The sequence below is a fragment of the Rheinheimera tilapiae genome (assembly GCF_042432165.1).
GTDB classification, from domain to species: domain Bacteria; phylum Pseudomonadota; class Gammaproteobacteria; order Enterobacterales; family Alteromonadaceae; genus Pararheinheimera; species Pararheinheimera tilapiae.
The window spans coordinates 1-54,836 of record NZ_JBHLXP010000009.1; the positions used below are offsets into that span (position 1 = coordinate 1).

Annotated in this window: 82 protein-coding genes and 1 pseudogene (1 of these 83 running past the window's edge); 67 read left to right on the forward strand and 16 right to left on the reverse strand. The window is 33.6% G+C overall.

The annotated features are described in order from the left end of the window. Positions 1–483 precede the first annotated feature (483 nt). From ACFFJP_RS19880 to ACFFJP_RS19900, 5 genes and pseudogenes are all read right to left on the reverse strand, one after another. Entirely contained in the window at positions 484–684 is a 201-nt protein-coding gene (locus ACFFJP_RS19880) for an arsenate reductase/protein-tyrosine-phosphatase family protein (RefSeq protein WP_107506572.1), read from the reverse strand. Further along, a pseudogene (locus tag ACFFJP_RS19885) lies at positions 684–1,427 on the reverse strand (ArsB/NhaD family transporter). Before ACFFJP_RS19885 ends, ACFFJP_RS19880 begins: the two are co-directional and overlap by 1 nt. 428 nt (positions 1,428–1,855) lie before the next feature. Then, the gene (gene folE2 / locus ACFFJP_RS19890) at positions 1,856–2,734 is read right to left on the reverse strand and encodes a GTP cyclohydrolase FolE2 (protein WP_001832035.1); all 879 of its coding nucleotides are present in this window, start codon (positions 2,732–2,734) and stop codon (positions 1,856–1,858) included. 13 nt (positions 2,735–2,747) lie between these two features. After that, positions 2,748–3,413, reverse strand: a complete 666-nt coding sequence (bshB2, locus tag ACFFJP_RS19895; RefSeq protein WP_002456851.1) for a bacillithiol biosynthesis deacetylase BshB2 — start codon at positions 3,411–3,413, stop codon at positions 2,748–2,750. Positions 3,414–3,428: 15 nt separating this feature from the next. Next, positions 3,429–3,788: a YojF family protein gene (locus ACFFJP_RS19900; RefSeq protein WP_001832163.1), complete on the reverse strand. Its 360-nt coding sequence runs from the start codon at positions 3,786–3,788 to the stop codon at positions 3,429–3,431. Between the two features lie 287 nt (positions 3,789–4,075). Between ACFFJP_RS19900 and nagB the strand changes: the two genes are divergently transcribed. The 8 genes from nagB (at position 4,076) to ACFFJP_RS19940 (ending at position 10,073) form a co-directional block, all read left to right on the forward strand. Beyond that, positions 4,076–4,807: a glucosamine-6-phosphate deaminase gene (gene nagB, locus ACFFJP_RS19905; protein ID WP_001832077.1), complete on the forward strand. Its 732-nt coding sequence runs from the start codon at positions 4,076–4,078 to the stop codon at positions 4,805–4,807. A 92-nt stretch (positions 4,808–4,899) separates the two neighbouring features. Next, a complete protein-coding gene (hxlA, locus tag ACFFJP_RS19910) occupies positions 4,900–5,532 on the forward strand; it encodes a 3-hexulose-6-phosphate synthase (RefSeq protein WP_001832167.1) in 633 nt (210 codons plus the stop codon). A 1-nt stretch (position 5,533) separates the two neighbouring features. After that, entirely contained in the window at positions 5,534–6,082 is a 549-nt protein-coding gene (gene hxlB / locus ACFFJP_RS19915; RefSeq protein ID WP_002456012.1) for a 6-phospho-3-hexuloisomerase, read from the forward strand. 121 nt (positions 6,083–6,203) lie between these two features. Beyond that, on the forward strand, positions 6,204–6,851 hold the full coding sequence (locus ACFFJP_RS19920) for an HAD family hydrolase (RefSeq protein ID WP_002438724.1): 648 nt from the start codon (positions 6,204–6,206) through the stop codon (positions 6,849–6,851). Positions 6,852–6,968: 117 nt separating this feature from the next. Then, positions 6,969–8,330 (forward strand): long-chain fatty acid--CoA ligase, encoded by a 1,362-nt coding sequence (locus tag ACFFJP_RS19925; protein WP_377248544.1) that lies wholly within the window; start codon positions 6,969–6,971, stop codon positions 8,328–8,330. A 2-nt stretch (positions 8,331–8,332) separates the two neighbouring features. Further along, complete coding sequence (locus ACFFJP_RS19930) at positions 8,333–9,481, forward strand: acetyl-CoA C-acyltransferase (protein WP_001832124.1); 1,149 nt, start codon at positions 8,333–8,335, stop codon at positions 9,479–9,481. Continuing rightward, the gene (locus tag ACFFJP_RS19935) at positions 9,447–9,809 is read left to right on the forward strand and encodes a VraC family protein (RefSeq protein WP_001832023.1); all 363 of its coding nucleotides are present in this window, start codon (positions 9,447–9,449) and stop codon (positions 9,807–9,809) included. Before ACFFJP_RS19930 ends, ACFFJP_RS19935 begins: the two co-directional genes overlap by 35 nt. Before the next feature lie 3 nt (positions 9,810–9,812). Next, on the forward strand, positions 9,813–10,073 hold the full coding sequence (locus tag ACFFJP_RS19940; RefSeq protein WP_001832117.1) for a hypothetical protein: 261 nt from the start codon (positions 9,813–9,815) through the stop codon (positions 10,071–10,073). 283 nt (positions 10,074–10,356) lie between these two features. Here the strand turns inward: ACFFJP_RS19940 and vraX are convergent, their stop codons facing one another. The 3 genes from vraX to ACFFJP_RS19955 all read right to left on the reverse strand — a co-directional run bounded on the left by vraX (position 10,357) and on the right by ACFFJP_RS19955 (position 13,266). Further along, positions 10,357–10,536, reverse strand: coding sequence for a C1q-binding complement inhibitor VraX (gene vraX, locus ACFFJP_RS19945; RefSeq protein ID WP_002438726.1), 180 nt, complete (start codon positions 10,534–10,536; stop codon positions 10,357–10,359). Between the two features lie 815 nt (positions 10,537–11,351). After that, positions 11,352–12,185 (reverse strand): bifunctional hydroxymethylpyrimidine kinase/phosphomethylpyrimidine kinase, encoded by an 834-nt coding sequence (thiD, locus tag ACFFJP_RS19950; protein WP_001832111.1) that lies wholly within the window; start codon positions 12,183–12,185, stop codon positions 11,352–11,354. A gap of 100 nt (positions 12,186–12,285) precedes the next feature. Beyond that, on the reverse strand, positions 12,286–13,266 hold the full coding sequence (locus tag ACFFJP_RS19955; RefSeq protein WP_002438731.1) for a choloylglycine hydrolase family protein: 981 nt from the start codon (positions 13,264–13,266) through the stop codon (positions 12,286–12,288). Positions 13,267–13,432: 166 nt separating this feature from the next. Here ACFFJP_RS19955 and ACFFJP_RS19960 point away from each other — a divergent pair, with 166 nt between their 5' ends. The 4 genes from ACFFJP_RS19960 (at position 13,433) to ACFFJP_RS19975 (ending at position 16,451) form a co-directional block, all read left to right on the forward strand. Beyond that, positions 13,433–14,083 carry a uracil-DNA glycosylase gene (locus ACFFJP_RS19960; protein ID WP_002456854.1) on the forward strand — a complete coding sequence of 217 codons (651 nt, stop codon included), beginning with the start codon at positions 13,433–13,435 and terminating at the stop codon, positions 14,081–14,083. 9 nt (positions 14,084–14,092) lie between these two features. Continuing rightward, a complete protein-coding gene (locus ACFFJP_RS19965) occupies positions 14,093–14,452 on the forward strand; it encodes a DUF5327 family protein (RefSeq protein ID WP_001832078.1) in 360 nt (119 codons plus the stop codon). 21 nt (positions 14,453–14,473) lie between these two features. After that, on the forward strand, positions 14,474–14,845 hold the full coding sequence (locus ACFFJP_RS19970; RefSeq protein WP_002456855.1) for a DUF423 domain-containing protein: 372 nt from the start codon (positions 14,474–14,476) through the stop codon (positions 14,843–14,845). Positions 14,846–14,960: 115 nt separating this feature from the next. After that, complete coding sequence (locus tag ACFFJP_RS19975) at positions 14,961–16,451, forward strand: APC family permease (protein WP_001832531.1); 1,491 nt, start codon at positions 14,961–14,963, stop codon at positions 16,449–16,451. Between the two features lie 670 nt (positions 16,452–17,121). On the opposite strand, the gene ACFFJP_RS19980 is transcribed toward ACFFJP_RS19975, so the two are convergent. The 3 genes from ACFFJP_RS19980 to hemQ all read right to left on the reverse strand — a co-directional run bounded on the left by ACFFJP_RS19980 (position 17,122) and on the right by hemQ (position 19,602). After that, positions 17,122–17,574 carry a threonine/serine exporter family protein gene (locus tag ACFFJP_RS19980; RefSeq protein WP_001832133.1) on the reverse strand — a complete coding sequence of 151 codons (453 nt, stop codon included), beginning with the start codon at positions 17,572–17,574 and terminating at the stop codon, positions 17,122–17,124. A gap of 12 nt (positions 17,575–17,586) precedes the next feature. Then, positions 17,587–18,351, reverse strand: coding sequence for a threonine/serine exporter family protein (locus tag ACFFJP_RS19985; protein ID WP_001832039.1), 765 nt, complete (start codon positions 18,349–18,351; stop codon positions 17,587–17,589). A 501-nt stretch (positions 18,352–18,852) separates the two neighbouring features. After that, the gene (gene hemQ / locus ACFFJP_RS19990) at positions 18,853–19,602 is read right to left on the reverse strand and encodes a hydrogen peroxide-dependent heme synthase (RefSeq protein ID WP_001832113.1); all 750 of its coding nucleotides are present in this window, start codon (positions 19,600–19,602) and stop codon (positions 18,853–18,855) included. A gap of 170 nt (positions 19,603–19,772) precedes the next feature. On the opposite strand from hemQ, the gene pta reads away from it, so the two are divergent. From pta to ACFFJP_RS20020, 6 genes are all read left to right on the forward strand, one after another. Next, positions 19,773–20,762: a phosphate acetyltransferase gene (pta, locus tag ACFFJP_RS19995; protein ID WP_001832032.1), complete on the forward strand. Its 990-nt coding sequence runs from the start codon at positions 19,773–19,775 to the stop codon at positions 20,760–20,762. Further along, on the forward strand, positions 20,762–21,601 hold the full coding sequence (locus ACFFJP_RS20000) for a lipoate--protein ligase family protein (RefSeq protein WP_001832052.1): 840 nt from the start codon (positions 20,762–20,764) through the stop codon (positions 21,599–21,601). Before pta ends, ACFFJP_RS20000 begins: the two co-directional genes overlap by 1 nt. 706 nt (positions 21,602–22,307) lie before the next feature. Further along, positions 22,308–23,228 carry a mevalonate kinase gene (gene mvk / locus ACFFJP_RS20005; protein WP_001832069.1) on the forward strand — a complete coding sequence of 307 codons (921 nt, stop codon included), beginning with the start codon at positions 22,308–22,310 and terminating at the stop codon, positions 23,226–23,228. Between the two features lie 7 nt (positions 23,229–23,235). Further along, a complete protein-coding gene (mvaD, locus tag ACFFJP_RS20010; protein ID WP_002438736.1) occupies positions 23,236–24,216 on the forward strand; it encodes a diphosphomevalonate decarboxylase in 981 nt (326 codons plus the stop codon). A 12-nt stretch (positions 24,217–24,228) separates the two neighbouring features. Then, a complete protein-coding gene (locus ACFFJP_RS20015; RefSeq protein ID WP_001832075.1) occupies positions 24,229–25,305 on the forward strand; it encodes a phosphomevalonate kinase in 1,077 nt (358 codons plus the stop codon). 213 nt (positions 25,306–25,518) lie between these two features. Beyond that, complete coding sequence (locus tag ACFFJP_RS20020) at positions 25,519–25,860, forward strand: YuzB family protein (protein WP_001832090.1); 342 nt, start codon at positions 25,519–25,521, stop codon at positions 25,858–25,860. Between the two features lie 325 nt (positions 25,861–26,185). Here ACFFJP_RS20020 and merA read toward each other — a convergent pair whose 3' ends face one another. The 5 genes from merA to ACFFJP_RS20045 are packed head-to-tail and all read right to left on the reverse strand — an operon-like array spanning position 26,186 to position 30,452. Next, positions 26,186–27,424 carry a hypothiocyanous acid reductase MerA gene (gene merA / locus ACFFJP_RS20025; RefSeq protein WP_256322768.1) on the reverse strand — a complete coding sequence of 413 codons (1,239 nt, stop codon included), beginning with the start codon at positions 27,422–27,424 and terminating at the stop codon, positions 26,186–26,188. Then, positions 27,415–28,791, reverse strand: coding sequence for a recombinase family protein (locus ACFFJP_RS20030; RefSeq protein ID WP_203164077.1), 1,377 nt, complete (start codon positions 28,789–28,791; stop codon positions 27,415–27,417). The genes merA and ACFFJP_RS20030 overlap by 10 nt, the downstream gene beginning before the upstream one ends. A gap of 53 nt (positions 28,792–28,844) precedes the next feature. Beyond that, the gene (locus tag ACFFJP_RS20035; protein WP_377248560.1) at positions 28,845–29,660 is read right to left on the reverse strand and encodes a DUF5067 domain-containing protein; all 816 of its coding nucleotides are present in this window, start codon (positions 29,658–29,660) and stop codon (positions 28,845–28,847) included. Beyond that, positions 29,657–30,127, reverse strand: a complete 471-nt coding sequence (locus ACFFJP_RS20040) for an ImmA/IrrE family metallo-endopeptidase (protein WP_377248563.1) — start codon at positions 30,125–30,127, stop codon at positions 29,657–29,659. Before ACFFJP_RS20040 ends, ACFFJP_RS20035 begins: the two co-directional genes overlap by 4 nt. A gap of 13 nt (positions 30,128–30,140) precedes the next feature. Beyond that, complete coding sequence (locus ACFFJP_RS20045; RefSeq protein WP_053091513.1) at positions 30,141–30,452, reverse strand: helix-turn-helix domain-containing protein; 312 nt, start codon at positions 30,450–30,452, stop codon at positions 30,141–30,143. A gap of 167 nt (positions 30,453–30,619) precedes the next feature. Between ACFFJP_RS20045 and ACFFJP_RS20050 the strand changes: the two genes are divergently transcribed. The 49 genes from ACFFJP_RS20050 to ACFFJP_RS20290 form a co-directional block, all read left to right on the forward strand. Continuing rightward, on the forward strand, positions 30,620–30,838 hold the full coding sequence (locus ACFFJP_RS20050) for a hypothetical protein (RefSeq protein ID WP_047499919.1): 219 nt from the start codon (positions 30,620–30,622) through the stop codon (positions 30,836–30,838). Between the two features lie 35 nt (positions 30,839–30,873). Further along, on the forward strand, positions 30,874–31,614 hold the full coding sequence (locus ACFFJP_RS20055; protein WP_377248566.1) for a BRO family protein: 741 nt from the start codon (positions 30,874–30,876) through the stop codon (positions 31,612–31,614). Between the two features lie 14 nt (positions 31,615–31,628). Further along, positions 31,629–31,862 carry a hypothetical protein gene (locus ACFFJP_RS20060; RefSeq protein WP_377248570.1) on the forward strand — a complete coding sequence of 78 codons (234 nt, stop codon included), beginning with the start codon at positions 31,629–31,631 and terminating at the stop codon, positions 31,860–31,862. 343 nt (positions 31,863–32,205) lie between these two features. Further along, on the forward strand, positions 32,206–32,460 hold the full coding sequence (locus tag ACFFJP_RS20065) for a hypothetical protein (protein WP_325973232.1): 255 nt from the start codon (positions 32,206–32,208) through the stop codon (positions 32,458–32,460). Beyond that, positions 32,453–32,938, forward strand: coding sequence for a siphovirus Gp157 family protein (locus tag ACFFJP_RS20070; protein ID WP_377248573.1), 486 nt, complete (start codon positions 32,453–32,455; stop codon positions 32,936–32,938). The genes ACFFJP_RS20065 and ACFFJP_RS20070 overlap by 8 nt, the downstream gene beginning before the upstream one ends. Next, positions 32,939–33,715: an ATP-binding protein gene (locus tag ACFFJP_RS20075; protein ID WP_237641289.1), complete on the forward strand. Its 777-nt coding sequence runs from the start codon at positions 32,939–32,941 to the stop codon at positions 33,713–33,715. Positions 33,716–33,743: 28 nt separating this feature from the next. Beyond that, on the forward strand, positions 33,744–34,268 hold the full coding sequence (locus tag ACFFJP_RS20080) for a single stranded DNA-binding domain-containing protein (protein ID WP_325973235.1): 525 nt from the start codon (positions 33,744–33,746) through the stop codon (positions 34,266–34,268). 14 nt (positions 34,269–34,282) lie between these two features. Continuing rightward, entirely contained in the window at positions 34,283–34,972 is a 690-nt protein-coding gene (locus ACFFJP_RS20085) for a putative HNHc nuclease (RefSeq protein ID WP_377248576.1), read from the forward strand. Beyond that, positions 34,950–35,180 carry a helix-turn-helix domain-containing protein gene (locus ACFFJP_RS20090; RefSeq protein WP_377248579.1) on the forward strand — a complete coding sequence of 77 codons (231 nt, stop codon included), beginning with the start codon at positions 34,950–34,952 and terminating at the stop codon, positions 35,178–35,180. Before ACFFJP_RS20085 ends, ACFFJP_RS20090 begins: the two co-directional genes overlap by 23 nt. A 5-nt stretch (positions 35,181–35,185) precedes the next feature. Next, the gene (locus ACFFJP_RS20095) at positions 35,186–35,890 is read left to right on the forward strand and encodes an AP2/ERF family transcription factor (RefSeq protein ID WP_377248582.1); all 705 of its coding nucleotides are present in this window, start codon (positions 35,186–35,188) and stop codon (positions 35,888–35,890) included. A gap of 55 nt (positions 35,891–35,945) precedes the next feature. Further along, the gene (locus ACFFJP_RS20100; protein ID WP_377248585.1) at positions 35,946–36,686 is read left to right on the forward strand and encodes a conserved phage C-terminal domain-containing protein; all 741 of its coding nucleotides are present in this window, start codon (positions 35,946–35,948) and stop codon (positions 36,684–36,686) included. Between the two features lie 12 nt (positions 36,687–36,698). Further along, entirely contained in the window at positions 36,699–37,469 is a 771-nt protein-coding gene (locus tag ACFFJP_RS20105) for an ATP-binding protein (protein WP_377248588.1), read from the forward strand. A gap of 154 nt (positions 37,470–37,623) precedes the next feature. Continuing rightward, a complete protein-coding gene (locus ACFFJP_RS20110; protein ID WP_002497109.1) occupies positions 37,624–37,869 on the forward strand; it encodes a DUF3269 family protein in 246 nt (81 codons plus the stop codon). 9 nt (positions 37,870–37,878) lie between these two features. Continuing rightward, positions 37,879–38,289 (forward strand): DUF1064 domain-containing protein, encoded by a 411-nt coding sequence (locus ACFFJP_RS20115; protein WP_107508698.1) that lies wholly within the window; start codon positions 37,879–37,881, stop codon positions 38,287–38,289. Continuing rightward, positions 38,286–38,471, forward strand: a complete 186-nt coding sequence (locus ACFFJP_RS20120) for a hypothetical protein (protein WP_107508699.1) — start codon at positions 38,286–38,288, stop codon at positions 38,469–38,471. Before ACFFJP_RS20115 ends, ACFFJP_RS20120 begins: the two co-directional genes overlap by 4 nt. Next, positions 38,472–38,885 carry an SA1788 family PVL leukocidin-associated protein gene (locus ACFFJP_RS20125; RefSeq protein ID WP_107508700.1) on the forward strand — a complete coding sequence of 138 codons (414 nt, stop codon included), beginning with the start codon at positions 38,472–38,474 and terminating at the stop codon, positions 38,883–38,885. It abuts the gene before it with no gap. Next, positions 38,882–39,325, forward strand: coding sequence for a DUF3310 domain-containing protein (locus tag ACFFJP_RS20130; protein WP_377248591.1), 444 nt, complete (start codon positions 38,882–38,884; stop codon positions 39,323–39,325). The genes ACFFJP_RS20125 and ACFFJP_RS20130 overlap by 4 nt, the downstream gene beginning before the upstream one ends. Positions 39,326–39,341: 16 nt before the next feature. After that, complete coding sequence (locus ACFFJP_RS20135) at positions 39,342–39,560, forward strand: hypothetical protein (protein ID WP_377248594.1); 219 nt, start codon at positions 39,342–39,344, stop codon at positions 39,558–39,560. 5 nt (positions 39,561–39,565) lie between these two features. After that, on the forward strand, positions 39,566–40,180 hold the full coding sequence (locus ACFFJP_RS20140) for an HNH endonuclease signature motif containing protein (RefSeq protein WP_021298927.1): 615 nt from the start codon (positions 39,566–39,568) through the stop codon (positions 40,178–40,180). Positions 40,181–40,350: 170 nt separating this feature from the next. Further along, positions 40,351–40,530, forward strand: a complete 180-nt coding sequence (locus ACFFJP_RS20145) for a hypothetical protein (RefSeq protein ID WP_002468974.1) — start codon at positions 40,351–40,353, stop codon at positions 40,528–40,530. An 18-nt stretch (positions 40,531–40,548) separates the two neighbouring features. Beyond that, positions 40,549–40,947 (forward strand): hypothetical protein, encoded by a 399-nt coding sequence (locus ACFFJP_RS20150; protein WP_002468963.1) that lies wholly within the window; start codon positions 40,549–40,551, stop codon positions 40,945–40,947. 75 nt (positions 40,948–41,022) lie between these two features. Continuing rightward, the gene (locus ACFFJP_RS20155; protein WP_002468987.1) at positions 41,023–41,304 is read left to right on the forward strand and encodes a thermonuclease family protein; all 282 of its coding nucleotides are present in this window, start codon (positions 41,023–41,025) and stop codon (positions 41,302–41,304) included. Between the two features lie 2 nt (positions 41,305–41,306). Next, complete coding sequence (locus tag ACFFJP_RS20160; protein WP_002468985.1) at positions 41,307–41,606, forward strand: hypothetical protein; 300 nt, start codon at positions 41,307–41,309, stop codon at positions 41,604–41,606. After that, positions 41,596–41,844 (forward strand): hypothetical protein, encoded by a 249-nt coding sequence (locus ACFFJP_RS20165; protein WP_002468975.1) that lies wholly within the window; start codon positions 41,596–41,598, stop codon positions 41,842–41,844. Before ACFFJP_RS20160 ends, ACFFJP_RS20165 begins: the two co-directional genes overlap by 11 nt. After that, positions 41,834–42,013 (forward strand): DUF1024 family protein, encoded by a 180-nt coding sequence (locus ACFFJP_RS20170; RefSeq protein WP_002504360.1) that lies wholly within the window; start codon positions 41,834–41,836, stop codon positions 42,011–42,013. The genes ACFFJP_RS20165 and ACFFJP_RS20170 overlap by 11 nt, the downstream gene beginning before the upstream one ends. Continuing rightward, positions 42,006–42,329, forward strand: coding sequence for a MazG-like family protein (locus ACFFJP_RS20175; RefSeq protein WP_049385708.1), 324 nt, complete (start codon positions 42,006–42,008; stop codon positions 42,327–42,329). Before ACFFJP_RS20170 ends, ACFFJP_RS20175 begins: the two co-directional genes overlap by 8 nt. Positions 42,330–42,378: 49 nt before the next feature. Continuing rightward, the gene (locus tag ACFFJP_RS20180) at positions 42,379–42,552 is read left to right on the forward strand and encodes a hypothetical protein (protein WP_377248598.1); all 174 of its coding nucleotides are present in this window, start codon (positions 42,379–42,381) and stop codon (positions 42,550–42,552) included. A 7-nt stretch (positions 42,553–42,559) separates the two neighbouring features. Continuing rightward, a complete protein-coding gene (locus tag ACFFJP_RS20185; protein ID WP_377248601.1) occupies positions 42,560–42,763 on the forward strand; it encodes a DUF1381 domain-containing protein in 204 nt (67 codons plus the stop codon). 12 nt (positions 42,764–42,775) lie between these two features. Further along, positions 42,776–42,928, forward strand: a complete 153-nt coding sequence (locus ACFFJP_RS20190; RefSeq protein ID WP_154814141.1) for a hypothetical protein — start codon at positions 42,776–42,778, stop codon at positions 42,926–42,928. Then, on the forward strand, positions 42,921–43,091 hold the full coding sequence (gene rinB / locus ACFFJP_RS20195) for a transcriptional activator RinB (RefSeq protein WP_002468977.1): 171 nt from the start codon (positions 42,921–42,923) through the stop codon (positions 43,089–43,091). Before ACFFJP_RS20190 ends, rinB begins: the two co-directional genes overlap by 8 nt. Before the next feature lie 205 nt (positions 43,092–43,296). Continuing rightward, a complete protein-coding gene (locus ACFFJP_RS20200; RefSeq protein WP_002469495.1) occupies positions 43,297–43,695 on the forward strand; it encodes a hypothetical protein in 399 nt (132 codons plus the stop codon). A gap of 128 nt (positions 43,696–43,823) precedes the next feature. After that, positions 43,824–44,045 carry a hypothetical protein gene (locus tag ACFFJP_RS20205; protein ID WP_377248605.1) on the forward strand — a complete coding sequence of 74 codons (222 nt, stop codon included), beginning with the start codon at positions 43,824–43,826 and terminating at the stop codon, positions 44,043–44,045. Positions 44,046–44,062: 17 nt separating this feature from the next. Then, positions 44,063–44,479 (forward strand): DUF722 domain-containing protein, encoded by a 417-nt coding sequence (locus ACFFJP_RS20210; RefSeq protein WP_002439197.1) that lies wholly within the window; start codon positions 44,063–44,065, stop codon positions 44,477–44,479. A 455-nt stretch (positions 44,480–44,934) separates the two neighbouring features. Further along, positions 44,935–45,423, forward strand: a complete 489-nt coding sequence (locus ACFFJP_RS20215) for a terminase small subunit (protein ID WP_012097732.1) — start codon at positions 44,935–44,937, stop codon at positions 45,421–45,423. Positions 45,424–45,431: 8 nt separating this feature from the next. Next, complete coding sequence (locus tag ACFFJP_RS20220) at positions 45,432–46,700, forward strand: PBSX family phage terminase large subunit (protein WP_377248609.1); 1,269 nt, start codon at positions 45,432–45,434, stop codon at positions 46,698–46,700. Positions 46,701–46,705: 5 nt separating this feature from the next. Continuing rightward, positions 46,706–48,142, forward strand: a complete 1,437-nt coding sequence (locus ACFFJP_RS20225) for a phage portal protein (RefSeq protein WP_203068433.1) — start codon at positions 46,706–46,708, stop codon at positions 48,140–48,142. Beyond that, positions 48,099–49,052, forward strand: a complete 954-nt coding sequence (locus ACFFJP_RS20230; protein WP_377248614.1) for a phage head morphogenesis protein — start codon at positions 48,099–48,101, stop codon at positions 49,050–49,052. The genes ACFFJP_RS20225 and ACFFJP_RS20230 overlap by 44 nt, the downstream gene beginning before the upstream one ends. 107 nt (positions 49,053–49,159) lie before the next feature. Next, positions 49,160–49,366, forward strand: coding sequence for a hypothetical protein (locus ACFFJP_RS20235; protein ID WP_002470869.1), 207 nt, complete (start codon positions 49,160–49,162; stop codon positions 49,364–49,366). A gap of 114 nt (positions 49,367–49,480) precedes the next feature. Further along, complete coding sequence (locus ACFFJP_RS20240) at positions 49,481–50,077, forward strand: phage scaffolding protein (RefSeq protein WP_325973241.1); 597 nt, start codon at positions 49,481–49,483, stop codon at positions 50,075–50,077. Positions 50,078–50,094: 17 nt separating this feature from the next. Continuing rightward, positions 50,095–50,925 carry a N4-gp56 family major capsid protein gene (locus ACFFJP_RS20245; RefSeq protein ID WP_119559190.1) on the forward strand — a complete coding sequence of 277 codons (831 nt, stop codon included), beginning with the start codon at positions 50,095–50,097 and terminating at the stop codon, positions 50,923–50,925. Positions 50,926–50,941: 16 nt separating this feature from the next. Next, positions 50,942–51,232, forward strand: a complete 291-nt coding sequence (locus tag ACFFJP_RS20250) for a Rho termination factor N-terminal domain-containing protein (protein WP_119559191.1) — start codon at positions 50,942–50,944, stop codon at positions 51,230–51,232. Next, positions 51,232–51,546, forward strand: coding sequence for a phage head-tail connector protein (locus ACFFJP_RS20255; RefSeq protein WP_119559192.1), 315 nt, complete (start codon positions 51,232–51,234; stop codon positions 51,544–51,546). Before ACFFJP_RS20250 ends, ACFFJP_RS20255 begins: the two co-directional genes overlap by 1 nt. After that, positions 51,539–51,868, forward strand: a complete 330-nt coding sequence (locus ACFFJP_RS20260; protein WP_002468961.1) for a phage head closure protein — start codon at positions 51,539–51,541, stop codon at positions 51,866–51,868. The genes ACFFJP_RS20255 and ACFFJP_RS20260 overlap by 8 nt, the downstream gene beginning before the upstream one ends. Further along, positions 51,861–52,274 (forward strand): HK97-gp10 family putative phage morphogenesis protein, encoded by a 414-nt coding sequence (locus ACFFJP_RS20265; RefSeq protein WP_237644733.1) that lies wholly within the window; start codon positions 51,861–51,863, stop codon positions 52,272–52,274. The genes ACFFJP_RS20260 and ACFFJP_RS20265 overlap by 8 nt, the downstream gene beginning before the upstream one ends. A gap of 12 nt (positions 52,275–52,286) precedes the next feature. Continuing rightward, positions 52,287–52,724, forward strand: a complete 438-nt coding sequence (locus tag ACFFJP_RS20270) for a DUF3168 domain-containing protein (protein WP_002456897.1) — start codon at positions 52,287–52,289, stop codon at positions 52,722–52,724. Further along, entirely contained in the window at positions 52,711–53,250 is a 540-nt protein-coding gene (locus tag ACFFJP_RS20275) for a phage tail protein (RefSeq protein WP_002456898.1), read from the forward strand. The genes ACFFJP_RS20270 and ACFFJP_RS20275 overlap by 14 nt, the downstream gene beginning before the upstream one ends. 62 nt (positions 53,251–53,312) lie before the next feature. Further along, positions 53,313–53,807: a tail assembly chaperone gene (locus tag ACFFJP_RS20280; protein WP_002470856.1), complete on the forward strand. Its 495-nt coding sequence runs from the start codon at positions 53,313–53,315 to the stop codon at positions 53,805–53,807. A gap of 62 nt (positions 53,808–53,869) precedes the next feature. Further along, positions 53,870–54,172, forward strand: coding sequence for a hypothetical protein (locus ACFFJP_RS20285; RefSeq protein WP_001830305.1), 303 nt, complete (start codon positions 53,870–53,872; stop codon positions 54,170–54,172). 2 nt (positions 54,173–54,174) lie between these two features. Then, positions 54,175–54,836 carry the 5' portion of a phage tail protein gene (locus ACFFJP_RS20290; RefSeq protein ID WP_377248622.1) on the forward strand. Its footprint extends 2,443 nt past the window's final position, so only the first 662 of its 3,105 coding nucleotides appear in the window; its start codon is at positions 54,175–54,177; its stop codon lies beyond the right edge, outside the window.

Here is a 54,836-nt window from a genome sequence, read left to right on the forward strand (position 1 = left end):
ATAAAATTTTAGCTTGATAATGATATGCTTTAAATAGGTTTAACCGATTAATCATTGCTTTTTCTATACCAGCAGTTTTATGACCGATGTTATTACCTACAAAATAGTACATAATTTACCTCATATAATTAAGTTTATTTTACAAACATTGTAACATAATAAAAACTTATAATATTAATAGAACTAATAAACATTTAAAAATAATTCACACGAAAATACATACTACTAACAATATTTACCTCTTTATAATCAAAAAATTTAAAATAACGAGTCACTTACAAACGAGCTTATAATAAACTTTATTGTTTATGAATACAACTATTGTGATAGCACCCACGATAAACGGTTTTTAATTGTTTGTCATGGTTACTCCACTTAGTATATTTCTGTTCTTGTAGTTTCACTCATCAGTATTATAGCCAAGTATGTTGTTAAATTTGTTAAAAAGTATAAATAATAGTGAGTTTTAAGTTTTGAGTTAAGTTACTCTCTATGAGCAAATGTTTCTATCGTTGTTTTAATCTCATCTCTTACACGTTGAAATTCTGACCAATCTTTACCAGCAGGATCATCAAATCCCCAATGTTCTTTAGTGACGTTTTTAGGTAAAACTGGACAGTTTGCATCTGCATCACTACACAATGTGACAACTATATCAGACTCTATTAAAATGTCATTGTTTATTAGGGGATGAACTCACTCACTAAGTAACCTATAAGTAATAAAGCTAAAATAATCCATGAAATTTTAAATAATCGTGTGTCTCGTATAGCATTTTTAGGTTCAAAAATACTTGATATATCAAATGTTTTAGGGATGGATTTTCTAAAGTAAAACCATAATATTAAGATACTAGCTAATAGAGAAAATAAATTAGGTATAAACATACGCTTTAAATATTCAACAAATTCAATACCAAAGTAATCTGCTGATACAATGTTAACCAAATTACTTACAACAAGTGGTAATGATGTGGAATATACGATAAACCCACAAGCTATAATAAAAGGAAACACTAGCTTTTTATTGAAACCTAAATTTCTTATCATCGCTAAAGCGATAGGCGTCAAAATTAAGGTTGCTCCATCATTAGCAAAAAATGCTGCAATAATTGCACCTAATATCATGATAAACACAAACATTTTTAATCCATGTCCTTGTGATGCTTTAACCATATGTATGGCAGACCACTCAAAAAATCCTATTTCATCAAGGATTAATGAAATAAGGATAACTGCGACAAAGGTAAGTGTGGCATTTTAAACTATACTTGTCACTTCTAATATATCTGAGACACTCACTACTCCAGTAACGATAGCTAAAAGCGCGCCGATGACTGCAGAAATCCCTATATCTAATCCTTTTGGTTGCCAAATTATTAAAGTTACTGTAATAAAAAATATAGTAATGACTAATACAGTAATCATGAATTTCACCTTTCTTCATAGCATGACACATTCTTGGTTCACTAGTCGAATGTATTAAATGTAAATAGTTTGTCAATAGCTCAGGTAACCTATAATTGAATTGATGCATTTGTTTGAAGTTCATTTGTTAGTAAACACGTATGTGTGATTAATAAATACTTTAATCTGATGACTTAAAGTTGGTTGTAAACGTTATAATATGTATGTAAATTACAAGTGCATAAATACACTACAATAAATTAAATCTAGAATTTCTGATTTATTTAGATTCGTAACGACCTTTAATAAATTCAACATTGAATGTTTAGCATGGGGTGAGTTTCTTTTGTGTTACATTATGTATCATCGATATTGATGATGCTAAAAAATTGCCAGTTGCATCTTATAAACTAAAAATACAACTGGCATTGTAGTTGAAATTCAATGTTTTATTTGCGATATTTCAGACGTGCGAAAGCATCATGCTGGTGGATAGACTCTTCATTACGACATTCAATATCGAACCCTTCAATCCAGTCAAATTCAACTAAGTCAGCTGCAATTAGTCGAATTAAATCTTCAACAAATCGTGGATTTTCATAAGCGCGTTCTGTTACTCGTTTTTCATCAGGACGTTTTAAGATTGGATATAAGATAGAACTAGCGTTGGCTTCCATAGCGTCTAAAATTTTATCTTTATAATCATCGATGACATCATTATTTTTATCTAAATATGCTTTAACTGTAACGATACCACGTTGATTATGTGCGGAATATTCACTAATTTCTTTTGAGCAAGGACATAGTGTTGTTACTTTGGCTTGAATAGTTAATTCTTTGCGTGTAACGGTATGATTTTCAATAGCCAAACCATAAGTAACATCTGCGTGGCCTACAGCTTTAATATTAGTCACAGGACTATAACGATCAAAGAACCATTTACCTGACACATCAACACCTGCAGCATTTTGATTCATTTTATCTTGTAGAGTACGCAACAATTGATGTAGTGTGTTAAATTCAAGTTCAATGCCATTATCATAATGTTTTTCAACGCTTTCTAATATGCGACTCATATTAATGCCTTTTTCATTTTTATTTAAACTCGTTGAAAAACTAAATAAACCAGCTGTTTGGTACTGATCAATTAAAACTGGATAAGTTAAATTTTTAATGCCTACTTCCTCTATTTCAAATAAGAAATTTTTATGAGTACTTTGTAAATCGGTCATTTCATTTTTAGTAGTTGGTTTCGTACCTTTGACAGGGTCAACAGAACCGAAATGTTTCCAACGACCCTCTCTAGTGGATAAGTCAAATTCTGTCATGTTTTACCTCCATTTAAGATTCAAAGTGATATGTCCAAAATGGCTCTATTTTTAAGAAACTTTGTGCTTGACCATCTATTTCGGGACTAGCAAGTTGTTTTAAAAATGGTCCTGTTTGTGAAGCATGTGCTTCAAAAGCTTTAAGTTTTATATCACTATATTGAGATATGTCATTTTGAATATCAGGTTCTCCAAGAATTTCTGATGCATCATTGCTAAACGCTACAAGTGTAAGACGGGGTCGATCTGATTCATGCATGCGTCCAACTGTACGTACTACAGCTTCTGCAGTTGCCTCGTGATCAGGGTGAACTGCAAATTTAGGATAGAACGAAATAATTAATGATGGATTTGTTTCGTCAATAAGTGATTGAATCATTTGATCCATTTGATCGTAAGGTTCAAATTCAACAGTTTTATCTCTTAACCCCATTTTCCTTAAATCTGTAATCCCAATTGCTTTGCATGCTTCTTCTAACTCACGTTCACGTATAAATGGTAAAGATTCTCTTGTTGCAAAAGGAGGGTTACCTAGATTACGTCCCATTTGTCCTAGGGTAAGACATGCATATGTGACGGGAATACCTTTTTCAATATAACTTGCGATAGTTCCAGCAGACGAAAAAGTTTCATCATCAGGATGGGGGAAAATCACAAGTACGTGTCTTTCATCAGTCATGATTGGCAACCTCCTTTATATAGTAAATGGCTGTTTACTTATTTCTATTGTAGCAGCCAATTGTCCTTCATAATTAAAACCTGCAATTAAAAATTCGTTATTCTCATTAACTTCATAGTGCGTAAGTCCTTGCACGTAAACCCAGCCACCATCTTTTAATTTAAGACCTACACGATATGGATCTTTGTCGCCGCCTTTAAGTTGTGCATGTTCAAAAGTCACGACAATATTTCTTAAAAATGTTCCAGCGTTAAATACGCGTTGATCGAAATGATTTGCATAAGCACCATTTGTTGTTTCAACGTGTAGGTAAACAGGCTGATTTGAGTAAGAAGTTAATAAATCTAGCACTTCTTGTTCTTTAATTGGTTCCAACACGTTCACTCCCTTAAACTAAACAATATGTCAGTGACGGACTACCGATAAACATATTATTTACCAGCAAACTCGTTTATCTATCTATTTTACTAGAAAGCTATGTATATTTGTACACGAATGCTCGATTTAATTAGGAAAAATTCAAGAAATAACGTTGAATATTACATATAGAGCGTTAATATGTTTAAAATCTTAATCATTTGTTACAGTATAATTTAAGAGATATAAAAGAGTAAGGCGTTAGTCATCAATCATTGTGATATTGAAATTAGAGGTGTTTGATATTGAAAATTATTAATTTAGATTCAAAAAATCTTGCGTCATTTTATGTAGCATGCGAGTTGTTTAAACAAATACAGCAGCACCCTCATGCCAAACTCGGTTTAGCAACTGGTGGAACTATGACTGACGTATATCATTACTTAGTAAATTTATTAATCAAAAATAAAGTTGATGTGTCGCAGGTTGAAACATTTAATTTAGATGAATATGTAGGTTTAAAAGCAAGTCATCAACAAAGTTACCATACCTACATGAATAAAGTGCTATTTGAGCAATATCCTCATTTTGTTAAAAATCACATTCATATTCCTGATGGCTTATCAGAAAATCTAGAAGCAGAAGCGGAACGATATAACAATTTATTAGATGAAAGAGGGCCAATCGATATTCAAATTTTAGGAATTGGAGAAAATGGTCACATTGGTTTTAATGAACCAGGGACTGACTTCAATAGTGAAACACATGTGGTGAACTTAACAGAAAGCACCATAAAAGCAAATAGTCGATTTTTTGACAATGAAAAGGATGTTCCTAGACAAGCAGTTTCAATGGGGGTAAAAAGTATTTTAAAAGCAAAAAGGATTATCCTACTCGCATTTGGTCCAAAGAAAAAAGAGGCTATAAGTAAACTGTTAAATGAACAGGTTACCGAAGATGTACCTGCGACCATTTTACACACACACCCTAATGTTGAAGTTTATGTAGACGATGAAGCAGCGCCAGATTGTTTATAATTATATAGTTGTTTTATATGTTTAATAAGTTTAGCGAAGGGTATACAACTATAAGCAAAAGAGAATTTCCCAAAACGAAAGGATGAATTTCATTGGAACTACAATTAGCCATTGATTTATTAAATAAAGAAGAAGCAGCAAAATTAGCTCAAAAAGTTGAAGAATATGTAGATATTGTTGAAATTGGTACGCCAATTGTAATTAATGAAGGGTTACCTGCAGTTCAACATTTAAATGAAAATATTAATAATGCTAAAGTATTAGCTGACTTGAAAATTATGGATGCAGCAGATTACGAAGTGAGCCAAGCAGTAAAATATGGTGCAGATATTGTTACAATTTTAGGTGTTGCTGAAGATGCTTCAATTAAAGCAGCAGTTGAAGAAGCGCATAAACATGGAAAAGCATTGCTTGTTGATATGATAGCAGTGCAAAACTTAGAACAACGTGCTAAAGAACTAGATGAGATGGGTGCAGACTATATCGCAGTTCATACAGGTTACGACTTACAAGCTGAAGGAAAATCTCCATTAGACAGCTTGCGTACAGTTAAATCTGTTATCAAAAACTCTAAGGTTGCAGTAGCAGGTGGTATTAAACCAGATACTATCAAAGATATTGTTGCTGAAGATCCAGATTTAGTTATTGTTGGTGGCGGTATTGCGAATGCTGACGATCCTGTAGAAGCAGCAAAACAATGTAGAGCAGCTATTGAAGGTAAATAAGATGAGTGAATTTAATAATTATCGTCTTATTCTTGAAGAGTTAGATTCTACTTTATCTCAAGTAGATAATACAGAGTATGAACGTTTTGCTAATGATGTTATAGGTGCAGATCGCATATTTACAGCTGGTAAAGGTCGTTCAGGTTTTGTTGCTAATAGTTTTGCAATGCGCTTAAATCAATTAGGTAAAAATGCCTACGTTGTAGGTGAGTCAACAACACCTTCAATTAAAGAACATGATTTGTTTATTATTATTTCAGGTTCAGGTTCTACAGAACATTTAAGATTATTAGCTGAAAAAGCACAATCTGAGGGTGCAAAAATTGTCTTATTAACTACAAATGCGGAATCGCCAATCGGTAATCTTGCAGAGACGGTTGTTGAATTGCCTGCAGGTACTAAACATGATGTTGAGGGTTCGAAACAACCACTTGGTAGTTTATTTGAACAGGCTTCACTTATATTCTTAGATAGTGTTGTATTACCTTTAATGGATGCATTTCACATTAGTGAAAAAACAATGCAAGAGAATCATGCTAATTTAGAATAACTAGAATGAGAGATGAGCACTTTTGTCTATGATTAGACAAAGGTGCTTTTTTAATAAATGGTGCAACATTACTCCTTTAAGTGTATATTTATAATATAACTTTAACTATGAGGTGAACATCATGAATTTTGATAGTTATATTTTTGATTTTGATGGAACGCTAATTGATACAACAACATGTCACGTCAAAGCTACGCAAAGCGCTTTTAAAAGATTAAATTTAGATGAACCTACAGAACAAGCTATTTTACATACATATCATTTAAATTTATATAACAATTTTAAAGCGCTAGCTTCACATGAACTGTCTTTTTATCAAATAGAAAAATTAATAGATGAATACAATCATTGTTTTAGCAACGATGAAATACATCAATCAAAAGAATATACCGGAATAAGTGAAGCATTAAAATTTTTACATAACCAAAAGAAAAAAATATTTGTAGTGTCTAATAAAGAAATACTAACAACTCAAAAGTATTTAGATTATCTCGGATTAAGCCGTTTTATAACTGATTCATTAGGTGTCTGTATTAAAAATGAAGACAAACTTCTTTGTGAAACGATTCAAAATTTGATACAGAAACATCATTTAATGATAGGTAAAACCGTGTATATAGGGGACACAGCACAGAATATCAAGAGTGCGAATCAAGCTCATGTGCAAACATGCGCTGTCACATGGGGAGCACAATCTGCACACGAATTGTTGCATGAAAATCCTCATTATATTGTTAATGATCCAGAAGAATTTTTAACAATTTTATAATATTTTCAATGGTAGGATGATAATTCATGAGGAATTTTATCCTACTCTTTTTTTAAAACTATGAAGCAAGTATAATGTAAACATAATTATATAAAGTGTTTACAAATGGTGATGAAGATGAAAAAAATAATGGAATATTTACAGCATTATATTAATCAATACCCGCATCGATTAGCTTTAGTGTTTGAAGATCGACATCTAACGTATGGAGAATTAAGTAAAGAAATTTATCAGGCTAGTATGCGCTATAAAGAAGTAAAATTAAACAAAAAAGTAGGTCTAATGGATGAACATCCTGTAAATAATATTATTAACTATTTTGCGGTACATCAAAGAGGTGGAATTCCTTGCATTTTTAATCATCAATGGAGTAATGAAAGGATACATCAACTTGTAAAAAGTTATGACATACAATGGTTAATTAAAGATAATCATCTTACCTCAAATCATGATAACTCAATTTATAATGATGAGGTTATCCCACGTAATGTTATACATATAGGTTTCACGTCAGGAACTACAGGTTTACCCAAAGCGTTTTATAGAAATGAACATTCTTGGATAGTTTCTTTTAAGGAAAATGAGAAATTACTCCAGCATTGTGAAGAAACCATTGTAGCACCGGGTCCTTTATCACATTCACTTTCATTGTACGCATGTATTTATGCATTAAGTACTGGAAAAACATTTATAGGTCAAAAAAATTTTAATCCACTATCTCTTATGCGTCTTATTAATCAATTGAACAAAACGACAGCAATATTTGTAGTGCCAACGATGGTACAACAACTTATTTCAACTCAACGACATTGTTCATCGATTAAAAGTATTTTGAGTAGTGGTGCTAAACTTACATTGCAACAGTTTCAACAAATCAGAAATTTATATCCACAAGCAAATTTAATAGAATTTTTTGGGACATCTGAAGCAAGTTTTATAAGCTACAATTTTAACCAATCATCTCCTGCTAATTCTGTTGGTAAACTTTTCCCTCATGTCGAGACACGATTATTAAATCAAGATGATGATGCAGTAGGATTATTAGCCGTTAGAAGTGAAATGGTGTTTAGTGGTTATGTTGGACAAAGCAATCAAGAGGGGGCATGGATTAAAACAGGCGACTTCGCTTATATTAAAAATCAACATTTGTTTTTAGTAGGTAGAGAGAGTGATCGTATTATAGTTGGGGGGATTAATGTATATCCAACAGCTATTGAAAGCTTAATTATGGATATTGAAGGCATTGATGAGGCCCTTGTCATTGGTATACCACATGCTAAATTTGGAGAAATAGCGATATTGCTTTATTCAGGTAAAGTACAATTGAATTACCGACAAATTAAATCTTTTTTAATGAAACATCTTTTAAGACAAGAAGTTCCATCAAAATTAAAGAAAATTGACCATATGATTTATACAGAATCAGGAAAGATTGCTAGAAAAGAGATGAAAAATAAATTTATTAATGGAGAGTTATAAAAATGAAACAACCTGTTATTATTGCAGCAAAACGTATAGCTTTCGGTAAGTATGGTGGCCGATTGAGGCATTTAGAACCTGAATCATTACTAGAACCTTTATTTAATCATTTTACAGATCAGTATCCAAAAGTAATGTCTCTTTTGGATGACGTCATTTTAGGTAATACGGTAGGTAATGGGGGGAATTTAGCTAGAAAATCATTACTTGAAGCGGGATTAGATTTTAAAATACCTGGTATAACAATTGATCGTCAATGTGGCTCAGGTCTTGAAGCCGTTATACAAGCCTGTAGGATGGTACAAAGTGGTGCTGGAACAATATATATTGCAGGTGGTGTTGAGAGTACCAGTAGAGCACCTTGGAAAATCAAACGTCCGCAGTCAGTTTATGAATCTGAGTTTCCACAATTTTTTGAACGGGCGCCTTTTGCAAGAGAAGGAGAAGACCCTTCAATGATTGAAGCAGCCGAAAATGTAGCGAAGAAATATCATATCAGTAGAAATGAACAAGATGACTTTGCGTATCGCAGTCATCAGTTGGCATCAAAAAATATGAATAACGGTAATATTTCCCAAGAAATTTTACCGTTCAAAGTGAAAGGTGAATATTTTAATCAAGATGAAAGTATTAAACCTCAACTTACTCTCAGAACACTTGGCAGACTTAAACCACTTTTAAATGAAGGAACAGTCACAGTAGGAAATAGTTGTAAGAAAAATGATGGTGCAGTATTACTGATTGTTATGGAAGAAAATCGGGCACGTCAATTAGGATTCACAGAAGGGATTAAGTTTGTGAATAGTGCAACTGTAGGTGTTCAACCACAGTATTTAGGAGTAGGTCCAGTGCCAGCAGTAAATCAATTATTAGCTCAAGAACGATTAACTATAAATGATATAAATGCAGTAGAATTAAATGAAGCATTTAGCTCTCAAGTTATTGCGAGCCAACAACAGCTTAACATTCCTTTGAATAAGTTGAATTGTTGGGGAGGAGCAATTGCTACAGGGCATCCATATGGTGCAAGTGGAGCAGCGTTAGTCACACGTTTATTTTATATGAAACATCAATTTAGAACTATAGCAACTATGGGAATAGGTGGAGGGATAGGAAATGCAGCTTTATTTGAAAGATGGTATGGAAATTAGAGAAGTTCAATTTACAAATGAAGAAGTTCAAAATTATTGCGAATTGCTTAATATAAAGTATGACCATTATGTTCCTACTCTTATGTGTGCCAAGTTATGGCCACAATTTGAGTTATTTCAATCTTTTTCAAAGAAGCCTATCATATTAAAAGAGACACACATTAAGACACAACATCAACTTCAAGTCGATTGTACGTATGAAGCGACATTGCATAAGGTTTCACAAAAATTAATTAAAAATATCATTAAATATACATATGGACTCGAAATCAATAAAGATAAAAAACATTGTATGTATATAAAACAAATATTTATCGAGGTAAGATAAATTATGAAATTTACAATAGAAATGGTGAATGAATATTTAACTATAGTTAATGATGAGAATCCGATCCATCGTTCCATTGTACCAGGACAACTCATATGTGAAAAAGTATTTTCTGAACTTAATGTGAATTGGATGAATTACAAAATTAAGTACTTAAAACCTATAAATATAGATGAAGAAGTACAATTTTTAATAAAAGAAAATGATGAAATTGTAGTTTTTAAAACATATGATGATACCAAACTAACAATTACTAGAAGTTGAGAATGATAAAAATAATAATCTTTTTTTAAATTAAATAATTAAAAACGCCAATGTTAGCAATGCTCAAAGGTTCTCTCCGAGCTACAAAAGGGGACAAGTTTTGGCTAACATTAGCGTTTCTCACTTGTTAAGGTGAGTGTTAATTTAGGGATGATAGAATGTCTTTAAACCTAAACGTATTAAGGGACTAAATGCTTTAAAACTCATTTTATTTGGGACTGGAAAGACAAAAGTGCTAAATCTCAATTAGGTTTGATGCAATGTCTAGTTGTCTAGAATAACGTTAACGATATGAGTAACTTGTCGGCATGTTGTCAACGTCATTCTCTAGTAGAGAGAGCAATTGATAGATTTCATACTTATTAAAAGTTTCATCACACTTTATAGTAATTGTCTTGAAAGTTTTAGTTATGATTTCATAAATGGGTGTTCCATTTTCTATATTTCTTCTGTAGATAATCATGTTGTTTATACCTCCCTTGCCTCTCTACACTTTAAATAATAAAAGATAAATCATAAGAAATCATGGGTCTGTAGTATCAAATTTACATACGACGATAAACTGATTACTTTCTAAGACTTTATATGTATACAATATTTATTATGGATTGAAAGGAAAGAGAAGAGACGCTGAGACATAATTCCTAGCAAAATAGCCAGTAAATGGATTTTCATAAATTCATTTATTGGCATCTTTATTTAAAATAATTCGTATTGTTGGCTCGCTTTCTTAGGTGACAGCTTCAGCCTGTAGTCTTCAGCTTGTCCTGTTCCCTCAAGAGTCTCGCCAAAATACTTTGTGTTTATATGTAATTTTATATTAAAATACTTTGAAAAATAAGGTGCTTTCGTATAATTTAATAAATACCACTAAACTAAATTAACGAGGTGTCTTATGTATAAAGATTATAATATGACTTAACATACTCTACCAATAGAAACTTCAGTACTTATCCCCGCGAATGATATTTCACGATATGTACATGATATTGTAGAAACAATTCACGATACTGAATTCGATGAATTCAGACATCCTCGTGGCTTAATATAAGAAAAGTAATAGCTCAACGAGCTGAAAATCATCAAAAAAATTATAAAAAAGACAATTCCTATATTATTTCAATAGAAATTGTCTTTATTTACTTATTTTGGAACTTTTTGTTCCAGGCTTTCCACATCTATATAGATATTGATTTAATTATAATTACAATGTTTGTAGGAATTAAATGAGACTATAGATGAGGGGTAAAATGTACTAGTATTTATATATATCGTATTTTAAACCTCAGTGACTTCAACGTTAATCTGTTCAATACGGTTATATGCACCATGATCAACAGGTCCTACAAAGTCATTCATTTTCCAACCATTTTTGATTGCTGAAGCTACAAATGCTTTAGCAGCAATGATTGCTTCTTTTGGAGATTTACCGTTCGCAAGATAAGCTGTTGTGGCAGCAGCAAATGTGCATCCTGCACCATGATTATAACTTTGTTGGAACATGTCAGTAGTTAATTGATAAAATTGTTGGCCATCATAGTACAAGTCATAAGATTTATCTTGATCGAGTGCTTTACCACCTTTAATAATGACATGAGGTGTGCCTTTGTCATAAATCACTTGAGCAGCTTTTTTCATATCCTCAATTGATGTTAATTTTCCTAAACCAGAGAGTTGACCTGCTTCGAATAAATTCGGGGTAACAACTGTAGCTTTAGGTAGTAAATATTGAATCATTGCTTCTGTGTTTCCTGGGTTAAGTACTTCGTCTTCTCCTTTACAAACCATTACTGGATCAACTACAAAATAGTCTGCACCAGATTCAACAAAAACATCTCCGGCACGTTTAATAATGTCTTGTGTCCCTAACATTCCTGTTTTAATAGCATCAGGTCCAATTGATATTGCAGTTTCAAGTTGTTTTTCGAAAACATTCATATCAATAGGTGTTACATCATGGGACCATGTTTCTTTATCCATTGTTACAATAGATGTTAAAGCGACCATTCCATATACATCAAGTTCTTGGAACGTTTTAAGATCTGCTTGCATACCGGCACCAGCACTTGTATCTGAACCAGCTATCGTTAATACTTTTTTTAAAGCCATCATTCATTCACTCCCATTAATTTCTAGTGTCTTTATCATATCATGTTTATCGCGTACGCTAAATTATTATAATTTTAAAATGCAAATCAATCATCATACTTAGCTATTGTATTGATGTTATCTTTAATTCGTGATTAATAGGTAAGAATGTCATCTCATTCTTACTTAAAAGGTCTTCAGTTAATTTTATTTTGAAAATTTGATTGCTAAAGTAAGGCTTAATATAATAACTTCTTTCTTTACTTTCCATCACTAATTGATATTGTGTGTAATGTATTTTATTGGCATCGATAACTGCACCTTGAGGGATACTGACTGATTCTAGAACTTTAAAACAATTCATTAAATTTTCATCTTCATTATGGGAACAGCGTAGTTGGTGTCTTAAATATGTAGCGCGTATAAAACGATCTGTTGACGTATAACCACCCGGTAAGCCATTTGTTCCTGCTTCACAGCCCATTGATCTTACTAGCACTTTACCTATTAATTGATTGGTTGATTTCTGTGGCGTTAAAAAAGCGTAATTTCTTAAGTTAGATAGATGCCAATCTAATTTAGGTTCATTTGTTAAGGTATGAACATAATTATCTTTAACTATTAATAAGCCATTGTGAGGTTCTATGGCTACGGTATGTCCTGTTTCATCAGTGACCATGAAATGTAAAGGAGGAACGATATTCAAAGTCGTATTTTTTTCATTCATAATATTGATTTTCTTAACCTTTTGTTTTAATTCGCTAATACTTTTATTAAAACCTAAAACCCAAACAATAAACTCCTCAGGTGCTAAGTTAAAATAACCATAACGTTTATGGGTACTGTATGAGGCTTCACCAGTGAAGTAATGGTTCGAAATAGCTAAACCTTTTTCGTTTATACCATCACCAAATCTATAACGTCCTACTTTTAAATTTGTTCCAACAAAACCATATTCAAGACGCATGTCTGAATCTAGATCAAATTGGTAGTGATAATGGCGTGGAACAATGGTTGGGATACCATTAAATTCAAATGCAAAGTCCATTGTTCTAGCTAAATAATGGTAACGTTGTTTTGTATATAAAGAAATGGCAGTACACATATATAACACTCCAAACTACTGAAATTTATCTATATTAATTGTAATATAGATAAAAATGCGCTTATTGTAAACCTGAATCATATAAAAGTTTACAAAAATTAATGCTTATAAAATCAGTCATTTTTCTAATATGAATATGTTAAAATGTAGCTTGAGGTGAAAACGAATGAAATGGTCAGAGGTATTTCATGATATAACAACGCGCCATGATTTTCAGGCGATGCATGACTTTTTAGAAAAAGAATATACGACTCAAACCGTCTATCCAGATATACAAAATATCTATCAAGCATTTGATTTAACGCCGTTTGAAGATATCAAGGTTGTTATTTTAGGGCAAGATCCTTATCACGGTCCTAATCAAGCACATGGTTTAGCATTTTCAGTGCAACCTCATGCTAAATTTCCACCATCTTTAAGAAATATGTATCAAGAACTAGAAAATGATATAGGGTGTCATAGAACTTCGCCTCATTTACAAGACTGGGCAAGAGAAGGTGTCTTGTTATTAAATACGGTATTGACTGTTCGACAAGGTGAAGCACATTCACATCGAAATATTGGATGGGAAACATTCACGGATGAAATCATACAAGCTGTTTCTAATTATCGTGAGCATGTTGTTTTTATTCTGTGGGGAAGACCGGCTCAACAAAAGGAACGATTCATTGATACATCTAAACACTTAATCATTAAATCGCCACATCCTAGTCCACTATCGGCTTTTAGAGGATTTTTTGGTTCTAAACCTTATTCAACTACAAATAACTATTTAAAATCTAAAGGGAAAACACCAGTTCAGTGGTGTGAAAGTTAGGTGAGAATAATGAACAAAGAACAAATTCTACAATTGATTGAGCAAGAATTGATACAAGCAGATGAAGCTCAGACAGATACGGAATTTGAAAAGCATATGTATGCTATACACATGCTCACATCTCTTGTTAGTTCTCATCAAAGTCGTTCTACAATAGAGAAATTAAATCATTCTAAACCAATGAATAGTAATATCAAAGATGATTATGAGATGAAACAACAGTCTTCACAAAAACATCATGTAACTGCAGCTGAAATAGAAGCAATGGGTGGTAAAGTACCACAATCAATGAAAAAGCATCATACTTCTAATAATATGATGATTACAGATGATCAAGTTGGTAATGGTGAATCTATTTTTGATTTTTAAATATAAAGGAGTACATTCAAAATGATGAAAGTTTTTATTATTTTAGGTGCATTAAATGCAATGATGGCTGTCGGTACTGGCGCATTTGGAGCACATGGGTTGGAAGATAAATTATCAGATAAATACATGTCAATATGGGAAAAAGCAACAACTTATCAAATGTATCATGGATTAGGTCTGTTAGTTATAGGTTTAATAAGTGGTACAACATCAATTAATGTAAATTGGGCTGGTTGGTTATTATTCTTTGGTATTGTCTTTTTCAGTGGTTCCTTGTATTTCTTAGCCTTAACACAAGTTCGTATTTTAGGTGCAATTACGCCAATAGGTGGTGTTCTATTTATAATTGGTTGGCTTGTTCTTGTGATTGCTACACTTAAATTCGCTGGGTAATCACTTCATATAATCATGTTACAATATGACAATCTTTACAATTTAATGGTAAAAGTTCATGAGTTAATTCACTCACCTTTTAGGGTATACTATACTCTCGAGGTGAGTTTTATTTATGGAAAATAAAAATAACAATGTAGATAGAGGTAACCTTAAGCAGAATCTTTCCGAGAAATTTGTATGGGCTATTGCATATGGTTCGTGTATCGGATGGGGCGCTTTTATATTACCAGGAGATTGGATTAAACAATCAGGGCCTATTGCTTCTTCAATAGGTATAGTAATCGGTGCGTTATTGATGATTCTTATTGCTGTAAGTTATGGCGCACTCGTTGAAAAATTTCCTGTTTCTGGTGGCGCATTTGCTTTTAGTTTTTTAAGTTTTGGAAGATATGTAAGCTTTTTCTCTTCATGGTTTTTAACATTTGGCTATGTTTGTGTTGTTGCGTTAAATGCGACAGCATTCAGTTTGTTGATTAAATTTTTATTACCAAATGTTTTGAACAACGGTAAGTTATATACAGTAGCTGGTTGGGATGTTTACATAACTGAAATTGTTATCGCAACTGTGCTACTTATAGTGTTTATGTTGATTACTATTAGAGGTGCCAGTGTGTCTGGTTCGTTACAATATTACTTCTGTGTTGCAATGGTCCTTGTAGTTGCACTTATGTTTATAGGTTCTTTCTTTAGCAGTCACTTTAGTTTGAGTCATTTAGAGCCATTAGCAAGTGTAGATAAAGGATGGTTTCAATCAATCATTATGATTGTCTCTATTGCACCATGGGCGTACGTAGGGTTTGATAATATACCGCAAACTGCTGAAGAATTTAACTTTTCTCCTAACAAGACGTTTAAACTTATTGTTTATAGTTTACTAGCTGCGTCACTCACTTATGTAGTGATGTTACTTTACACAGGCTGGCTAAGTACACAAGCAACAAGTTTAAATGGTAACTTATGGCTTACAGGTGCAGTGACTCAAGATGCATTCGGTTTTATTGGCCTTGCAGTATTAGCAGTGGCAATTATTATGGGGATTTTTACTGGATTAAATGGATTTTTAATGAGTTCGAGTCGCTTATTATTTTCAATGGGGCGCTCTGGCATTATGCCAACAGTATTTAGTAAATTACACAGTAAACATAAAACACCATATGTCGCTATTATCTTCCTAGTAGCTGTATCTTTAATTGCTCCTTGGTTAGGTAGAACGGCATTAACATGGATTGTAGATATGTCATCTACAGGTGTTTCAATTGCATATTTTATTACTTGTTTATCTGCTACGAAATTATTTAGTTTTAATAAACAGAGTAATACGTATGCACCAGTTTATAAAATTTTTGGTATTATAGGATCGATTGTATCCTTTGTGTTCTTATGTTTATTGCTTATTCCAGGTTCTCCTGCAGCACTTTCGATACCATCATACATCGCTTTAGGAATTTGGTTGGTAATAGGATTAATCTTTTTTATCATTCGCTTGCCAAAACTTAAGAAAATGAATAATGATGAATTGAGTCGATTGATTTTAAATCATTCTGAAGACGAAGTTTTAGAGATGGTTCATGAACCTGGTCAATCTAATTCAACGAATAAATAGATTTAAAAGTTATTTCGTGACAATTTTATAAAGAGGCTGGAACAAAAAGGTCCAAGATAAGTAAAAAAAGACAATTTCTATTGAAATAATATAGAAATTGTCTTTTTTATAATTTTTTTTGATTATTTTCAGTTCGTTGAGCTGTTACTTTTCTTATATTAAGCCACGATGATGTCTGAATTCATCGAATTCAGTATCGGGAATTGTTTCTACAATATCATTTACATGTCGTGAAATATTATTTGTGGGGATAAGAACTGAAGTTTCTATTGGTAGAGTATGTTGAGTCATGTTATATTCTTTATACATAAGGCACCCGGTTAATTTAGTTTATTGGTATTTATTAAATTATACGAAAAGGCCTTATTTTTTAAAGTATTTTAATATAAAATTACATATAAGCACAAAGTATTTTGGCGAGACTCTTGAGGGAACAGGACAAGCTGAAGACTACAGGCTGAAGCTGTCCCCTAAGAAAGCGAGCCAACAATACGAAGCATTGTAAATAAAAAAGCCAGTAAATGAATTTATGAAAACTCATTTACTGGCTATTTTGCTAGGAATTATGTTCCAACCTCTTTTTATTTATCATATATTTTTTAACAATATTTAACTATAAATTTAATTGGTTAGAGTAACGTTAATTTTTTAGCGAATGATTTTATTGATATTACAATCTTTTTCTGGTACGAGCAAAACCTGAAATAACGATTTTAGAAATTTGATCAGCAAATAATAAACCTAAAGCAATAGCACCTGCTATTAATGTCACTTCAAGCATTGTGTTAATCGCCTTTCCAAAGTGTAATAACACTAAATTTTTAGTGGCATCATAAGCAAGTCCTCCTGGAACCAGAGGTATAATACCTGTAACCATAAAAATAATTACAGGCTCTTTTTTTCGGCGGGCCATATAATGACTAAGTAAACCTAACGCTAAACTACCGAAAAAGCTTGAGTAAATCGTATGGAGTTCAAAGCCGTTAAATAATACAGTATAAACCATCCATCCACAAGCGCCGACAAAGCCACAAGCAAAATACAACTTCCTAGGGGCATCAAATATGACACAGAAAAAGAGTGAAGCAAGAAAGCTAAATATAAAATTAAATATCCAAAACATATGAGTGCACTCCTAGACTAAAATTAATATTGAACTTACACCAGCGCCTATACCAAAGGCGGTGACTAAAGCTTCTAAAGATTTTGTAGTAAACATTAACATATGTCCTCCGAATAGATCTTGGATAGCATTTGTAATCAGTACTCCAGGTACAATCGGCATGACCGCTGCAATGATAATTGTAGCTAAATCTCCGCTAGGAACAAATGCATGTCCAATTACAGAAATAATACCTATTACCAAAGAACCTATGAATTCTGGAATAAATTGTGCGTGTAGCTTTCGATCTAATATTTCTACTACTAAGTATCCAATCGTTCCAGCTAATACAGCTGTGATGATATCAACCAGACGACCTCCCTGTAGATAGAGGAAGCTCGTAGCGATAATTGCTGCGGCAATTCCTTTAAAAGGGAGACTGCTATCTCTTTTAGCAACATATATTTCCTCTAATTGATACTTAGCTTCTTCAAGCGTCATTGTGCCATTTGTAATTTGACGTGAGATTTCATTAGCTTGAGAAATTTTTATTAAGTTCGTATCTCGAGTTTTAATTCTATACAACCGAGGATATGCTTCATTATGTAAAACAAATTCAATTACAGTATTAGTCACGAAACTATTACTTTCAGGATAGCCCAATTTTGTAGCAATACGTGCCATGGTATCCTCTACCCGTGTACCTTCAGCTCCAGATTCAAGTAATATACGAGCAGCAATCATAACAACATCTTTTATCAATGCTTCACGAGATGTTTCAATTGTATCCTTATTCATTTCATCACCAAATTTTTTTAAAATTAAGAATAAATCATTATTATAATTATAGTAAAGGTTTTAGGAAAACGCCACAACCCTTGAGGTTTACATGACGTGCAACTTGTTATTTAAAGTCATTTTCATAGAGTTAAGCAGATAAAATAATGATTTATAGGTGAATTTTATAATAAATATTAAAAAAAACTTTATAGTTGTACATTTACCTTTCTATAATGTTTCAAATGTTTCAAAAAGGTTAAAATAATATTAGTTAACGATGACAGTGAATATATTGAGTAGCGACGGTATATTCTATGAGGTTAACTATATACGTAGTAGTGATTTAAAGTTCTCCCAAGGATACTACAACATAAGAGCCTAGTACATCTTAATTGTACAGGCTCTTAAATTTTTTATAGTCATTAAATTTAAGATAAGGTGTTATCTTTTTACATATTAAAAACCCTACACACTAGTAGATTATAATCCTAGTGTGTAGGGTTAATTTTTCACTTTAACTTATATACTAAAAAATTGTTTGAAGTCTTCGATGTTTAGAATGTGACCAATATAGAAACTACCAAATTCGCCATAACGAGCAGTCGTTTCATCAAAACGCATTTCATAGACAATTTTTTTGAATTGAAGTACATCATTTGAAAATAATGTAACACCCCACTCATAGTCATCAAAACCTACTGAACCTGTAATAAACTGTTTGATTTTACCAGCATATTTACGACCTATCATCCCATGGTTATACATTAAAGTTTTACGGTCTTCGATAGGTAACATATACCAGTTATAAGTTTCATTGCGTCGTTTATCCATTGGATAGAAACATATATATTCAGAATGTGGTAATTCAGGGTATAATCGTGCCTTAACGTGGGGATTTTCATAAGGATCCTCATCAGATTTGCCTGCTAAATAATTACTTAATTCTATCACTGACACATAGGAATAAGTTGGAATGAGATAGTCTGCGATACGTAATTTATTAAACTCATTTTCAATTTGATTTAACTCTTTCATTTCTGGACGTAAAAACCATAGTAAAAGGTCCGCTTTTTGACCTGTAATGTTATAAATTGCATGATCACCTTGATGTGATTCTCTAGCAACTGTTTTATCTTTAATAAATGTTTCCAATTCAGTAATCATTGCTTCACGATCATCTTCAGCAATTAAACGAAAAGTTGTCCAGTCTACTGCATAAAATAAATGTAAGCTATACCAACCATCTAAAGTTTCTGCTGCTTCACTCATTATTATTCGCTCCTTTTTCAAAATTTTTATTGGATTCATATCAAATTCTATCACAAACAGTCATTTAACTACTAAAAAAATGTTTACAAAAGCGAAATGGAATTCTGATGAAAAATAACGTATAATTTACTATGTAAACGTTATTATAAGAGAGAATTAAGGAGGATATTATGGCTGATTTATTATCTGTATTACAAGACAAATTATCCGGGAAAAATGTAAAAATAGTATTACCTGAAGGTGAAGATGAACGAGTGCTCATTGCTGCGACTCAGCTACAAAAAACTGACTATGTTTCACCTATCGTTCTAGGAAACGAAGATAATATTAAATCTCTTGCTTCTAAACACGCTTTAGATTTAACTCAAATTGAAATCATAGATCCAGCAACGAGTGAACTTAAAGATGAGCTTGTAGATGCTTTTGTTGAAAGACGTAAAGGTAAGGCAACTAAAGAACAAGCAGTTGAATTATTAGATAATGTAAATTATTTCGGAACAATGCTTGTGTATACTGGAAAGGCTGAAGGTTTAGTGAGTGGTGCTGCACATTCTACTGGAGATACAGTCAGACCAGCATTACAAATTATCAAAACTAAACCTGGTGTATCTAGAACATCTGGTATTTTCTTTATGATTAAAGGCGACGAACAATATATTTTTGGAGATTGTGCGATTAATCCAGAATTAGATGCTCAAGGACTTGCTGAAATTGCAGTAGAGAGTGCTAAATCAGCACAAAGCTTTGGAATGGACCCTAAAGTAGCTATGTTAAGCTTTTCTACAAAAGGTTCTGCTAAATCGGATGATGTTACTAAAGTGCAAGAAGCATTGAAGTTAGCTCAAGAAAAAGCTGAAGCAGATCAATTAGATCATGTAGTTATTGATGGAGAATTCCAATTTGACGCTGCTATTGTTCCTAGCGTAGCAGAGAAGAAAGCACCTGGTGCAAAAATTCAAGGTGATGCAAATGTATTTGTTTTCCCTAGTCTAGAAGCAGGTAATATTGGTTATAAGATTGCTCAACGTTTAGGTGGATACGATGCAGTAGGACCAGTCCTACAAGGATTAAACTCTCCAGTCAATGATTTATCTCGTGGTTGCTCAACTGAAGACGTTTATAACTTATCTATTATTACAGCTGCTCAAGCTTTACAATAATGGACTTAGCAACTAAATATTTTAATCAAATCAACTGGCGTTATGTCGATCATTCAAGTGGTTTAGAGCCCATGCAATCTTTTGCGTTTGATGACACTTTTTCCGAAAGCGTTGGTAAAGATTTATCTTGTAATGTAGTACGAACGTGGATACATCAACACACCGTGATTTTGGGCATTCATGATTCGCGTTTACCATTTTTAAGTGATGGTATTCGTTTTCTTACAGATGAACAAGGATATAATGCAATTGTTAGGAATTCTGGTGGCTTGGGTGTCGTATTAGATCAAGGAATTTTAAACATATCTTTGATTTTTAAAGGACAAACCGAAACGACTATTGATGAAGCCTTTACAGTGATGTATTTATTGATTAATAAAATGTTTGAGGATGAAGATGTTAGTATCGATACTAAAGAAATTGAGCAATCGTATTGCCCAGGAAAATTTGATTTAAGTATTAATGATAAGAAATTTGCCGGGATTTCGCAGCGACGAGTACGTGGTGGTATCGCAGTGCAAATATACTTATGTATTGAAGGTTCTGGCTCAGAACGGGCATTAATGATGCAACAGTTTTATCAACGTGCGCTTAAAGGGGAGACTACTAAATTTCACTATCCAGACATAGATCCCTCATGTATGGCATCTTTAGAAACCCTTTTAAATAGAGAAATTAAAGTGCAAGATGTTATGTTTTTATTATTATATGCACTAAAAGATTTAGGGGCAAACTTAAATATGGATCCTATTACAGAAGACGAGTGGACACGTTACGAAGGGTATTATGATAAGATGTTAGAACGCAATGCGAAAATGAATGAAAAATTAGATTTTTAGCAAGTGTGACACTATAGATAAGTCATAAAATGATAAGCCTGGGACAAAATGATTGTCCCAGGTTTTTTTACGTATTAGCAGTGATAGTTGATGTGAATAGAAAATAATTTTTTATTAATTTTCAATCAAGACGGGGTTCTAACCAAGAAAATTTCACATAGAAATTCAACAAAATAGGCAAGTGTTATTCGAGGTTAAAAGAGGACAACAAATTCAATTTGAATTCAATCTTACTACTATTTTGTTTAATAAAAATACCTTTCAAACAAAAGTTAAGATGACTTTGTTAGAAAATGATATATATTCTATCACAAATTTGTAGTATTATAGTTGAGGTGGAAAATTTTAAAAACTTTAGTAAAAAATTTAACGATGTTTACAAAATTGTCATTTAAGGTAAATATATTTCATGATTTTGATAACTCTTTAAAAGAGTTTTATAATATTAAAGTGTTGTGAAAACTTAAACAAAAAGTTATTATGCCCTTTTGTTGTTATTTTACTTTTAAATAGTTATAATGAACGCTTGATTATTGGCGATATGATAAATGTATTCGATAAAATTGACATTTAAGTGACATCTATCAAGATGAATATGTAAAGAAATTAAATTAATATCACGTAAAATAGCAAGTCAATCATTCTAACATCGTCAGTACATCTTATGAAGTGATATTTTAAAGAAGGTATATAAAGGTGAGAAAACATGACTAGACAAGGATACGGAGAATCTACTGGAAAGATTATTCTAATGGGTGAACACGCAGTTACATTTGGTCAACCGGCAATCGCAATTCCATTTAATGCTGGAAAAATTAAAGTCCTCATTGAAAGTTTAGATGAAGGTAATTATTCTTCTATCACAAGTGACGTATATGACGGAATGTTATACGATGCCCCCGAACATCTAAAGTCTATCATTAATCGCTTTGTTGAAAAAAGTGGAGTGAAAGAACCACTATCAGTAAAAATTCAAACTAATTTGCCTCCATCAAGAGGTTTAGGTTCAAGTGCTGCAGTAGCAGTAGCGTTTGTACGCGCCAGTTATGATTTTATGGATCAACCTTTAGATGACAAAACATTGATTAAAGAAGCAAATTGGGCGGAGCAAATCGCACATGGTAAGCCAAGCGGTATTGATACGCAGACGATTGTGTCAAATAAACCCGTCTGGTTTAAACAAGGGCAGGCCGAAAAATTAAAATCACTAAAATTAAATGGTTATATGGTTGTCATTGATACTGGAGTAAAGGGTTCTACCAAACAAGCAGTAGAAGATGTTCATGTATTATGTGAATCTGATGAATATATGAAATATATAGAGCACATTGGTACACTTGTTCACAGTGCTAGCGAATCGATTGAACAGCATGATTTCCATCATTTGGCTGACATATTTAACGCATGTCAAGAAGACTTGAGACATTTAACAGTAAGTCACGATAAAATAGAAAAATTACTTCAAATTGGGAAAGAACATGGTGCCATTGCTGGTAAACTAACTGGTGGAGGAAGAGGTGGCAGCATGCTTCTTCTTGCGGAAAATTTAAAAACTGCAAAGACTATTGTTGCTGCTGTTGAAAAAGCTGGCGCAGCACATACATGGATTGAACATTTAGGAGGTTAAATCATTGGTGAAAAGTGGCAAAGCACGAGCACATACAAATATTGCGTTGATTAAGTATTGGGGGAAAGCTGATGAAACTTACATTATTCCTATGAATAATAGTTTATCAGTTACCTTAGATAGATTTTATACTGAAACAAAAGTGACATTTGACCCTGATTTTACTGAAGATTGCCTTATTTTAAATGGTAATGAAGTGAATGCCAAAGAGAAAGAAAAGATTCAAAACTATATGAATATAGTGAGAGATTTGGCTGGAAATCGTTTGCATGCGCGAATTGAAAGTGAAAATTATGTGCCAACAGCAGCAGGACTTGCTTCTTCAGCGAGTGCTTACGCTGCTTTAGCTGCCGCTTGTAATGAAGCTTTGTCATTGAACTTATCAGATACAGACTTATCACGATTAGCTCGACGTGGTTCAGGTTCTGCTTCTAGAAGTATTTTTGGTGGATTTGCCGAATGGGAAAAAGGGCATGATGATTTAACTTCATATGCACATGGTATTAATTCCAATGGTTGGGAAAAAGATTTATCAATGATATTTGTAGTGATTAACAATCAGTCAAAAAAAGTATCTAGTAGGTCAGGAATGTCACTAACAAGAGATACTTCTAGATTTTATCAATATTGGTTGGATCACGTTGATGAAGATTTAAATGAAGCAAAAGAGGCAGTCAAAAATCAAGATTTTCAACGCTTAGGAGAAGTCATTGAAGCAAATGGTTTACGTATGCATGCCACTAACTTAGGCGCTCAACCTCCTTTCACGTATTTAGTGCAAGAAAGCTACGATGCTATGGCGATTGTGGAACAGTGTCGAAAAGCCAATTTACCTTGTTACTTTACAATGGACGCGGGTCCCAATGTAAAAGTTTTAGTAGAAAAAAAAAATAAACAAGCTGTGATGGAACAATTTTTAAAAGTATTTGACGAATCGAAGATTATAGCAAGTGATATCATTAGCTCTGGTGTTGAAATTATTAAGTAAGGAAGAGATAGAATGATTCAGGTAAAAGCCCCCGGAAAACTTTATATTGCAGGCGAGTATGCAGTAACCGAACCAGGATATAAATCTATTCTTATTGCAGTAAATCGCTTTGTAACGGCGACAATTGAGGCGTCAAATAAAGTTGAAGGTAGTATTCATTCCAAAACATTACATTATGAACCAGTTAAATTTGACCGTAATGAAGATAGAATTGAAATCTCAGATGTTCAAGCTGCTAAGCAACTGAAATATGTTGTGACAGCTATAGAAGTGTTTGAACAGTATGTGCGCAGTTGCAATATGAATTTAAAGCACTTTCATTTAACCATTGATAGTAACTTAGCAGATAACTCTGGTCAGAAGTACGGATTAGGTTCAAGCGCCGCTGTTTTAGTATCTGTTGTTAAAGCTTTGAATGAATTCTATGGTTTGGAATTATCAAACCTTTATATTTATAAATTAGCTGTAATTGCAAATATGAAATTACAAAGTTTAAGTTCATGTGGCGATATTGCGGTTAGTGTCTACAGTGGTTGGCTTGCATATAGTACGTTTGACCATGACTGGGTGAAACAGCAAATGGAAGAAACATCGGTGAATGATGTTTTGGAAAAAAATTGGCCAGGCTTACATATCGAACCTTTACAAGCTCCCGAAAATATGGAAGTCCTTATTGGATGGACTGGGTCTCCAGCTTCTTCTCCACACTTAGTGAGTGAGGTCAAACGTTTAAAATCAGATCCAAGTTTTTATGGTGATTTTTTAGATCAATCTCATGCTTGTGTAGAAAGTTTAATCCAAGCTTTTAAAACTAATAATATCAAAGGTGTTCAAAAGATGATACGTATAAACAGACGTATTATTCAATCTATGGATAACGAAGCATCAGTTGAAATTGAAACAGATAAGCTAAAAAAATTATGTGATGTCGGTGAAAAGCACGGTGGCGCTTCTAAAACTTCAGGTGCTGGTGGTGGCGATTGTGGCATTACTATTATCAACAAGGTAATTGATAAAAATATTATTTATAACGAATGGCAAATGAATGATATCAAACCATTGAAATTTAAAATTTATCACGGGCAATAAGTAAAGTAACTCGTGATATAAGTCATTTAGGGTTCGAGGCTCAACCGGGGGTGGGACTGTGTATTCAGTTCCACTTTCTTATTTAATTAGTATATGGTATGTATGAATTTTAAAGTGAAAAGTATCTTGAATTTTATAGTAAAAAGAGTAAAATAAATAGAGTTATATTAACGATGATGGTGGAAGAGTTTATATAGAAAGGTGGGTAGCAAGATGAAAAATAAATTTTTAATCTGTGATGAGTGTCAGGCTGTAAATTTAAAGTCTTTGAAGCGAAAATTAGAAAAATTAGATCCGGAAGCTGAAATTGAAATAGGCTGTCAATCTTATTGTGGACCAGGTCGACGTAAAACATTTGCATTTGTCAATAATCGACCACTTGCTGCGTTAACCGAAGAAGAACTTATGGAAAAGGTTACAAAACAATTAAAAAAACCACGTGATCCAGAAGAAGAAGAGCGACTAAGAAAACGTAACGAAGAACGAAAACGTCGTAAAGAAGAACAAGATCGCAAACTTAAGGAAAAGTTAAAGAAGCGCAAAGCAGAGAAATAAATGAATCAAAACCACCTGTGACATGAATTAATGTCGCAGGTGGTTTTAATGTTAGTAGTACATAATTAAGTTGCAAATACTAATATATTAAACCATTTAATTTTCATTACTTTGTAATATGGTAGGTTGTCGCATTAGATATGAATACTATCATATTCTTATTAAAGACTGATGAGTTCTAAAAAGGAATTCATCGGTCTTTAATTTTAAATATTCGTAATAGATAATTCCTATATTTTTGTAGTATCTAATCATCAAAGATCAAAGTATGGAGAGGAACGCAGGAGGTAAAATCACCTGCATAAGAACCACTAATGATCAAAGATCAAAGTGGTTCTAAAAACAAGTCATTAAAGGATTCGGTCATTGTCGGATGTGTGTATATATTATCTCTTAATACTGTGTAAGGAATATGTTGATCTATAGCAAGTTTGATTAAGTTAATCAGTTCTTCTGATTCTTTGCCATATAATGACGCTCCTAAAATTTCTTTTGTATCTTTATTAATCACTGCTTTAAATAAACCTCTGGAATCATTATTGATTTTATGACGGGGTATGTTACTGACAAAGACTTTATTGTCTAGAATATCGTATCCTTGTAACTTAGCCTCACTTGCAATTAGTCCTACTCTAGATAGGGGAGGGTCAATAAAGACAGTATAAGGTATTGCGCCACGATTTTCAGTTGTTCTAGAACCATCACCAAATAGATGCGATTTAATGATTCTATAATCATCGAGTGAAATATACGTAAATTGCAATCCACCTTTAACGTCACCTGCAGCGTATATGTGTTTCACTGTACTTTGCAAATGTTTATTTACAATCACTTCACCTTGTTTTCCAATTTTTACATCTGTATTTTCAAGACCTAAGTGATTTGTATTTGGCTTACGACCTGTGGCTAAGAGCACAGTATCAGCTGATATTTCTCCATGATTTGTGTGTATGATAGTTTGATCTTTATTGTTTGAAAATGCAATAGTGCTAGTATTAGTGTTTATAGTCACACCTTTATCTTGTAAATCTTTGACAATAAGATTTGCAATGTCTTGATCTTCATTTGTCATGATAGCATCACCACGCTCAAGAATTGTTACATGTGTTCCAAAATTTGCAAACATTGAAGCGAATTCGAGAGCGATATAACCGCCACCAATAATAACAAGTTCTTGAGGTTGATAGTCAATATTTAGTAATCCTGTAGAATCATATATATTTTGAGCTGTATCTATCCCTTTGATATCTGGGATATTCGCACGTGAACCAGTGTTGATTAATATCTTATCTGCGGTAATTGTTTCTTGAATTGTTCCATTACTATCCTGTAGTTCTATTATCTCGTTAGAAATAAATTTGGCGTTATAATTTAGAACATCTATATTGTTCTTTGAATTTAAGCCTTGATAGTTCTTGTTATTCAATGCTTGTACGACTTCTTTTTTTCTAGTAATAGACTCTTTGAATGAATTACCTTCAATACCATCATGAATTAATGTTTTAGTAGGTATACATCCGATATTAATCAGGTGTCTATACTTCCGTACATATGTTAATAAAATTCTATATCTTTTATTTCAATGGAATGCCTGTTTTTAATTTTTACATACTCTATGTCTATAGATTTAATAGCCATCTTAATGAAATCTGCTTTATCTTCTAACGAGAATATTTTCCACGATTCCAATAATGCATTTTTGAATTTTTTTATCTTATCTATATCTAGTGATTTTCTGGGTACTAATTCTTTTTGTTTTTCATATTCTGCGATTGTTTCGTCTGTTTCTTTAATCAATTCAAATAATTCTTCTTCTTGCATTAACCCTTTAGCATATAATTTATGATACCTTTTACGTTGTTCCATAATTTTATCTATATCAATAGTAACAACATCATCGTTTTGTTTTGTCTTTACTTTGTATTTGTCTAAATCTAATTTAGATAGGTAGTCACGAAACACTCTCAATGCTTCATTCTCTGAAAAACCGAAACTTTGTTTTTTAGTTTTACATGTGTTGCAATAATATGTTTTATAAGTAACATACCCTTTCTTTCTCTTTCTTGTTGCTGTGTTCATTGTTAATGTGCCACCGCATCTCGGGCAAATAAATTTACCTCTGAACACTGATACGTGACTGACTATTTTAGTGTTGATTCTTTCTTCTAATCTTTCTTTTATTTGTTGATACATTTCTTCGGTAATAATAGGCTCGTGAGAGTTTTCTATAAATACATCCCCCCAAGTATAATGACCTCTTGTAATAGGGCTTCTTAGCGCTCTTGTTATTGTTCTATCTTCCCATCTTTTGCCATTAGGAGGTGGTATATCTGAATCATTTAATTTTCGAGCTATACCTTTTGAGCTAACACCTTTCAAAACTTCATCGTATGCCCACAAAACTACTTTTTTATAATCATTAGGAATGTAAGTATTATCTATACGGTCATAATAAAAGGGTGGTGGTGTAAGTATCATGCCTTGTTTAATCGCTGCACGTTTTCCCATCATCACTCGTTCTCTAATCGTTTCACGTTCCCACTCTGCCATAGCACCAACTAATGTAACGAATAATCTTCCCATTGCTGTTGATGTATCATACACTTCAGTAGCGCTCCTAAATGCTACGTTATTCTGTTCAAATATCTCTAGTAAGTCCAATAAGTCACGTACATTACGTGTAAGCCTATCTAACTTGTATACTAAGACTAAATCAAATCGTTTAATATCATTCATCATACGTTGTAATTCTGGTCGTTCACGTTTAGCACCAGAGAAACCAGCGTCGATAAATACGTCTGACACACTCCAATCGTTTATCTCACAAAATGATTTGAGTTTCCTCTCTTGTTCTTCAATAGAATAACCGTGCTCTTTTTGTTCTAATGTACTGACCTGACACGAACGTAAATAGCTACGTTCATAATTCATCACCCCTTAAAAAAGTAAAAAAATAATAAGGGTAGGCAAGCTACCCGTTTTTTTTATTCACCTGTTGCGTCTATATAACTTTCTCCTTGATCATCAACTTTTTCTGTACCTACAGGAACATCTCCGCCACCGAAAGCAGAAGGGTGTCCACCACTATGTTCTCTAGGTGCAGATTGTTGCGTTTGTTCTTTATTAGTATTTCCTTGTTTTTGAGTGTTACTTTGTACGTTAGTATTTGCGTCTTTGCTTTCAGTATTATTAGCAACTTTGCTAGACTGGTTATTATCTGTATTATTTTCATTTGCAGAAGATTCTTGATAAGTGTTTTCTAAATCTTCATTTGATGAATAATCAACAGTTTTAAGTTTAGATAAATCATATTCTTTAGTGCCTAATTGATCTCCACCAATACCTTTAGAGAAATGTAATACTACTTTATTGTCGTTTTTCAATTGATAAGTAGCTAAACCTTTAGCTTTTTTGCCCTTTTTAATTGTATCGTTATAATGTTCTAACCATTCTTTATATTTACCATTATCTACAACTGTCATACCTGTGTCTAATTCGCTTTCTGTACTTCCTTCATCTTGTTTAACTGTCACACCTGCTGTCCATACGCTAGACGGTGTTATTTCTTCTTTGTTAGTTTTATTCTTAACCTCATATTTGATAGCAATTTCTTTGTTTCCAAATTCTTTATCTTTAATAATAAACGCGTCTTTAATATATAATACAGCTTGATCTAATACTAATGTATCATTTTTAAATTGAGGTTTATTTTCGCTAACGGTAGTACTTTTATTACCACTATTACTACATGCTCCTAGTACCAACAAACAACTTAAAATAAAAAATATAACCTTTTTCATTCTGCATCTCTCCTTTTATTTTTGATAACGCTTAATGGTTCAAAATGTATCGTGTAATCATCGTGGATTACAGACAAACCATATTTACTTTTATAATGTTTCAAACAATCTAAAACATATGCTTCCGTAACTTCGAAAAACTCTGATAATTCATAAAGACTGTTGATTCCTCGTCTATGTGCTTCTATCAAACCATCTAAAGAAATCACCGTTTCTTTAGCATAACGTCTAGCATAATTCTCAAACTTACGATTGTTGTACTCATCACTGTTTGTTATATTTCCGTGTGTTAACTTATGATGAGCTATTTCTTCTGCTAGTGTTTCTAACTTCTGCCTAACACTTCTATTATCATTGATAAATATTTCCCCGTCTAAATACAGACCGGACATGAAGTCCGGCATATATTTAGTTTCTGTAATAGGTAAATGGTCGTATTTAATCATCAAATCTTCATATTTACCCACTTATTATCTCCCCTTACTTTCTTCTGTTTCTTATGTAATCAATAAAATTCTCTACTTCTTTTTGTTCCTCCTCTGTTAAATCTGAATAATCCAAATGTGCTGCTACTGTTTCAGTTTTTTCTTTTTCTTCCCAACCCATAAGATAGGCTGGTGAAACGTTTAATGCTTCTGCTATAGGTTCTAAAACATCATAAGGCATATTTTCTATTTCATCTTTTTCATATCTGTAAACTGTTGCACGGTTTTTACCGATTTTTTCAGCCAATTTATCTGCTGACATTTTCATTTCTTTTCTACGTTTCTTTATTCTGTTACCAATACTCATTGTTTTCGCCTCCTGAAATCATTATATAACTTTTGTCGCATATATGCAACATAATATAGGTAGAAAAAAATAATTGTCGCAAATTTGCTTAAAAGTGTTGCATTTGTTTTGAGATGTGTTATTCTATGTTTAGTCGCAAGAAATGCGACAAGAAATGAGGTGTTTTTATGGTGGATGTTAACAAACTTCACGGAAAAGTAGTTCAGAACAAATATAATTGGACTACATTCGCAAAAGCTTTAAATGTTGACAGAACAACGTTACACAGAAAATTAAAATCAGATGGAGAAAAGCTTACTGTTGGAGAAGTTAACAAAATTGTTTCGTTGCTAAATTTAAATAAAGATGAAGCAATTGATATTTTTTTTAGTAAAACAGTCGCATAATACGCGACAAAATATGGTTATCGGGAGAATTAAATATGAACGAATTACAAACATTCAATTTTGAAGAATTACCAGTAAGAACTTTAACAGTAGATGACGAGCCTTACTTTGTAGGAAGAGATGTGGCTGACATATTAGGTTACTCAAGAGGGGCGAAAGCAATACAAGATCATGTCGATAAAGAAGATGTTCGTGTAGTCCCAATTCAGGACCGCACCGGAAGATATCAAAAATCTTCTTTAATAAACGAATCTGGTTTATACACATTAGTTATCGACGCAGCTCGACAAAGCAATAACAGAGATATTAAAGAAAAAGCAAAAGCATTTAAACGATGGATAACAAATGAAGTGTTACCTTCTATCCGTAAAACAGGCACTTATCAAGTTCCTGATAATCCAATGGACGCATTGCAACTTATGTTCGACGCACAAAAACAAACTAAAGAAGAAATTGCAACAGTGAAAGCAGATGTGATCGATTTAAGAGAAAACCAAAAATTAGATACAGGAGATTACAACTTGTTGTCTAGAACAATCAATCAACGAGTTGCTCATATCCAAAAGATACATGCAATTACAAATCAAAAACAGCGAAGTGAATTATTCCGAGATATCAATTCAGAAGTCAAAAAGATGACAGGTGCTACATCAAGAACAAATGTAAGACAAAAACACTTTGACGATGTTATTTCAATGGTTGCTAACTGGTTTCCGTCACAAGCTACATTGTACAGAATCAAACAACTAGAAATGAATTTAGAAAACGGACAATAAAAGGGGAGAGTGAAATGACAGAAAAACAATTATTAATAGAAGATTTAAAGTTGATAAATTCTTGCACAGACGAAGAGATTGAAGTAGCAGCAGAGTACTTACTAACACGATATCCACAAAGAGTGAGCAACTATCTAGACGACGAAAACAATCTAGCACTTGCCTATCACATATGTGGTTATGACGGTAAGTGCCAACAGAAATTTATCGAAGATATAAAGTTCACTCATAATGTGAACGTATTTTAAGGAGGGATAACAATGCCACCACACATTCAACAGATGCTATTTGATTTCGCATTAGAAAGAGGGTACATCGAAAAACTTTTAGAAATGAAAGGAGAGGATTAAATGAAGTACTTACTCAGTTACATGACGATGTTCATCGCAATGATCATCACATTAATTTTAGGAGGTGGTTTCTTTACGGTAATAGCATTTTCAATGTTAACGCTTATTTTCAGTAGCTTCTTTTGGGAGAAGTGGCTTGAGATAACAAAAAAGACTGAAACTTGCGCCAACAAGTAACAGTCAAAGAATTTGAAAATAAATATGTACTTAAAATTTACAACTAAATAAGGAGGTCGTCAAGTTGGAACACAAATTACTAAAAATTGCTAATGACTTAAATGCATTAATTATGCACACCAAAGAAAATGTTGAATGTTCTTTCCAAACAGGTGTTTGTGAAGATGAAGTGGTTTTATTCTTCCATCATTACTCAGATGAGTATAACGCAGAAGTTAAAAATATTTTGTTCGCTGAATACCATACGTCAGAAAATCTTCATGACAAATTCGAACTAGCTAAAAAAGTGATTAAAGGAGAGTGTTTGATAGATGAGTAATTTATTTAAATTGAAAGATAGTTACCAACAAGTTTACGACCTTATTGCAGAACAAGAAGATGAACAAATTTTAAAAGACACTTTAGCAAGTATTAATGACGCTATCGAAGATAAAGCAGATGGATATGTAGCAGTCATTAAGTCTTTAGAAGCAGATAACAATGCTATAGACGAAGAAATAAAACGATTAAGACAACGTAAAACTTCTAACCAAAACGGTGTCAAACGTTTAAAAGAAAGTTTACAGGAAGTCATGGAACAAACTGGAAAAGAGAAGTTCAAAACTGCGCTTAATTCGTACAGTATTGCTAACAACCCACCTAGCTTAGATGTCACAGATGAAAGTTTAATACCTAAACAATATTACGTCGAACAAGAACCTAAGCTAGATAAAAAAGAGTTGTTGAAAGCTGTTAAAGGTGGTTTAGAACTCAAAGGAGTAGAACTAAAACAAAATAGAAGTTTGAGGGTGAGATAAATGGCAGAAGAAAAACAAGAACAGGATATCCTAACTCAACTTGGAGTAAAAGACATCAGCAAGCAAAATGCTAATAAATTTTACAAATTTGCCATATACGGAAAATTCGGTACAGGTAAAACAACTTTTTTAACTAAAGACAATAACGCACTTGTGCTCGACATTAATGAAGACGGAACAACAGTTACAGAAGATGGTGCAGTAGTACAAATCAAAAACTACAAACATTTTGCTTATGTAATAAAAATGTTGCCTCAAGTAATTGAGAAATTAAGAGAAAACGGAAAACAAATAGATGTAGTAGTGATTGAAACAATACAGAAACTACGCGATATCACTATTGACGACATCATGAATGGTAAGACTAAGAAACCGACATTTAATGATTGGGGAGAGTGTGCTACACGTATTGTTCATATGTATAGATATGTCTCTAAGCTACAAGAACAATATCAATTCCATTTAGCGATAAGTGGTCATGAAGGTATCAACAAAGATAAAGACGATGAAGGCAGCACGATTAATCCTACCATCACAATTGAAGCGCAGGATCAAATTAAAAAGGCGGTTGTAAGTCAATCTGATGTACTTGCAAGAATGACAATTGAAGAGCATGAGGAGAATGGCCAAAAGTCATATGAATATGTACTTAATGCTGAACCCTCTAATTTATTTGAAACCAAAATAAGACATGCAAGCAATATAACAATTAACAATAAGAAATTTGTAAACCCTAGCATTACGGACGTAGTACAAGCAATCAGAAATGGAAATTAAAAATAACTAATAAGGACGGTAATTAATTATGAACTTTAATTTAAATTTACAAGGCGCACAAGAATTAGGTAACTACATGCAACCAGGACAATACAGTGTGAAAGTTAAAAACTTCGAAAGCAAAGAGAGTAAGAATGGACACCCGCAATTAGCGATCACATTCGCACATAAAGAAGAAGGAGAATTCACTCACTACGCTAATGGCGATACTTCTAATGATTTCGCTAAAAACTGGTTATACACATTCTTAAAATCAATAGGAATCCAAGATAATAACGGACAATTCAGCTTTACTGAAAGGGATGTAATTGAAAAACCAATTAATATTGAACTTGAACGTAAATATAATGACTACACAGAAAAATGGAACACAGTTTTAAAACGTTTTTGGAAATTTGATGGAAATCCAGTATATGAAAAAGTTGGGATTAAAGAGAACGAGAAAAACGAAGGTAATGAGCAATCAGGCAAACCAAGTGTTAATGACAATAGCAATCCTTTTGCGAATGCGAATGAACCTATTGATATACAAAATTCAGATCTCCCGTTCTGATTGGGTTGATATAAGTGTCGAAGATTATCAAATATAACCAAAGAGAAGATGGTTTGTATGATGTTGTAATTACTGGTATAGAAGTGCCAGAACAAGCTATTGATTTATTAAATATAGGCCAGCCTGTTGATGTTGATTGTTCAGTGATAGATCCAAATTCTATCACTGGCAAACAACGTAGGCTGATATTCGCATTATGTAACGATATAGAAGTGCATACAGGGCAACCTAGAGATTATATGAGACAAATGTTCCAAGACTATGTGAAGTTCTTATATGGATATGAACAGCGAATTTCATTAGCTGATTGTACAAGAACAATTGCTAAACAAATTATAAATGTAATGTTCGAATGGATATTCACTAATGGAATACCACTTAATTACAAAACAAGTGAAATGATGAAAGAAGATAAAAATTATCTTTATTGGGCAACTATCACTAGACATTGTGTTATATGTGGCAAATCCAATTCAGACCTAGCACACCTTGAAACAGTAGGTAGAGGTATGAACAGGAACAAGATAGACCACTACGATAAGCATGTTTTAGCGTTATGTCGTAAACATCATACAACGCAACACCAAATGGGGATAGACAGTTTTAACAAATATTACCAATTACAAAACAGTTGGATCAAAGTTGATGAACGATTAAACAAAATGTTGAAAGGAGTTAAAAATGAATTCGAGAGTAATAACTAAAGAAAATAAGAAAGAAATTGCTAATAGAATCAAACAAATAAGATTACAAAGAGATTTTGATATAAACGAATTCGCTTCAATCTTATGTGTTTCTCCTTTCTGTATAAAACAATGGGAAGAAGGCAAAAGAATTCCTAATCTTAAAAAAATAAAATTGATAGCATTCATATTCAAAACAACACCTGAATGGCTATTGTACGGGGAGTGAGATATATGGTTAAGTCAATTTTTTTACAAGATGGAGAAGAAATATTCGTAGATGATGAAGATTACGAAAGAGTGAATCAACATACTTGGTTTAAAGATTATAGTGATAATACGAGAATGATTGGAACTATTTTACCAGATAGAAAAAGGGTTAGTTTGACAAACTTTATAAAAGAAAAATCGTTCCAAAAAGAAAAAAATAATAATTTCACAAAAGATAACTTGTCAAATAAAGGGAATCATTCTAGATGGTCAAGACCAAGTTATAAAAGTATTTCTAAATATAAGGGTGTTACTTGGAGAAAAAATCGAAAAAAATGGATTGCTTTTATAAAAGTAGATGAGAAATCAAAGTATTTAGGTAGTTATAAGTCTGAAGATGAAGCAGCTATCGCATATAACAATGCTGTTATGGAGTATTGGGGTGGCAATGGTTATCTAAACAAGATAGGGAAAGATGATAGAACTCACAGAGATTATACCACATATAAAGATCGTCAAAAAAGAAGAAATAACAGAACTGAATATTACGGGATATTTCTTAACAAAAATAAAATCGGTGCAAGGATTAATTATCGTAAAAATGAATTTTTTATAGGCAATTTTAATAATAAAGAACAAGCTGCCCTAGCTTTCAATAAGTGTTCTGTATTTTTATTCGGTGAAGAGACTAAACTAAACAACGTTTCTATGACAGATGAACTCAAATAATTTATATCTAACTGGGAGATACCAAACAAAATTAAAGCGCTGAAAGAGGGTGCTGATGATGAATGAACAACCTAGTTACTACTCAATTATCACAGCGAACGTAAGATATGATAATCGGTTAACTGATAGTGAAAAGTTATTGTTTGCAGAAATCACATCTTTAAGTAATAAGTTCGGTTATTGTACAGCAACGAATAGCTACTTCGCAAAGTTATATGAAGTAGTAAAAGAGACTATCTCGAGAAGAATATCAAACCTTAACAAATACGGTTATCTAAAAATAGAAATAATAAAAAATGGTAACGAAGTCAAACAAAGGAAGATGTACCCATTGACGCAATCGTCAATACCTATTGACGTAAAAATCAATACCCCTATTGATAATTCCGTCAATACCCCTATTGACGCAAATGTCAAAGAGAATAATACAAGTATTAATAATACAAGTAATAATAATATAAATAGAATAAATACATTGTCGGGTAACCCGACTGCGTATCCTTACAAAGATGTAATCGACTACCTTAACCAACAAACAGGTAAGAATTACAAATCTACTACTAAGAAGAATCAAACAGTCATACGAGCAAGAACTGATGAGGGATTTTCACTAGATGACTTTAAAAGGGTTATAGACAACAAAGTTGCCGAGTGGAAAGGCACAAATATGGAGAAGTACCTAAGACCTGAAACGTTATTCGGTACTAAGTTTGAGGGTTACCTTAACCAAGAATTACAACCTAGTGGCATGGATCAGTTAGAACGTATGAAGTACGACGAGAGTTATTGGGACTAGGAGTGATTATAAATGCAATCAATGGAAAGTTTAGCTAGAAATATCAAACCTAGTAAAAACATCGTAGAAGAGGAGCACAACCTTAAATGTAGTAAGTGTGGTAATACCTATGACTACTACAAATTCAATAATGGACATGAGTTCAGACATGGTTGTGACTGTTCAATGATAAAAGCTGGTAAAGAAGCAGAGCGAAAAAGAAAACAAAAATATATCAACAGTATTTTTAGCCAATCAACAGTTAATGGCTCATTAAAAGATGCGACTGTAAATAATTACAAACCCCAGAACGAAAAGCAAGTATACGCTAAAAAAACGGCCATAGAGTACGTTAAAACATTCTCGATAGACAAACCCAAGTCTTTAATATTACAAGGCTCATACGGTACCGGAAAAAGCCATATAGCGTATGCCATAGCTAAAGCAATTAAAAACGAAGGATATTCAGTGGCTTTTATGCACATTCCAATGTTAATGGAGCGTATTAAAGCAACATATAACAAGAATGCTGAAGAAACAACAGATGAACTTGTACAACTACTAAGCAATATAGATTTACTAGTGCTTGATGATATAGGTGTAGAGAACACTGAACACACATTAAATAAACTGTTTTCAATCGTAGATAACAGAGTAGGTAAGAATAACATCTTCACTACAAATTTTAGTGATAAAGAACTTAATCAAAATATGAATTGGCAACGGATCAATTCGAGAATGAAACATAACGCTAGGACTGTAAAGGTACTAGGCGATGATTACAGGGAGCGTGACGCATGGTAACGAAAGAGAATGTTATGCAAATACTTGAGTGTTCCGATGTGTATGCTCAAAAAATGATTGATTGGTGCAGTGGTAATCAAACTGCACTTATCAAGTTAATCAATGACAAATTGGAAGAAAAAGGCAACAGACAGGCGATAACGGAGGTGTCCTAATGGGACTTATCGACGGACTTAAAAAGCAATACATGTTGTATCAAATTGACGGTTGGGAGATGTGTAGTGTGACGCCGTTAGGAGAAGATACATTCAAACTAGGTAACTATGCAGGCATACACTTTAGAAACACATTTTCAGGAACGGTAACGAAAGATGAGCTAGAAAAACTGAAACGTAAGCACAAGCTATTCAGAAAAGAAGAACTACAACAGCAAATGACAATTAACGAATTATTATTTTGAGGTGGAACTTTGAGTAAATACAATTCTAAAAAAGTTGAATATAAAGGTGTAGTGTTCGATAGCAAAATTGAATGCGACTTCTACCAGCATTTAGAACGTAACTTAGGCAAGGAATATGATCATATCGAATTACAACCTAGATATGAGTTGCTACCTAAGTTTGATAACCAACGTAAAACAGAATATATAGCCGACTTTGCATTATGGAAAGAAAACAAGCTGCTTGAAGTGATTGACGTCAAAGGTATGCCAACAGAAGTAGCGAAGTTGAAAGCGAAGATATTCAGATATCAAAACAGAGAAATACCACTCACATGGATATGTAAAGCACCTAAATACACAGGGCAAGAGTGGATAACGTACGAAGAACTTTTAAAAGCTAGACGAAAGAAAAAGAAGAAAGAGGTGTCAGATAAATGAATAGCTATGAAGTTCAAACGAGATTAGATTTTACGATTAAAGGTCATGTTAATGCGTTTGTTCCAGTTGAAAAAGGTCAAACACCTTCTGACGCAATAGAAGATTTTATAGAACAATTGTTAGAAAGTCCGAGAGATGTATTGAATTACGATATAGACATAGATGATTTAGAGGTGGAGTAAATGGAATTAGCAAGAAATAGAACTGTTGAATTTAAAAACAATAAATTATATTACGTTGTCAGAACTAAAGAGCAAAAACACTTATTACCAGTAGAAGATGTACACGAAGCTGAATGCACAGGTACACCTTGGAAGCTCATTGTAAGACGCATTAAGTATTCTGGCTATAGTCCTGAAGAAGCTTTATTCGAAGATTATAACGAACAAGACACAGAAACGAAAGAGAGAAAACGACTATCTCAATTAGAACACGAGGACAGAATGAGGTTGGTAAGACTAGAGCGACAAAAAGAATTGGACCTAAGACGTAAGAAACCACATTTATTCACAGTAAATCAAAAACACTCTCGTGGTAAATGGTGCACGTATCTTATGGAGAATGACATCTTTCCTAGAAAGGTGGTTAGATCATGAGTATTAAAGATTTGATTATAGGCGATAGAATCAGAATCCAAGAAGTTAACGGTGTTGAAATTACAGTGCAAATAAAAAATGTTTATCGTTTAGTTCAGGCAAGTCTTGATATAGATAAATGGGTTGCTGATGTAGAAGCAATTGACGGGAGAACTTGGACTATTGATGATTGTTATGATTTTTACTCATTACCTAATGGAAATGAAGGAACTAAAAAGACATTAGATGACAAGGTTAACCGCCCAACGCATTACACGTATGGAGATATAGAAATCATAGACTTCATAGAGCAGGTCACTAAAGATTACAAACCAGAGTTAGCATTTGCTATTGGTAACGCAATTAAGTATATCAGTCGCGCTAATCGTAAGAACGGAAAAGAAGATTTAGACAAAGCGCGTTGGTACCTGAACAGAGCATTTGAAAAATGGGAGGGTTAATGAAATGAGAAACACATTGACAGATTTAAACAATCATTTATTTGCACAATTAGAAAGATTAAGCGATGAAGATTTAAAAGGCGAAGAATTAAAAGAGGAGTTACAAAGATCTAGTGCAGTTTCTAAAGTAGCTCAAAATATCATTAATAACGGCAGTTTAGTGCTGCAAGCACAAAAGTTTAAAGATGAAAAATTAGACGCAGAATCAGAAATGCCTAAGTTGTTAGGAGAGTAATAGCCATGAGACATGTATGGACTGATGAGCATGAAAAATATATTCGAAATAACATCAAAGGTAAAACTAAGAAAGAAATGACGGAAATGTTTAATAAGGAGTTTGGCACTGATGTTACTACAGATAAAATGAAAGGTTTTTGTTCGAGAAAAAGGATAAGAAGTGGGGTTGATTGTAAGTTTAAAAAAGGTGTGCCTTCTTGGAACAAAGGTAAAAGCTTTCCGTCCAGAGGTAGAAGCGCTGAAACTCAATTTAAGAAAGGACAAGTGCCCGATAACACATTTCCTTTAGGAACGATAAAAACCACTACTGACGGTTATAAGTTTATAAAAATCAAAAAACGAGGTTCTAAAAACGAATGCTGGAAACAATACACACATTATTTATGGGAACAAAAGCACGGACCTGTGCCCAAAGGATATTGTTTAATACATTTGAATCAAAACAGGTCAGACTGTAGCGAAGAAAATATAGCATTGGTAAGTCGTAAAGAATTAGTACGTATTAACAAACTTAATTTAACTTCAACTGATCGTAACTTAACTAAAGCAGGAATCAACTTTGTTAAATTATTAAACAAACAAAAAGAAGTTAAGGACAAAATAAATGCTACTAAGTGATACGGTATCTCAACGATACAGATACAACACACAAGGCAAGACACCTACAGAGATACAACAGGAGTTACGACAGCTAGGTGTTAAAGGCTTTGTGGTTAAGATAGCAGGAAACAGAGTGACGATGAAAGTTAGTGAAAACGATATTAAAAAGAACAGGGAGTGTATAAGGAATGGCAACAGATAAACAAGTTGAATACGTTTGTAGTTTGCAAGGACAAACGTCACTTACCGATTATAGTCGTAAAGAAATAAAAGCTATGACGCATAAAGAAGTAAGCAATTTAATAAGTGAATTACAAGATGACATATTATATAACGAGTTAATGAGTTACGGATTACCTAATCAATAAATAAGGAGTGCATTATGAATGGTTAAAATTAAAGTGACAAAGGAATTTGATTTTGCAGAGTTAATAAATCATATCAAAAACACAAGTTATCAACCTAAAGAATATTTAGCGAAAGACGGATCAACAAAGGTTATCGTTGGTAGTTTAGGAAGTATTACGTTTGATAATAAAAATTTTATATACCCTGAAACTAATTTTCGTATAGAAGTCGAAAAAGAAGTTACAGAAAAAACTGAAATTGATAATTTAGTAGAAATAGTTATTATTGATAAAAATATACCACACACTTCAGTTTTCTATAACACTAGCATAAACGAAAGATTGTCTATTACCAGATATAGACCGCAAGTTTTCTATATGTTGAATGATGATTCAACTATAACTCGAATATGGGAAAACGGAAAATTAGTAGATTAAGGAGTGTTTACGATAGACATCAACAACTTATACACATACAAAGCAACATGCACCAATGTTGTTGACGGGGATACTTTGGATATCTTACTGGACTGTGGCTTTGATACCTATGCTAAACGTCGCGTACGTTTGCTAGGTGTCGATACGCCAGAGAGAGGACAAGAGAATTATAAAGAGGCAACAGTATTAACTAGATCATGTGTAGAAAACAAAGATATATACGTTCAGACATACAAGAGCGATGTATTTGGTAGATACCTAGCTAATGTATGGTACGAGGACGGGAAATATTGCTTAAACGATGAGTTAAGAAAAGCAGGGCTTTTGAAAGAGAATTCTAAATGGAATGAGGGATAGGAATGGCAGAAATAACTAAAGAACAATTATTAGAATTTATCAGGAATAAAGACTTAGATTTAGACGAAAGCTATCCGCGTAGTGATTGGTGGAAGTTCAGAGATGAACGTGACTCATACAAGAAACAACGTGATGAACTCATCAATGATATGGCAGAAATTAAAAAGAAGGCAGAGGCGTTTGATGAGATAGATGATTTAATCGTTAACGGGACATTAAAAGATAGAGAACCGGATGCAATATTTCAAAACATCTGTCATGTGATTATAAATTTTAAGGAGCGTGCAGATAATGAAAGATAAAGATTATAAAAGTTTATGGATAAAGTTGAAAGAGAAGAAATTAAAAGAATATGTGGAAGTACATCGCTCAGTAAATCAAATAATAACACCAAACAATCAATATCAGTTGTTTCAAATAGCTAACGCAATGGTAAGTGAAAACGAATTAAATCGAGATTTAAAATACATGGACCAACTAGACGGAACGCATGAGTTCCAAAATTTATTAAGTGATTTGGAGGCTTGCAATGGACAATAGAGAGTTTATCCAACGCTGCATAGTATCATCTACAGCTTTTACAGGACACGATGGGTGTTTACTAATCAAAGAGCTTAACGAAGTATATCGCAAGGCGGAGTTGTACGACAAAATAGTGGAAAGTAATTCAAAGAGTTTAGTAGAAAATGGAGGAACAATAAATGACTAATCAATTAACAGTAGATCAATTAATTAAACAGGTAGAACAATGGAGTAAGGATAAAGATTTGCACAATGGCAATCCGGATAGACAAGCGTTGAAGTTTTATGAAGAGGCAGGAGAAGTCGGCGCAGCATTATCACGTAGTAATTTAGAGGCATTAAAAGACGGTATAGGCGATACAGTCGTTACATTAATCATATTAGCACAACAACATGATATGACGTTACAGGAGTGTTTACAATTTGCTTATGACGAAATCAAAGGAAGAAAAGGAAAGACAATCAATGGAACGTTCATCAAAGAGTCAGACCTTAAAGAATAAAGACATAGTAGCAGAGATTAAAAGAATACTAGGTAAGGAGTGAGTGGGAGTGTTAGGACTTATTAAAGGACTTTCAGATACATTTAGCATGAGTGAATGGAACGTAGTATGGGTTGATGATAATGGCAAGTCACACGGCAAAAGATTTTATTGGAAAACAGAGGCTAGAGAGTTCTATGATACTTTGCCATATTATCAAAAACGATTAGAAAGAGTGAGTTGATGATACCGTGAAACAATTCCTAATTAGAGAGTTTAAAGACGATACAGGTAATGTGTATGTAGATGTAGAACAACCTAGAGAGAATGAATGTATGACGTTGGTAGAGGCAGAGGATAAGGAAGCAGAGAAAGAGAAAGCAAAGCGTATATTAAGTCAGCACGATAGATTACAACTTAGAAAACTATATCGTTTGCAAGAAAGATTGGGATAAGGAGTGAACGGAATGAAAAGTAGTGAAGAAGTAATTGGAAAATTAAAAAGTGTAATTAGCGATATTGAAGAATCAAAGCAGGAAGATTCAATAACACTTACTTATAAATCAGCGTTGGAACACGTTATAGAATATATCGAACATGGAGATGATTTAGATGATTAAACGCATATTAAAGATATGGTTCACTATCGCAATGTACGAGTTAGGTAAATGGATTGGTAGAGAGTTGTACTATAAGTTAACTGCAAATGATGAGGTGGAAGTGCCTAAGGACTTTGACGAGAATGACCACGCTCATTTAAATGGCATATACGGAGGTTATTAAATATTGGGTGAAATTATATATATGATTACAATTATAACATTGTCTATAGTCTTTGTTTTAATGGAGATATTTATAATATATCTTTTTGTTGAAGGAATTAAATACAAGGAATATGTAACGATTGGGTTTTCCGTTACCATGTTTTTACTTTCTATCTTGCTATTTTTACACTTTTTATATTTTGGGATTTTAGGAGGTTATTAATGTGATTTGGATAAGTTTTTCATCGGTAATAATTGTGTTAGTACTGTGTATTTTTGCTATATATAAGTGGATTAAAGCAGAGAAAAGAGTTAATGAGTTACAGGAAGATAAACATGGATTGCAATTAGATAAGTTACATTTAGAAAGAGAGGTATCTTGGTTGAAAAATAAGGATAATAAAAACAACATAGGCAAATACGTGGTTGAGTTAAAAAAAGGAGTATATTTAGTGAAAAAATATATAGGTAGTTATGGAAACACATGCATAATCACTGACAATGTATTTGAAGCTTTATCTTACGACGATTTATATTCAGCTAAAGAAGATGCATGTAGTTTTAACGGACGTGTACTAGAACACAAACCTAATTTAGAGGTGGTCAAACAATGTGGGGCGTAATAGCAATCATTATATTAGTTTTACTACTATTTGGCTCTATACTTGAACAGAATGATCTAAAACATCAGTTGGAAGTAAAAGAGTATGAGATTAAAACACTTAAAGATAAGTTAGAGAATGGAGGGTAAGTGATGTTTTATAAATCTAAGTGGATGAGATTAAAGACTTTAGTTTTTAATTTAATTTTGATGATGCAAAACGATAAAGACCGTAGTACCCATGTTAAAATCGGTGAAATTGTAGCTTTAGAAAGTATATTAAGTAAAATGGATGAATATGACGGCGGTAATGATTTTCAAAATTTAAAGTACGAAGAATACAAAAAGCGAATTAATAAAAAAGGAAACTAAAGGAATGGAGGGTAAGTATGATAACGATTGAACGACATGATATAAAGAAGTTAGAAGATTATATCAAGAACATAGAACGCTACAGACGAGAGTTAAAAGTAAGAGAGTATGAACTACTAGAAAACCACGAACCCGAGAATGTAGGCGCAGGTAAGAGTAATATACCAGGCAATCCTATTGAGAGAGAATCAATTAAGAAGTTAAGCGACAATCGTTATAACAACTTACGCAACATTGTAAAAGGTGTAGATAAACTCATTTATGAATCAGACGAAGATACACAAGACTTAATGCGCTTGAGGTATTGGGAATGTCCGATTGGTTGCAGTGAGTGGGAGGATATAGCTGACTACTTCGGTACAAGTAAGACGAGCATATTAAGACGACGTGACGCGATGATAAATAGATTGGCAGAATTCATAGGTTATGTGTAGGGTGGACTTTTGAAGTGTGTAAGTCCGTTTATAATCGGTGTATTATGATATTGTAAGAATTACCTCACAAGACATAGTGTTTATCCTTTCGCACTATGGTGGGGTATTCAATATTGAAGTGATTGGATAAGTGTTTATCGTCCTTGATTAGACGTTGCGCATCCGATTACTTAACTATCCGTCAGAGTGGCGGGTAGTTTTATTGAATCTTACAACACGGCTTCCGATACGATGATATGAATACTTGACATGTAATTTTTCTCCTCCCTTAATTAGTTATCCGTGAGAACACACGGGTAACTTATTTTTTATGTATTGATGTGACATAGAGATGTGACATGAGTACATAAACTCAAATAAATAACAAAACATAATCATTAGGCACTGTTTATGCGGTGTCTTTTTTTATACGTCAAACAAAGGTGCTTAACCGTGAGAGTAGGTGGTAATATACGATGAACGAACTGAACAAACGACAAAAGACATTCGCTGAAGCCTACGCTATACCTGGAACGGAATATTATGGTAACGCCACTAAATCAGCTATTAGAGCAGGATATAGTGAAAAAACAGCATATTCACAAGGGCAAAGAATGTTGAAGAATGATGAAATACAAAGTTACATCAAGGGGGTAGAAGATAAACTCTTTGATGAACAAATAATGAGCGGTAAAGAGGTGCTGTATCGTTTAACCAGAACAGCTAGAGCAGAAACGGTTGAAATTGAGCCAGTTGTAACGAAAAAGGGTATATATAAAATTAATCCTTCAACAGAAAAACATAATCTAGTTTACGATGAAAGTGTAGAGTTGGTTAAAAAACCACCTAAGATAAGTGATCAAAATAAAGCGTTGGAATTGCTAGGTAAACATCATAAGTTGTTTACAGATGTACAAGATGTAAATGCTACGATAACGCCGGACTTCATAGATTCCATTAAGTAGGTGTATAGATGAGTAAATTAGTATTAGATTTAGCTGATTTAATCCCTAAACACTTTCATGGACTGTGGAAAGCTACTAAAGACAAAGAGAAACTCAACATAGTAGCTAAAGGTGGACGTGGTAGTGGTAAGTCTTCTGATATATCTATTATCATTACACAGTTAATCATGCGCTATCCTATGAATGCAGTTGTAGTACGTAAGACGGATAATACATTAGCTACATCAGTATTTGAACAAATCAAGTGGGCGATAGAAGAACAAAAGGTGTCACACCTGTTTAAAGTTAAAGTGTCGCCAATGGAAATCACATATGTACCTAGAGGGAATCGAATTATCTTTAGAGGGGCACAGAACCCTGAACGATTAAAGTCGTTAAAAGATAGTCGATTCCCTTTTTCTATCATGTGGATAGAGGAGTTAGCAGAATTTAAGACAGAAGATGAAGTTACTACAATTACTAACTCTATGTTACGTGGTGAATTAGATGACGGATTATTTTACAAGTTTTTCTTTAGTTATAACCCGCCTAAGAGAAAACAATCGTGGGTTAATAAAAAATATGAAACCTCATTCCAACCGGATAACACATTCGTACATCATTCAACGTATTTAGATAACCCTTTTATATCTAAACAATTCATACAAGAGGCAGAGAGTGCGAAAGAACGCAACGAACAACGTTATCGTTGGGAATATATGGGCGAAGCGATTGGTAGTGGTGTTGTACCGTTTAATAACTTACAAATAGAAACGATACCCCAAGAAATGATTGACGGTTTTGACAACATAAGGAATGGCCTTGACTTTGGATATGCTGACGATCCGTTAGCGTTTGTCCGTTGGCATTATGATAAAAAGAAACGGGTTATTTACGCTATCGATGAATATTACGGTGTTCAGATTAGTAATAGGCAATATGCAAACGAAATGTGGAAAAGAAAATATCAGTCAGACGACATTTACGCTGACCATGCCGAACCTAAATCAATAGCTGAATTAAAGCGAGAACATGGCATGAAAAAAGTAAGACCGGTTAAAAAAGGGCCTGATAGCAGAGAATATGGTGAACAATGGTTATCTGATTTAGAAGCTATCATAATAGATCCAAAACGTACACCGAATATCGCAAGGGAATTTGAAAACATAGATTATCAAACTGATAAAGATGGAGATATTATTCCTAAATTAGAAGATAAAAACGACCATACAATTGACGCCACTAGATACGCCCTAGAGCGTGACATGAGGCAGAATAAACTTAGCATACTTACGTAAACGAGGTGATTAGCATTAACTGGCCATGGGACAAACCATATCACGAACAAGTGGTAGAACAAATCAAACCGAAGTACGAAACGCAAGAAGAAATGATATTGCGCTTAGTTAGAGAGCATAAAGAGAATATAGACAATATTACAATGGGCGAAAGATATTATAATCATCATCCGGATATACTAGACGCTCCTCCCAAAAGAGATGTGAACGGCGACTATGACGAAACTAAACCAGACTGGCGCATGTACACAAACTATCATCAAAACTTAGTAGACCAGAAAGTAGCTTATGCAGTAGCTAATCCAGTGACATTTGGTGTAGATAACGACAAAGCATTAAAGCAAATACAACATACACTTAATCACAAGTGGGATGACAAGTTAGTAGATATATTAACTGCTGCAAGTAATAAAGGTATCGAATGGGTTCAACCTTATGTAGATGAAGAGGGAGAGTTTAAAACGTTTCGTGTGCCTGCAGAACAAGCTATCCCTATTTGGACTAATAAAGAAAGAGATGAACTACAAGCATTTATCCGTGTGTATGAATTAGACGGAGCAGAACGTGTTGAATATTGGACTGAAGATGATGTAACGTTCTATGAGTTGAAAGAAGGACAACTTATCCCTGATTTCTATCGTAGTGATGATCATATACAACCTCATTATTATCAAGGTAATAAATTGATGAGTTGGGGGCGTGTTCCTTTTATTCCGTTCAAGAACAACCCACAAGAAGTATCTGACTTATTCATGTATAAGACAATCATAGACGCGTTAGATAAGCGATTATCTGATACACAAAACACTTTTGATGAATCAGTAGAGTTAATCTATATCTTAAAAGGTTATGAAGGTGAAGATATGAAAGACTTCATGCATAACCTTAAATACTACAAAGCAATTAGTGTTGCAGGGGAAAGTGGTTCCGGTGTAGATACTATCAAAGTAGAAGTGCCTATCGACTCTGTTAAGGAATACACGAAAATGTTACGTGATTACATTATAGAGTTTGGGCAAGGTGTAGACTTCCAACAAGATAAGTTTGGTAATAGCCCTAGTGGTATTGCGCTTAAGTTTATGTACAGTAACTTAGACTTAAAAGCTAATAAATTGAAGAATAAAACACTTACTGCATTACAAGAGTTATTGCAGTACATTATCGACTTCTACAGATTAGATGTGAAAGTGCAAGACATCGAGATTACATTCAACTTCAATGTAATGGTTAATGAGTTAGAAAACTCTCAAATCGCTATGAATTCTACAGGGTTATTATCTAAAGAAACTATTCTTTCTAATCATGCTTGGGTTGAAGATCCTGTAGCTGAAATGGAGAGAATAGAACAAGAAAATATAGAACTCAATCAACAACTCCCTGACATTGAGGAGGGATTGAATGGCGAGCAACAAAGACAATCCGAAAATAACCAACCAGAATGACATCGACAATTACATCGATAAACTGATTAATCAAGCTGACAAAGAAATAGAAACTCTATTTGCTAAACGTTTGAAAGAAATTAAACAGATTATTGCGAATATGTATGAAAAATACGATAGAGATGAACCACAAGTGACGTGGACTGAATTCAATAAATACAACAGGCTCAACAAAGAACTTAATCGTATAGGTCAAATGTTGTCGCAAGACTACAGAGAGGTCGCTAAGGCTATCAAACAGTCGCAACAGAACGTCTATATCGAAAAGTACATGATGAGCCTATTTTTGTATGAAGTAGCAAGTCAAACGTCAATGAACTTTGATATACCTACTTCGCAGACAATACAGACGGCAATTGAACAACCTATTGAGTTTATCAAGTTAGTACCTACACTACAGAAACATCGTGATGATACATTGAAGCGTATTCGTATGCATATCACACAAGGCATTATGAGTGGAGAGGGCTATTCTAAGATAGCTAAAGCGTTAAGAGATGACTTAGGAATGGCAAAGGCTCAATCAGTAAGAGTAGCACGTACAGAAACAGGGCGTGCATTATCACAAGCTGGATTAGATAGCGCAATGGTAGCTAAAGATAACGGACTCGATATGAAGAAATGTTGGTATGCTACTAAAGACACACGCACACGTGATACACATAGACACTTAGACGGCACTTCAGTCGATATTGAAGATAACTTTCATTCTAGTGGTTGTGTAGGTCCTGCACCTAAGTTATTTGTAGGTGTAGCTAGTGCAAAAGAGAACATCAATTGTCGTTGTAAGCTTCTTTATTACATAGACGAAGATGAATTACCTACAACGATGAGAACTAAAGAAGATGGCGTAATACCTTTCACTAACTATAGAGAGTGGGAGAAGAATAAACGGAAAGGTAGTGTCTGATTATGAGCGAAGATAATTTAATTAAGTTATATTTCTTAAAAGATTACATTCTTGTTATTCACTCAGACGGTAGTGAAGAAAGAAGAAAGTATAAAGAAGGTGTTTAGATGGAGTTTAACGTAAAGGTTAATATTGACGCTGATGAAGCAATTGAGAAATTAGAGCGTATCAAACAACTATATGAAGAAATTAACCGATTAAAGAACGATAGATCAGTTGTAAAGGTAGGAATAAGCAACGAAGCTAACACAGAACAAATTAAAAATCACATTAATAAAAGTAATGCTGAAAATGCAAATTTTAACTTATTCTAGCTAACACTAAAATGTGTCGGCTATTTTTTATGCCCAAAAATGCTCAAGGCGTTAAAAGGTGCAAACTCATGGTGGATAAGACCACCGTAATAAAAAATGTGAGGAGTAGTAATAATGAAAAGAGAATTTTTACGTGGTTTAGGTGTCGAAGAAGATGCTATTCAAAAGATTATCGACGAACATCATGAAGGTTTGCAATCATATAAAGAGAAGGCAGAGAAAGTTGATTCACTAAAAGAACAATTAGACACTGCTAACGAAGAAATTAAAAATCGTGATAATCAAATTGAAGAACTCAAAAATAATGTTGGTGATAACGATGAACTTAAACAAGAGTTAGAAAAATATAAAGAGCAAAACGCCAACTACGATCAAAAACTCAAAGACGTTCAGTTAAATAAAGCTATCGAAGTATCTTTAGCTAAAGAAAAAGCAATTAAACCTGAACAAGTAATCAAACTAATCGATAAAGGTAATTTAGAAGTAGACGACAACGGAAATGTTAAAGGGTTAGATGATTACATGAGTGAGTTCAAAAAAGAGAATGAGCATTTGTTTGAACAATCTAAACCAAGTGGACGTACGCCGAATGACGGAAAAAGTGTTGTTGGCGGAATAACACAAGAGCAGTTCAACAATATGAGCGTAGATGAAAGAACTGATCTATTTATGAATGATAGAAAAACATACGACGCTCTAATAAACAATTAGAAAAGAGGTTATAACATATGGCACAAGGAACAACAACTAAAAGTACACAAATCGTTCCAGAAGTATTAGCACCTATGATGCAAGCAGAATTAGATAAGAAGTTGAGATTTGCGCAATTCGCAGACATCGACAGCACACTAGTAGGACAACCTGGCGACACTTTAACTTTCCCTGCATTTGTTTACAGTGGTGACGCTACAGTAGTACCTGAAGGGCAAAAAATTCCTGTAGACAAAATCGAAACTAACAGACGTGAAGCTAAAATTCATAAAATCGGTAAAGGTACTGATATCACTGATGAAGCTTTATTATCTGGTTATGGTGATCCACAAGGAGAAGCAGTACGTCAACATGGTTTAGCTATTGCTAACAAAGTAGATAACGACGTATTAGAAGCTTTACGAGGCACAAAATTAACAGTGAGTGCAGACATTGGTACATTAGCAGGTTTAGAAGCTGCTATTGATACATTTGACGATGAAGATTTAGAACCAATGGTATTATTCATTAACCCTAAAGACGCTGGCAAGTTACGTTCTAGTGCTTCTGCAAACTTCACTCGTGCGACTGAACTAGGCGATAACATTATCGTTAAAGGTGCATTTGGTGAAGCTTTAGGTGCAGTTATTGTACGTTCTAAGAAATTAGATGAGGGCGAAGCTATTTTAGCTAAACGTGGTGCAGTTAAACTTATCACTAAACGTGATTTCTTCTTAGAAACTGACCGTGATCCTTCAACTAAGACAACTGCTTTATACAGTGATAAACACTATGTAGCATACTTATATGACGAATCTAAAGCAGTTAAGGTAACTAAAGGTGCTGGAACTACAGACTCAGGTGCATAAAAGGAGGTAGTGACGTATGTATAAAGTAATCGAGTATTTCACAGACTTACAAGATAACAAATACGAATATAACGTTGGAGATCCGTTCCCTCGTAAAGGTTTAAATGTAAGTGATGAGCGATTAACTGAACTATCCACAAAAGAAAACCGCCAGAACAAGCCCCTTATTGAACGTGTAGAGAGCGATAAAGACTTAAAAGGTATGAAAGTATCTGAGTTAAGAGAACTCGCTAAAGAACGTGAAATAGAGGGTTTTTCTAGTATGAAAAAAGATGAACTCGTTGAAGCATTAGGAAGTGTTAAGTAATGAACGCACAAGACGTTAAATTATTAAATAATCTTTCACTTGATGATACTTCTAACGATGAAACAATAGAGTTACTTATTGAAAAATATCTAAATGTAGCAGAAGAATATTGTAATCAAACATTCGATAGACAGTCATTACCTAGTAACGTAGAGAAATTTATTGCTAATTGTATTAAACAAGGTACGACTAGCAATATTTCTTCACGTACTATGGGAACTGTAAGCTACACATTCGTTACTGATCTACCTAAAGAAACGTACGGTTACCTAAAACCATTTAGACGCTTACGTTGGACTGGTTATCATGTTTAATCCATTAAATGAGTTTCCTCACACAATCGAATTAGGTTCAAGAGAGGTTGTAGGAGAGTATCCACGTGAACAAGAGCGCTTTAAGAGCGAAAAAACAATACAAGGCTTTATGGATACGCCTACTTCATCTGAACAACTCAAGTTTCATCAAATGAACCAATCATACGACAGAAACCTATATACGCCGTACAGCCTGCCAATAACTAACAAAAACTTATTCAAATACAACGGTAAAACTTACGAAGTAGTAGGAGAACCTGTCGACCAAGGTGGACAACAAGAAATCAATCTTACTCGGTTGAAAGAGTGTCCTATTGGCTAAGGTTAAATATGGCAATTGGGAATTAGTTAAGGAACTTGAGGAGTTCGAGAAAGAAACAATTAAATGGGCTAAAAAAGGTATAGCAAAGACAACGACAATTATTCACAACTCAATAGTGAGTAACATGCCTGTTGATACCGGCTATCTTAGAGAAAGTGTTTCTATGGACTTTAAGAAAGGTGGATTAACAGGCGTTATTAATATTGGTAGTGAGTACGCAGTTTACGTCAACTACGGTACAGGGATATACGCAGTCGGTCCAGGTGGTAGTCGTGCAAAGAATATCCCGTGGCGTTACAAAGACGCAGACGGACATTGGCACACAACTAAAGGGCAACATGCACAGCCTTTTTGGGAACCTGCAATCGATGAAGGTAGAGCGTTTTTCAATAAGTATTTTTCATAAGGTGGTTAAGATATGTGGGTATCAGTAGAACGGTATCTGTTCAACAAGATATATAACAAATTAAAGAGCAACCCTATCGTCAGTAAACAACTAGGCGGTAGGGTTTTTGATTGCGTTCAAAAAGACGCTGTTTACCCATATATCGTTGTGGGTGAAACAAACGTCACTAATAAAGAAACGACAACGAGTATGTTTGAAGATGTAGGCGTAACCTTACACGTGTATAGTCAAGCGAGAAATCGTGATGAAGCAGCGCAAATTATTCAGTTTTTAGGCCATGTACTTAATACTGAATTTGAAATCGAACATTACTCATTCATTAAAAGTCGGATTGACACACAAGAAGTGATAACTGACATTGATCAGTACACGAAGCACGGTATCATTCGGCTTATTTTTAAATACAGACACAATACTTTACAAAGGAGTGTAACGAATGGCGCAGAATAAATATATTGCAGCGTTACAAATCGCTGACAAAGATTTAGCGAGCAAGCTAAAAGAAGAAGATGCTATTCTGTTAGCTAGTTTAGCTGAAGGTGGACACACAATCAGTAATGATTTAGCTGAAATGATTACAGGTGGCAAAAAAGACTATGGTCGTAACTCTGTAGAAGAAGAAATCAAGTTAACTGTTGACCGTGTTCCTGGCGACAAAGGTCAAGAAGCTTTAAAAGAGTCAGTTAAAAACTTCAAGCAGTTACGTTTATGGATTTGGGAAGTTAAGAAACGTGACGGTAAACATCACGGTACTTTCGCTTATGTAATTGTAGAAGAGCACGAATGGTCATTTGATGATGAGGATGACAAAATCGAAATCACTGCAAAAGTTAAATTTAACAGTGCAGACGGTTCTGTTGATTCATTACCACCAGAATGGCTCAATCCTAGTGCTGCCGCTCCTACAGTTGAATGGGAAGATATGGGAGCTTATACAGACTCATACGAAAACCGTACACCTAGTGCTGGTGCATAAGTTTTACGAGGGCATTAAGCCCTCTATTTTTTTGTACAAAATAACAGAAAGAGGTTAAAAAAATGACTGAAAATACATTCAATCCTATTACTGAATTAGAAATCAACGGAGAAGAAGTCGAAGCTAAAGCGACTTTCTTATTCGATAAAGCGGCTAAGAAATTTGCTAAAGATGAGCAAGACGAAAATGGTAAAACAACTAAAGTGTCTGGTTTCAATGCTATCTATAACGGCATTTTAGAACGTGATCCAATCGCAATTGCAGACTTTTGGGAATGTGCAACGGCTTATTTAGGTAAAAATGCACCTAAACGTGAAGATATCGAACAAACACTAATGGAAATTATTGATGAAAAACAAGACTCTATCGAATTATTACAAGGTGCATTGCAAGTTTTAAATCATAGTGGTTTTTTCAAGCAGAAATCACGTCTATTCTGGACACAAATGAACTCGGCTCCATCTATGGTCAAAGAAGAAGAGAAAGAGTCTACGAAGAACGGTATCGAGTTCATGAAGAACAATTACAAAGAAATCATGGGCGAGCTACCTTACTAGATTATTCAGAAATACGGCAGATAACCAGTCAATACATAGGCTATCTTCCTTATGATGAATTAATGAGTTTGACGCCTAATGAATGGAAAGACTGGGTTGTAGGTCGTAGATTGGCGTTACTTGATGAACAAGAAACTTTATTATTTGGTGCTCAAGCTAACGGTCTTGTGCAAGCTGGTAAATCACTTAAACGATTACAGAAGCAGTTAGAGCGTGCAAGATACGAAGTACGTGGACAGTCAGAAGAATACGAACGTATGAAAGAACGTAAGTTAGCACATAACAAACGCATTAGAAATGTTCAGAAACAAGGTACACGACGCTTTATGAATTCATTACGCAATACTAGTCAAAAAGGAGGTTAGCCATGAATAAAAACTTTATGGCTCGTATATCGGCGATCATTACAGATTTCCAACGGAATATCAGAAAAGCTCAACGTATGGCAAAAACTGAAATACCCGATGAAATCGAAACACAAGTCGACGCCAACATAAGTAAATTTAAACGAGCCTTAAATACTGCTAAAGCAATGGCTCAACGTTGGCGAGAACATACCGTTGATATAGACGGAAACGCCAACCCTGTTAAACGAGCAATTGCAGTAGTTAGAGAAAAGTTACAACAGTTAAGAGATAAGGAAGTAGACATCAAAGGGAATAACAATCCCTTAAAACGTTCTGTACTAGGTGCTAAAGCTATGCTTGCAACCTTACATGATAAAACGGTAAAAGTTAACTTTGATACAAGGGGAATGACAAGAGCTCAAGTATTAACTAGAGCATTAAGTGATTCATTAGACGAATATGGCGACAAAATGGATAGATTAGCTACTCGTATTCGTACATTTGGTACTGTGTTTGGACAACAAATCAAAGGTGTGCTAATCGCTAGTTTTCAAGGTCTTATTCCTATTATAGCTGGTTTAGTACCCGCCATCATGGCAGTAGCTAACGCATTAGGTGTAGTTGCTGGTGGTGCATTAGGAGTAGCCGGTGCATTTGGTATTGCTGCAAGTGGTGCATTTGC

Bases quoted from the DNA above. Each gene is read 5' to 3' on its own strand.
- folE2 (WP_001832035.1), bottom strand. From the start codon at position 2,734: ATGACAGAATTTGACTTATCCACTAGAGAGGGTCGTTGGAAACATTTC.
- bshB2 (WP_002456851.1), bottom strand. From the start codon at position 3,413: ATGACTGATGAAAGACACGTACTTGTGATTTTCCCCCATCCTGATGAT.
- hxlB (WP_002456012.1), top strand. From the start codon at position 5,534: ATGAGTGAATTTAATAATTATCGTCTTATTCTTGAAGAGTTAGATTCT.
- ACFFJP_RS19920 (WP_002438724.1), top strand. From the start codon at position 6,204: ATGAATTTTGATAGTTATATTTTTGATTTTGATGGAACGCTAATTGAT.
- ACFFJP_RS19925 (WP_377248544.1), top strand. From the start codon at position 6,969: ATGAAAAAAATAATGGAATATTTACAGCATTATATTAATCAATACCCG.
- ACFFJP_RS19930 (WP_001832124.1), top strand. From the start codon at position 8,333: ATGAAACAACCTGTTATTATTGCAGCAAAACGTATAGCTTTCGGTAAG.
- ACFFJP_RS19935 (WP_001832023.1), top strand. From the start codon at position 9,447: ATGCAGCTTTATTTGAAAGATGGTATGGAAATTAGAGAAGTTCAATTT.
- ACFFJP_RS19940 (WP_001832117.1), top strand. From the start codon at position 9,813: ATGAAATTTACAATAGAAATGGTGAATGAATATTTAACTATAGTTAAT.
- vraX (WP_002438726.1), bottom strand. From the start codon at position 10,536: ATGATTATCTACAGAAGAAATATAGAAAATGGAACACCCATTTATGAA.
- thiD (WP_001832111.1), bottom strand. From the start codon at position 12,185: ATGATGGCTTTAAAAAAAGTATTAACGATAGCTGGTTCAGATACAAGT.
- ACFFJP_RS19955 (WP_002438731.1), bottom strand. From the start codon at position 13,266: ATGTGTACTGCCATTTCTTTATATACAAAACAACGTTACCATTATTTA.
- ACFFJP_RS19960 (WP_002456854.1), top strand. From the start codon at position 13,433: ATGAAATGGTCAGAGGTATTTCATGATATAACAACGCGCCATGATTTT.
- ACFFJP_RS19965 (WP_001832078.1), top strand. From the start codon at position 14,093: ATGAACAAAGAACAAATTCTACAATTGATTGAGCAAGAATTGATACAA.
- ACFFJP_RS19970 (WP_002456855.1), top strand. From the start codon at position 14,474: ATGATGAAAGTTTTTATTATTTTAGGTGCATTAAATGCAATGATGGCT.
- ACFFJP_RS19975 (WP_001832531.1), top strand. From the start codon at position 14,961: ATGGAAAATAAAAATAACAATGTAGATAGAGGTAACCTTAAGCAGAAT.
- ACFFJP_RS19980 (WP_001832133.1), bottom strand. From the start codon at position 17,574: ATGTTTTGGATATTTAATTTTATATTTAGCTTTCTTGCTTCACTCTTT.
- ACFFJP_RS19985 (WP_001832039.1), bottom strand. From the start codon at position 18,351: ATGAATAAGGATACAATTGAAACATCTCGTGAAGCATTGATAAAAGAT.
- hemQ (WP_001832113.1), bottom strand. From the start codon at position 19,602: ATGAGTGAAGCAGCAGAAACTTTAGATGGTTGGTATAGCTTACATTTA.
- pta (WP_001832032.1), top strand. From the start codon at position 19,773: ATGGCTGATTTATTATCTGTATTACAAGACAAATTATCCGGGAAAAAT.
- ACFFJP_RS20000 (WP_001832052.1), top strand. From the start codon at position 20,762: ATGGACTTAGCAACTAAATATTTTAATCAAATCAACTGGCGTTATGTC.
- mvk (WP_001832069.1), top strand. From the start codon at position 22,308: ATGACTAGACAAGGATACGGAGAATCTACTGGAAAGATTATTCTAATG.
- ACFFJP_RS20015 (WP_001832075.1), top strand. From the start codon at position 24,229: ATGATTCAGGTAAAAGCCCCCGGAAAACTTTATATTGCAGGCGAGTAT.
- ACFFJP_RS20020 (WP_001832090.1), top strand. From the start codon at position 25,519: ATGAAAAATAAATTTTTAATCTGTGATGAGTGTCAGGCTGTAAATTTA.
- ACFFJP_RS20030 (WP_203164077.1), bottom strand. From the start codon at position 28,791: ATGAATTATGAACGTAGCTATTTACGTTCGTGTCAGGTCAGTACATTA.
- ACFFJP_RS20035 (WP_377248560.1), bottom strand. From the start codon at position 29,660: ATGAAAAAGGTTATATTTTTTATTTTAAGTTGTTTGTTGGTACTAGGA.
- ACFFJP_RS20045 (WP_053091513.1), bottom strand. From the start codon at position 30,452: ATGAGTATTGGTAACAGAATAAAGAAACGTAGAAAAGAAATGAAAATG.
- ACFFJP_RS20050 (WP_047499919.1), top strand. From the start codon at position 30,620: ATGGTGGATGTTAACAAACTTCACGGAAAAGTAGTTCAGAACAAATAT.
- ACFFJP_RS20055 (WP_377248566.1), top strand. From the start codon at position 30,874: ATGAACGAATTACAAACATTCAATTTTGAAGAATTACCAGTAAGAACT.
- ACFFJP_RS20060 (WP_377248570.1), top strand. From the start codon at position 31,629: ATGACAGAAAAACAATTATTAATAGAAGATTTAAAGTTGATAAATTCT.
- ACFFJP_RS20070 (WP_377248573.1), top strand. From the start codon at position 32,453: ATGAGTAATTTATTTAAATTGAAAGATAGTTACCAACAAGTTTACGAC.
- ACFFJP_RS20075 (WP_237641289.1), top strand. From the start codon at position 32,939: ATGGCAGAAGAAAAACAAGAACAGGATATCCTAACTCAACTTGGAGTA.
- ACFFJP_RS20080 (WP_325973235.1), top strand. From the start codon at position 33,744: ATGAACTTTAATTTAAATTTACAAGGCGCACAAGAATTAGGTAACTAC.
- ACFFJP_RS20090 (WP_377248579.1), top strand. From the start codon at position 34,950: ATGAATTCGAGAGTAATAACTAAAGAAAATAAGAAAGAAATTGCTAAT.
- ACFFJP_RS20095 (WP_377248582.1), top strand. From the start codon at position 35,186: ATGGTTAAGTCAATTTTTTTACAAGATGGAGAAGAAATATTCGTAGAT.
- ACFFJP_RS20100 (WP_377248585.1), top strand. From the start codon at position 35,946: ATGATGAATGAACAACCTAGTTACTACTCAATTATCACAGCGAACGTA.
- ACFFJP_RS20105 (WP_377248588.1), top strand. From the start codon at position 36,699: ATGCAATCAATGGAAAGTTTAGCTAGAAATATCAAACCTAGTAAAAAC.
- ACFFJP_RS20110 (WP_002497109.1), top strand. From the start codon at position 37,624: ATGGGACTTATCGACGGACTTAAAAAGCAATACATGTTGTATCAAATT.
- ACFFJP_RS20120 (WP_107508699.1), top strand. From the start codon at position 38,286: ATGAATAGCTATGAAGTTCAAACGAGATTAGATTTTACGATTAAAGGT.
- ACFFJP_RS20125 (WP_107508700.1), top strand. From the start codon at position 38,472: ATGGAATTAGCAAGAAATAGAACTGTTGAATTTAAAAACAATAAATTA.
- ACFFJP_RS20130 (WP_377248591.1), top strand. From the start codon at position 38,882: ATGAGTATTAAAGATTTGATTATAGGCGATAGAATCAGAATCCAAGAA.
- ACFFJP_RS20140 (WP_021298927.1), top strand. From the start codon at position 39,566: ATGAGACATGTATGGACTGATGAGCATGAAAAATATATTCGAAATAAC.
- ACFFJP_RS20145 (WP_002468974.1), top strand. From the start codon at position 40,351: ATGGCAACAGATAAACAAGTTGAATACGTTTGTAGTTTGCAAGGACAA.
- ACFFJP_RS20150 (WP_002468963.1), top strand. From the start codon at position 40,549: ATGGTTAAAATTAAAGTGACAAAGGAATTTGATTTTGCAGAGTTAATA.
- ACFFJP_RS20160 (WP_002468985.1), top strand. From the start codon at position 41,307: ATGGCAGAAATAACTAAAGAACAATTATTAGAATTTATCAGGAATAAA.
- ACFFJP_RS20165 (WP_002468975.1), top strand. From the start codon at position 41,596: ATGAAAGATAAAGATTATAAAAGTTTATGGATAAAGTTGAAAGAGAAG.
- ACFFJP_RS20170 (WP_002504360.1), top strand. From the start codon at position 41,834: ATGGACAATAGAGAGTTTATCCAACGCTGCATAGTATCATCTACAGCT.
- ACFFJP_RS20175 (WP_049385708.1), top strand. From the start codon at position 42,006: ATGACTAATCAATTAACAGTAGATCAATTAATTAAACAGGTAGAACAA.
- ACFFJP_RS20190 (WP_154814141.1), top strand. From the start codon at position 42,776: ATGAAAAGTAGTGAAGAAGTAATTGGAAAATTAAAAAGTGTAATTAGC.
- rinB (WP_002468977.1), top strand. From the start codon at position 42,921: ATGATTAAACGCATATTAAAGATATGGTTCACTATCGCAATGTACGAG.
- ACFFJP_RS20210 (WP_002439197.1), top strand. From the start codon at position 44,063: ATGATAACGATTGAACGACATGATATAAAGAAGTTAGAAGATTATATC.
- ACFFJP_RS20215 (WP_012097732.1), top strand. From the start codon at position 44,935: ATGAACGAACTGAACAAACGACAAAAGACATTCGCTGAAGCCTACGCT.
- ACFFJP_RS20220 (WP_377248609.1), top strand. From the start codon at position 45,432: ATGAGTAAATTAGTATTAGATTTAGCTGATTTAATCCCTAAACACTTT.
- ACFFJP_RS20230 (WP_377248614.1), top strand. From the start codon at position 48,099: ATGGCGAGCAACAAAGACAATCCGAAAATAACCAACCAGAATGACATC.
- ACFFJP_RS20235 (WP_002470869.1), top strand. From the start codon at position 49,160: ATGGAGTTTAACGTAAAGGTTAATATTGACGCTGATGAAGCAATTGAG.
- ACFFJP_RS20240 (WP_325973241.1), top strand. From the start codon at position 49,481: ATGAAAAGAGAATTTTTACGTGGTTTAGGTGTCGAAGAAGATGCTATT.
- ACFFJP_RS20245 (WP_119559190.1), top strand. From the start codon at position 50,095: ATGGCACAAGGAACAACAACTAAAAGTACACAAATCGTTCCAGAAGTA.
- ACFFJP_RS20250 (WP_119559191.1), top strand. From the start codon at position 50,942: ATGTATAAAGTAATCGAGTATTTCACAGACTTACAAGATAACAAATAC.
- ACFFJP_RS20255 (WP_119559192.1), top strand. From the start codon at position 51,232: ATGAACGCACAAGACGTTAAATTATTAAATAATCTTTCACTTGATGAT.
- ACFFJP_RS20260 (WP_002468961.1), top strand. From the start codon at position 51,539: ATGTTTAATCCATTAAATGAGTTTCCTCACACAATCGAATTAGGTTCA.
- ACFFJP_RS20270 (WP_002456897.1), top strand. From the start codon at position 52,287: ATGTGGGTATCAGTAGAACGGTATCTGTTCAACAAGATATATAACAAA.
- ACFFJP_RS20275 (WP_002456898.1), top strand. From the start codon at position 52,711: ATGGCGCAGAATAAATATATTGCAGCGTTACAAATCGCTGACAAAGAT.
- ACFFJP_RS20280 (WP_002470856.1), top strand. From the start codon at position 53,313: ATGACTGAAAATACATTCAATCCTATTACTGAATTAGAAATCAACGGA.
- ACFFJP_RS20285 (WP_001830305.1), top strand. From the start codon at position 53,870: ATGAGTTTGACGCCTAATGAATGGAAAGACTGGGTTGTAGGTCGTAGA.